Genomic DNA, 49,259 nt, shown 5'->3' with positions numbered 1-49,259 from the left:
CCGTCCTCCCGTCCCGACGTCCCGACGTCCCGAAGTCCCGAAGTCCCGGAATCCCGAGCCCGAAAGGCAGCTCCATGCAGATCGCCGTCCTGCTCTACGACCGGTTCACGTCCCTCGACGCCGTCGGCCCCTACGAACTCCTCGCCCGGCTCCCCGGGTCCGAGACCGTCTTCGTCGCCAAGGAGGCCGGTCCGGTCCGCAACGACCAGGGGACGCTCGCCCTGCACGCCGACCGGGCCCTGGCCGACGTCCCCGGTCCGGACATCCTGCTGGTGCCCGGCGGGCCGGGCTCACGCGAGGCGATGCACGACCCGGAGATCCTCGCCTGGCTCCGTACCGCCGACGCCACCAGCACCTGGACCACCTCGGTCTGCACCGGCTCGCTGATCCTCGGCGGCGCGGGACTGCTGTCCGGCCGCCGGGCGACGGCGCACTGGCTCGCGCTCGACGAACTCGTGCCCCTCGGCGCCGAGCCCACCGGCGAGCGTGTCGTCTTCGACGGCAAGTACGTGACCGCCGCCGGCGTCTCCTCCGGCATCGACATGGCCCTGCACCTGCTCGGCCGGATCGCCGGCGACGCGACGGCGCAGACCGTGCAGCTGCTGACCGAGTACGACCCGCAGCCGCCGTACGACGCCGGTTCGCCCGAGAAGGCCCCGGCCGAGATCGTCGCCCACTGGCGCGGCCAGGCCGAGAAGGTCCTCGTCCAGGAGGGCTGACCCGGCGCCGCCACGGGGCGGGCTACCGGTGGGAGTTCTCCCGTCCCCTGGAGGACCGGGAGCCCGCAGCCGGTCCGGAGGCGGCTCGGGCGAGCTGGTTCGGCGACCGGTGAACGCGCCCCGAGGCGAGCGGCCGGATCAGACGCCGTAGGTGAAGCGGGGGGCGCGGCGTTCCAGGAAGGCGGCGATGCCCTCGGCGGTGTCGCCGCTGCCGCGCGCCTGCTCCGCCCAGTGCGCGTCCCGGTCCGTGCGGCCGTTCGCGAACTCCTTCGCCGCCGCCTGGGTGAGCAGCGAGCGCGAGACCAGGACGCGGGTGAACTCGACCACCCGCTTGTCCAGTTCGCCCTCCGGCAGGACCTCGTCGACGAGGCCGGTCCGCAGGGCCCGCTCCGTGTCGATCAGCTCGCCGGAGAAGAGCAGGTGCTTCGTGGCGGACGGTCCGACGAGCGCGGCCAGGCGCCGGGTGGAGGAGGCCGGGTAGACGATGCCGAGCTTCGAAGGGGTGACGCCGAACCGCGCGCCCTCCTCGGCGAAGCGCAGGTCGCAGGCCGCGGCGAGCTGGCTTCCGCCGCCCACGCAGTAGCCGCGGACCGCGGCGAGCGTCGGCTTGGGGAAGGCCGCGAGCGCCTCCTCGGCCCGGACCGCGAGCGCCTGCTGCTCGTCGCCCGGCTCCCGGAGGGTCGAGATGTCCGCGCCGGCGCAGAAGGTGCCGCCCTCGCCGGTCAGGACCAGCGCGCGGACGGCGCGGTCGGCGGCGAGGGGGGCGAGCAGCCCGGGCAGCGCCCGCCACATCGCCGCCGTCATCGCGTTCCGCTTCGCGGGGTTCGAGATGACGACGGTGGCGATCCCGTCGGCGACGCTCTGCTTCAACTGCGGCTCCATGCGCCGGATGCTATCCGGGCACCTCGTCCGTACGATCAGGAAGGGGGTGCGACGAGGAGGAGCGCATGGTCCAGGAACCGTACGGCCCCGACCACGATCCCGTACGCGAGGGAAAGAAGCTGAACCGCAGCTTCAGCCGGCTCGCCTTCCTCGGTGTCCTGCTCGTCATCGGCGGGATCGTCGGCCTGGTCTACACGGGGCTGGCCACGCTGACCTCGATGCTCCTGTTCGGCTGGCTGCTGCTCATCGGCGGCGTCGTGGGCCTGCTGCACGCCATCGAGTCGCGCGGCACCGGCTACTTCTGGCTCGCCGTCGTGGTGGCGGCGCTGAACATCGCGGCCGGTGTGGTCGTCATCCGCCACCCGGAGGGCACCGCCGAGGCGTTGACCATGTTCGCCGCGCTCCTCTTCCTGACCGGCGGGGTCTTCCGGCTGGTGGGCAGCGTGGTGGTGCGCGGGCCGCAGTTCGGCTGGACCCTCCTGCAGGGCGCCTTCGGCCTGCTGCTCGGGCTGCTCGTCCTCTTCGACTGGCCCGACAGCAGCCGCTACGTCCTCGGGGTGTTCTTCTCCCTGGCGCTGCTCTTCGACGGACTGGGCCTGATCGCGATCGGGGTGGGGGGCCGGCGGATCGTCGATATGGTCACCCCGGTGACCCCTGCTGGAGAGACCCCTCCGAAGGCGTCAGAAGAACATCAGGAGCAGTCAAAAAACTGACTTTGGCATACTCACTCGATCAGAAGATGGTCGATAAGTGTCGACTTCTGGTCAGTACGCCGGTCCGGACCTCTATGTTCCCAAGACTCGACCTCGTGGCGACAATCGAGCACGAGGGTGGGAGTCGGACGACGGGGAGCCGCGGAAGCGTTCCCGCCCGGCCTCCGTCCTACGAAGGGGTCTGGCGCTTCACCGCTCCCGCGGTCGACGTCTCCGTCCCGCAGGCCCGGCACGCGGTGCGCGACCTGCTGGTCCGTCAGAGCGTACCCATCGACGAGGACACCGCGCAGGGCCTGCTCCTGATCATCTCGGAGCTGGTCACCAACGCCGTCAAGCACGCGGCGCTGCTCTCCCCGGAGGTCGCGGTGGAGGTGGCGATCGGCGCGGAGTGGATCAGGGTGTCCGTCGAGGACAACCACCCCTACCGGCCCAAGGCGCTGGAGGCGGACTGGGGTCAGACGGGCGGCCGCGGCCTGCTCCTGGTGCGGGAGATCGCACTGGAGGCGGGTGGGGCCTGCGACGTCGAGCACACCGCGAGCGGTGGCAAGATCATCTGGGCCGCGCTGCCCCTGGCCGCGCCGGCCGGCTCCGCGCCGGCGCCGGAGATACTGCCGCTCGCCGGCACGGTCCCGGTGCACGGGGCCGTACCGGCGCCCGGCCCGGGACCCGTTCCCGGAAACGTTCCGCCCGGCTTCACCAGCCCCCGGCCTGACCCGTCAGCTCCTTGACCGCCGGGCGCGCCGCGTCCAGCACCGTCATGAACCAGGCGGAGAACGGCGCGGACGCGTGGCGCTCGGCCAGCTCCTCGGCGGTCACGAAGGCGGTCTCCCCGATCTCCTCCGGGTCCGGCCGCGGTTCGGCCTGCACCAGCCCGACGAACAGGTGGTTGTACTCCTGCTCCACCAGGCCCGAGGCCGGGTCCGGGTGGTTGTAGCGGACGGTGCCCGCCTCGGCGAGCAGCGAGGGCGAGACGCCCAGCTCCTCGAAGGTGCGACGGGCGGCGGCCGCGAACGGCGCCTCACCCGGGTACGGGTGTCCGCAGCAGGTGTTCGACCAGACGCCGGGGGAGTGGTACTTGCCCAGCGCCCGGCGCTGGAGAAGCAGCCGCCCGGACTCGTCGAAGAGGAAGACGGAGAAGGCCCGGTGCAGCCGGCCCGGTGCCTGGTGGGCGGCGAGCTTCTCGGCCGTGCCGATGGTGTTGCCGTCCTCGTCGACCAGCTCCAGCATGATCGACGCCTGGGCGCCGCCCACGGACGCTGCGTTCGACGAGACTCCGTTCGGCGAGCTCTTCGCCGCGGTCGCTGGTGTGGTCGGCATACCCATCCTTCGCTTCGGTCCTCGGCCCGGTGGGGCGCCCTCAGTCTGCCGTACAAAAGCGGCTTGTCCGTACTTCGGCGGCCGGACACCACCGCTCCCACCACACCGGAGTACACCCGGTGCGGCGGGAGCGGGAGATGTGTCACACGCCGAATGCCGCCGGATAGTGGATCGTCCCCGCGGGTACGGCACCGGACGGGTCGAGCGCGAGCGCCATCATGGCCGCATCGGGCACCTCGAAACCTGGCTTGATCCCGTACTCGGACGCCCGTACGAAGCCGAACCGGGGGTAGTACTCCGGATGGCCGAGCACGAGGACGAGCCGCTCGCCCCGCAGCCGCGCCGCGTCGAGCACCGCCCGGACGACGGCCTGACCGGCGCCCCCGCGCTGGTGCGCGGGCGCCACGGCGACCGGCGCCAGGGCCGCCACCGGGGTGTCCCCGACCCGGCACCGGGTGATCAGGGCATAGGCCGCGACCGTGCCGTCCGGCGCCTCCGCGACGTACGACAGGCCCGGCAGCCAGGCCTCGCCGTCCGCGCGCAGGGCGTCGACCAGCGCGGCCTCCTCCGCGGTCGCGAAGGCCGCCGCGTTGATCTCCCGTACGGCGGGCACGTCGGCCGCCGTCTCCTCCCGCGTGCGCCACCGGGTGTCCGCGGGCCGCAGGACGTAGCCGGTGTAGCCGTACTCGCCTCCGTGGTCGCGGCGCATGGCGAGCTCCGCGCGGGTCGCGGCGAGCGCCTCGGCCATCCCCGGAGCGGCCGGGTCGGCGGCGTCGGCCCGCTCGGCGAGCGGCCCGTAGTACTCGGCCCAGTCGCTCTCGGGCTGCGGGACGACCCCGAGGACGTGGTACCCGGCCGCCACCGCGGCCGCGGTGTTCCCCGCGGTGGTACGGAGGCGGTAGTGCTGCTCCCAGAAGGCGCGGGCCTCCGCGCTCGGCTCCTCGACCGACCACTCGCACTCGGTGAGCACGAGTGAGCCGCCGGGCGCGAGCAGCCGCCGCCAGGAGGCGAGGGCGGTGTCGAAGCCGATGACGTAGGCCGAGCTCTCGGCCCAGACCAGGTCGAAGGACCCGTCGGGGAACGGGAGCGCGCCCATGTCGGCGTGGAGCGTGCGGACGCGGTCGCCGAGCCCGCGGGCCTCGGCGGCATCCGTCAGTTCGTCGAGGAACGGCCGGTGCAGGTCGACCGCCGTCACCTCGGCCCCGGCCTCGGCGGCCAGGAACAGCGCGGAGCGGCCGGGACCGCAGCCCAGATCGAGCACGCGCGGCCGCTCGGGGAGCGGGCCGGCGAGCGCGAGCAGGCGGCGGGTGGTGCTGTCGGAGCCCGGACCCTGCCGCGGGAGACCGTGGTGCAGGGCGAAGAAGGCGTCGTGAAGCGCGTTGTCGGACAACGTGGGAACCCTTGTGTGTGAGAGGGCCCCGGCCGACGTGCTGAGGACCGGTTCGGAGAACCGGGATCAGGTCAGCCGGAGACCCGGAGGCTGAAGCCGGACCGGGCGCTGCCGCACTGGGCAGCCTCCATCGCGACGGTCATCAACCTCAGCTCCTCTCCACCTCACGTTCGTGTGAGGAGACTAACAGAGCCCTCGTGGCGGGAAAGGGGCGTTCACAGGCAGAGCTTCGCCTCGTGCGCCGCGTGCCCGGCCGGCTCCAGCTGGAAGGTGCAGTGGTCCACGTCGAAGTGCGACCCGAGGCATCCCTGCAGGTCGTGCAGCATCTTCTCGTGCCCCACCGCGTCCAGGGCGGCCTGGTCCACCACCACGTGCGCGGAGAGCACCGGCATCCCGGAGGTGATCGTCCAGGCGTGCAGGTCGTGCACGTCCTCGACGCCCGGGAGCGCCAGGATGTGCGCCCGCACCTCCGCCATGTCGACGCCCTTCGGGGCCGACTCCAGCAGCACGTCCAGCGTCTCGCGCAGCAGCTTCACCGTCCGCGGCACGATCATCAGGCCGATGGCGATCGACGCGATCGGGTCCGCGTACGTCCACCCCGTGGCCAGGATGATGCTCGCCGAGATCAGCACCGTCACCGAGCCGAGCGCGTCCGCGAGCACCTCCAGGTACGCGCCGCGCACGTTCAGGCTGTCCTTCTGTCCCCGCACCAGCAGGGAGAGCGAGACCATGTTGGCGACCAGGCCGATGAGGGCGAAGGCGATCGTCAGACCGCCCCGGGTCTCCACCGGCTCGAGGAACCGCTGGACCGCCTCGTACAGCACGTAGCCGCCGACGACCAGCAGCAGCAGGCAGTTGGCGAGGGCGGCGAGGATCTCGGCCCGGGCGAAACCGAAGGTGCGGTTCGCCGACGGCGGCCGGTTGGCGAAGTGGATGGCGAGCAGCGCCAGCGCCAGCCCGACCGCGTCGGTGGCCATGTGGGCCGCGTCGGCGATCAGCGCCAGCGAGTCGGCCACGACGCCGCCGATGATCTCGACCACCATCACGGAGAGCGTGATGCCGAGCGCGATGCGCAGCCGCCCCTTGTGGGCCGCGGCGGCCGTGCCGGTGGGCGGCGGTCCTCCGTGGTGATGTCCGTGGTCGTGTCCAGCCCCCATGACAAGGCCTCCCGGTCGTGTCGTCTCCGTGCCCCGACTGGCAAGTGAACTACGGGGTAGGGGTATCCGCAACACGGCATTGAACACCGTTGTCATATGCCCTGACCTGCGGTGATGCCCGCAGGTCAGGGAAGTGGGGCGATCGTTTCGGCGGCTCCCGCGCCGGTCCGCGCGCGAGCGCCGGGGGCGCGGTTTGTGGGCCGGGGCGCCGATCGCCCATGATGATCGCCGTGCGGAGAGGCGCACCCGCGCACAGGGCGCGGGGGCACCCGGGGGAGTCCTCCCCGCAAAGCCTCGGTGAACTCGCGCTTTCGTTCATCCGATAGCCTCAGCCGACGTGCCGCCGCCCCGTGCCGGGCCGGATCGCCGTGCCCGAGGCCGTGCCCCCGGGCCCCGAGGGCCCGCCCGTCAGCTCCAAGGAGTGAGTTCGTCCTGTCGACCGCCATCCTCACCGGTCCGCCGGTACCCGGATCGTCGCTCGACGGCGATCTGAGGTCGCTCGGCTTCGACGTCAGGGTCGCCTCCGGTCCGCACGAGACGGGCACGCTGCTCGCCGCCGTACCGGCCGGCGAGCGGGTCGCCGTCGTCGACCCCCGGTTCGTCGGACACCTCCACGCGCTGCGGCTGGCCCTCACCGACCCCCGCTTCCCCGTCGCGGCTACGCCCGGCGCCCTCACCGCGCAGAGCGAGGCCCGCCCCGCGCTGGCCCGCGCCCTGACCGGCGCCCCCGTCGGGGTGCGAGGCACGGACGGCACCACCACCGCACCGGCGGCCGAGAACCTGCCCGACGCCCTGGCCGACGCCCTCGACGCCGACGGCGTCGCCGTGCACCGGCCGCAGCTCGGCACCCTCGTCGCCGCCGTCCCGGCCGACGCCGAGGCCGCCCACGCGGCCCGCGCCGCCGTCGCGGCCGTCGACGACGAGGCCGTCCGCCTGCGCTCCGCCGTGAAGGCCCACGACGGCTTCTTCACCACCTTCTGCATCAGCCCCTACTCCCGCTACATCGCCCGCTGGTGCGCACGGCGCGGGCTCACCCCCAACCAGGTGACCACCGCCTCGCTGCTCACCGCGCTCGTCGCGGCCGGCTGCGCCGCGACCGGAGAGCGCGCCGGCTACGTCGCCGCGGGCGTCCTGCTCCTCGTCTCCTTCGTCCTGGACTGCACCGACGGGCAGCTGGCCCGCTACTCCCTGCAGTACTCGACGATGGGCGCCTGGCTCGACGCCACCTTCGACCGCGCCAAGGAGTACGCCTTCTACGCGGGGCTCGCCCTCGGCGCGGCCCGGGACGGGGACGACGTCTGGGCCCTCGCGCTCGGCTCGATGGTCCTGATGACCTGCCGGCACGTCGTCGACTTCTCGTTCAACGAGGCCAACCACGACGCCACGGCCAACACCAGCCCCACCGCGGCCCTCTCCAGCCGGCTCGACGGCGTCGGCTGGACCGTCTGGCTCCGCAGGATGATCATCCTGCCGATCGGCGAGCGCTGGGCGATGATCGCGGTCCTCACCGCGCTCACCACCCCGCGGATCGTGTTCTACGCGCTCCTCGTCGGCTGCGCCTTCGGCGCCCTCTACACCACCGCGGGACGCGTACTGCGGTCCCTGACCCGCAAGGCGAAGCGGACCGACCGGGCCGCCCGCGCGCTCGCCGACCTCGCCGACTCCGGCCCGCTCGCCGAGCTCCTGGCCCGGCTGCTGCGCGGCCGGACCGGGGCCGTCGGACCGCTCTACGTCGCCGTGCTGGGCGCCGTGCTCATGATCGCCGGCGCGGTCTTCGTGCCCTTCGGCGACGCGCGCCTCATCGCCGTCGCGGCGATCTACGTCGTGACCGCCGGCCTGGCCGTCGCCCGCCCGCTCAAGGGCGCCCTCGACTGGCTCGTCCCCCCGGTCTTCCGGGCCGCGGAGTACACCACCGTCCTCGTCCTGGCCGTCAAGGCGGACGCCGACGGGGCGCTTCCCGCCGCATTCGGGCTGGTCGCGGCCGTCGCCTACCATCACTACGACACGGTGTACCGCATCCGCGGCGGCACCGGCGCGCCGCCCGCCTGGCTGGTGCGCACCATCGGCGGTCACGAGGGCCGCACGCTCGCGGTGACCGTCCTCGCCGCCCTGCTGGCGAGCCGTGGCAACGACTTCACCCTGGCGCTCACCGCCCTCGCGGTCGCCGTCGCGCTCGTGGTGCTCGTGGAATCCATCCGCTTCTGGGTGTCCTCCGGAGCACCTGCCGTACATGACGAAGGAGAAACAGCATGATTGGCCTTGTTCTGGCTGCCGGTGCCGGACGGCGTCTGCGCCCCTACACCGACACGCTCCCGAAGGCCCTCGTGCCTGTCGACGGTGACACCACCGTCCTCGACCTGACTCTGAAGAACTTCGCCGAGGTCGGTCTCACCGACGTCGCCATCGTCGTCGGCTACCGCAAGGAGGCCGTCTACGCCCGCAAGGAGGCCCTGGAGGCCGCCTACGGCGTCAGCATCACGCTGATCGACAACGACAAGGCCGAGGAGTGGAACAACGCCTACTCCCTGTGGTGCGCCCGTGAGGTCCTGAAGAAGGGCGTCATCCTCGCCAACGGCGACACCGTGCACCCGGTCTCCGTCGAGAAGACCCTGCTCGCCGCCCGCGGCGACGGCCAGAAGATCATCCTCGCCCTCGACACGGTGAAGAACCTCGCCGACGAGGAGATGAAGGTCATCACCGCCGAGGGGAAGGGCGTCCAGAAGATCACCAAGCTGATGGACCCGGCCACCGCGACCGGCGAGTACATCGGTGTCACCCTCATCGAGCCCGAGGCCGCCGAGGAGCTCGCCGACGCCCTGAAGGCCACCTTCGAGCGCGACCCCGACCTCTACTACGAGGACGGCTACCAGGAGCTCGTGAACCGCGGCTTCACCGTCGACGTGGCGCCCATCGGCGACGTCAAGTGGGTCGAGATCGACAACCACGACGACCTGGCGAAGGGCCGTGACATCGCGTGCCAGTACTGACCCGGCTCATTCCGTCGCCGGTCGTCGTCGACATCCGCCGGGGAGCGCTGGACGACCTGTCCGCGCTCCTGGCGGACCAGCGGATCTCCAGCAACGGCCGGATCGCCGTCGCGATCAGCGGCGGCTCCGGCCTGAAGCTGCGTGACCGGTTCGCCCCGGAGCTCCCCGGCGCGGACTGGTACCCGGTCGAGGGCGGCACCATCGACGCGGCCGTGAAGCTCGCCGACGCCATGCGCGGCAAGCGGTACGACGCCGTGGTGGCCCTCGGCGGCGGCAAGATCATCGATGTCTCCAAGTACGCGGCCGCCCGGGTCGGGCTGCCGCTGGTCGCCATCGCCACGAACCTGTCGCACGACGGCATCTGCTCGCCGGTCTCCACCCTGGACAACGACAACGGGCGCGGCTCCTACGGTGTGCCCACCCCGATCGCGCTGGTCATCGACCTCGACGTGATCAGGGACGCCCCGGCGCGCTTCGTGCGCTCCGGCATCGGGGACGCGGTCTCCAACCTCTCCGCCATCGCGGACTGGGAGCTCTCCCACCGCGAGACGGGCGAGCCGGTCGACGGCCTGGCCGCGGCCATGGCCCGCAGCGCCGGCGAGGCCGTGCTCCGCCACCCCGGCGGCGTGGGCGACGACGACTTCCTCGTCACCCTCTCCGAGGGCCTGGTCATGTCCGGCATCGCCATGTCGATCAGCGGCGACACGCGCCCCTCCTCGGGCGCCTGCCACGAGATCAGCCACGCCTTCGACCTGCTCTTCCCCCAGCGGGCGGCCAGCCACGGCGAGCAGTGCGGTCTGGGCGCGGCCTTCGCGATGCACCTGCGCGGTGCCGCGGACGGCTCGCTGCGGATCGTCGAGACGCTGCGCCGGCACGGGCTCCCGGTCCTGCCGGAGGAGATGGGCTTCAGCGTGGACGAGTTCGTCCAGGCGGTGTCCTTCGCCCCGCAGACCCGGCCGGGCCGCTTCACCATCCTCGAACACCTCGACCTGTCCGACGACCAGATCAGGGACGCGTACGCCGACTATGCAAAAGCCATCGGTAGTTGAGCTCCGCCCGGTCGTTCACCCTCCCGGCGTGAAGGACCGGCGGAGCGGTGAGCACTGGGCCGGCCGCCTCTACATGCGCGAGATCTCGCTGCGCATCGACCGCCACCTGGTGAACACCCGGGTCACGCCCAACCAGCTGACCTACCTGATGACCCTGTTCGGCGTCCTCGCCTGCCCGGCGCTGCTCGTGCCGGGCATCTGGGGCGCCGTGCTCGGCGTGCTGATGGTCCAGCTGTACCTCCTGCTCGACTGCGTCGACGGTGAGATCGCCCGCTGGAAGCAGCAGTTCTCGCTCGGCGGCGTGTACCTGGACCGGGTCGGCGCCTACCTGTGCGACGCCGCGGTCCTGGTCGGCCTCGGCCTGCGCGCCTCCGACCTGTGGGGCACGGGACGGATCGACTGGCTGTGGGCCTTCCTCGGCACCCTGGCCGCACTCGGCGCCATCCTGATCAAGGCCGAGACGGACCTGGTCGGCGTGGCCCGGCACCAGGGCGGGCTGCCGCCGGTCAAGGAGGCGGCGTCCGAGCCGCGCTCGTCCGGCATGGCGCTGGCCCGCAAGGCCGCCGCCGCCCTGAAGTTCCACCGCCTGGTGCTCGGCGTCGAGGCCTCCCTGCTGATCCTGGTCCTGGCGGTCGCGGACCAGATGCGCGGCGACCTGTTCTTCACGCGGCTCGGAGTCGCCGTGCTGGCCGGCATCGCGCTGCTCCAGACCGTGCTGCATCTCGTGTCGATCCTGGCGTCGAGCCGGCTGAAGTGAGGACCCGCGTGAGTACGCCGATGAAGCTGGGCGCCGTCATCATCACCATGGGCAACCGGCCCGACGACCTGCGCGCGCTCCTCGACTCGGTCGCCAAGCAGGACGGCGACCCGATCGAGACCGTGGTGGTCGGCAACGGCGCCCCCGTCACCGGCGTGCCGGACGGGGTCCACACCATCGACCTGCCCGAGAACCTCGGCATCCCCGGCGGCCGCAACGTCGGCATCGAGGCCTTCGGCCCCGGTGGCCCGTGCGGCCCCGTGGACGCCCTGCTCTTCCTGGACGACGACGGCCTGCTGGCCCACGCCGACACCGGGGAGCTGGTCCGCCAGGCGTTCACCGCCGACCCGCGGCTCGGCATCATCAGCTTCCGGATCGCGGATCCGGAGACCGGTCTGACCCAGCGCCGCCACGTGCCGCGGCTGCGCGCCGCCGACCCGATGCGCTCCTCGCGCGTGACCACCTTCCTCGGCGGCGCGAACGCCGTCCGCAGCAAGGTCTTCACCGAGGTCGGCGGCCTGCCGGCCGCGTTCTTCTACGCCCATGAGGAGACGGATCTCGCCTGGCGGGCCCTCGACGCCGACTGGATGATCGACTACCGTTCCGACATGGTGCTGCTCCACCCCACCACTCCGCCGTCCCGGCACGCGACCTACCACTACAACGTGGCGCGCAATCGAGTGTGGCTGGCTCGCCGCAATCTGCCCGCACCCCTGGTGCCGGTCTACCTCGGCGTCTGGCTGCTCCTCACGCTGGCACGGCGGCCCTCCGTTCCCGCCCTCAAGGCATGGTTCGGCGGGTTCCGGGAGGGCTGGACCGCTCCCTGCGGACCGCGCCGTCCCATGAAGTGGCGTACGGTGTGGCGGCTGACCCGACTGGGACGCCCGCCCGTCGTCTGACGGCGTGCCCCCGACTTGCCGCGCATCTTGAATACGAAAGTTTCGACTTGTGAGTGACACAACCCACGACGGCGCGGTCGCGACGAGCGCCCCGCCGTCCGCTGACGACGGCCTGACCCCGGCCGCGCTGGCCGCGAAGTACGGCCTGGCTGTCAGCGGTGCCCGCCCGGGGCTCCTGGAGTACATCCGCCAGCTGTGGGGGCGGCGCCACTTCATCCTGGCCTTCTCCCAGGCGAAGCTCACCGCGCAGTACAGCCAGGCCAAGCTCGGGCAGCTGTGGCAGGTCGTGACCCCGCTCCTCAACGCGCTGGTCTACTTCCTGATCTTCGGGCTGATCCTCAACGCCGACCGGGGCATGTCGCGGGAGGTGTACATCCCGTTCCTGGTCACCGGCGTGTTCGTGTTCACCTTCACCCAGAGCTCGGTGATGGCGGGCGTCCGGGCGATCGCCGGCAACATCGGTCTGGTGCGGGCCCTGCACTTCCCCCGGGCCTCGCTGCCGATCTCCTTCGCGCTCCAGCAGCTCCAGCAGCTGCTGTTCTCGATGGTCGTGCTGATCGCGATCGCCGTCGCCTTCGGCAGCTACCCCTCGCTCAGCTGGCTGCTCATGCTGCCCGCGCTGGCGCTGCAGTTCGTCTTCAACGTGGGCCTCGCCCTGATCATGGCGCGGCTGGGCAGCAAGACGCCGGACCTCGCCCAGCTGATGCCGTTCATCATGCGCACCTGGATGTACGGCTCGGGCGTGATGTTCTCCATCCCGGTGATGCTCGCGGACAAGCCGGCCTGGATCGCCGACGTCCTCATGTACAACCCGGCTGCCATCTACATGGACCTGATCCGGTTCGCCCTGATCGACGGCTACGGCGCCGCGAACCTGCCGCCGCACGTCTGGATCGCGGCGCTCGCCTGGGCCGCGCTCGTCGGGCTCGCCGGCTTCGTCTACTTCTGGAAGGCCGAAGAGAGGTACGGCCGTGGCTGACAACGGCACCGGGGAGCGCATCCCCACGGTCATCGCGGACGACGTCCACATCGTCTACCGGGTCAACGGCGGCGGTGGCGGCAGGGGCAGCGCCACGGCCGCACTGAGCCGGATCGTCGGCCGCCGCAAGGGAGGCGGCCAGACCGCCTCGCGCGGTGTCCGCAAGGTCCACGCCGTGCGCGGGGTCTCCTTCACCGCCTACCGCGGCGAGGCCATCGGCCTCATCGGCACCAACGGTTCGGGCAAGTCGACGCTGCTGCGCGCCATCGCCGGCCTGCTCCCCACCGAGCACGGGAAGGTCTACACCGACGGCCAGCCCTCGCTCCTCGGCGTCAACGCGGCGCTGATGAACGACCTGACCGGCGAGCGGAACGTGATACTCGGCGGACTCGCCATGGGCATGAGCCGGGAGGAGATCCGCAAGCGCTACCAGCAGATCGTCGACTTCTCGGGCATCAACGAGAAGGGCGACTTCATCAGCCTGCCGATGAGGACGTACTCCTCCGGCATGGGCGCCCGGCTCCGCTTCGCCATCGCCGCGGCCAAGAACCACGACGTCCTGATGATCGACGAGGCGCTGGCGACCGGTGACCGCGCCTTCCAGATCCGCTCCGAGGAGCGCATCCGCGAGCTCCGCAAGGAGGCCGGCACGGTCTTCCTGGTCAGTCACAGCAACAAGTCGATCAGGGACACCTGCGACCGCGTGCTGTGGCTGGAGAAGGGCGAGCTGCTGATGGACGGCCCGACCGAAGAGGTCCTGCGGGCCTACGAGCGCGAGACCGGGAAGTAGGACCCGGCCGCAGTCCGGCCCCGCCCGGGAACCGGTCACGTACACCCTCGGACACCCCCCGTCGGCCCTGCCGGCGGGGGGTGTCCGGTTCCGGGCGCGTCGCGGCCCCGCCCGGAATGTTCATGCGGTCAACATCGGGCAGGATGAGCCCATGGCAGCGATCTCGGGGGGAAAGTCCTACCACCACGGCGACCTGCGCAACGCGCTGATCTGCGCCGCCGTCGACCTCGCCCGCGAGGGCGGCCCCGAACGGGTCGTGCTGCGGGAGGCCGCCCGTCGCGTCTGCGTCTCGCCCACCGCCGCCTACCGGCACTTCGACGGCCAGGGCGAGCTGCTCGCGGCCGTCAAGGCCCACGCCCAGCGGGAGCTCGCCGAGGCCATGGAGCGGGCCGCCGACGGCGCCCCGGGCGCCGACGACCCCGCCATGGCGGCCGAGCTGCGGCTCGCCGCCCTCGGCCGCGCCTACGTGGGTTTCGCCCTGGACCACTCCGGCCTCTTCCGGGCGGCGTTCTGCACTCCCCGGCCCGCCTGCGGCGAGGAGTGGAACCCGGGCGGGCGGGCGACCCGGCCGGAACCGGAGATCCGCGCGTTCACGCTGCTCACGGACGCGCTCGCGGCCCTGGCCCGGGCCCGCCGCGTGCTGCCCGCCTGCCGGACCGCCGCCGAGGCCGCCGCGTGTTCGGCCGTGCACGGGCTGTCACTCCTCCTGCTCGAAGGGCCGTTGCGGCGGCTTCCCGCGCAGCGCCGGGAGGACGTGGTCGAGAGCACGCTCGCCATGGTCGTCTCCGGCGCGCGGGTCGGCCGCGCCGCGCGGGACACCCGCGCCAAGGTCTCGGATGCGTGAACTCCCGTGCCCTGCGGGAAGGTTGGCGCGACGGGTGATGTTTTCGCAATGAGCCCAGCACCCCGACGCGGCACTGGGCGTTGTACAACGTAAGCTGTACCGGTGCTGATTCGTGGCAAGTGGGGCGATACTCCCTAGGCATCCCGGCCGTCAGGCGGTGATCCCTCCGGGGAGGACCGGTGGCGTGTCCGAAATAGGATGGATTGGATCGGCAGTGTAGAACAGGAGATGTGACGGCCATGACGCGAAATCTCCAGCTCCACGAGGGTGTCGCCGTCCCCGCGTCGGGCAGCGCCCGGTGACGCGAATCCGGCAGGCGCGCCCCGACGCCACCCCGCGCTCCACGCTCGACAAGGCCGCGGACGAGAACTTCCCCGTGGCTCCCTTCTTCCTGCCGCGCGCCTGGCGCGACGACCTCATGGCGGCCTACGGCTACGCCCGCCTCGTCGACGACATCGGCGACGGCGACCTCGCGCCCGGCGGCGCCGACGCCCGCCTGCTCGGCGTCGCGCCCGAGGACGCCGAGGACCGCGTCGTGATGCTGGACGCCCTCGAGGCCGACCTGCAGCGTGTCTTCGCCACCCCCGGCGGTTCCGGCGTGCTCGACCCCACGCCCCGTCACCCGCTCATGCGGGCCCTCCGGCCGACCGTACGGCGCCGCGGCCTCACCCCCGAGCCGTTCCTCGGCCTGATCGCCGCGAACCGCCAGGACCAGCTGGTGCGCCGCTACGAGACGTACGACGACCTCCTCGCCTACTGCGAGCTCTCCGCGAACCCCGTCGGCCGGATCGTCCTGGGCGTCACCGGCACCGCCACCCCCGAGCGGATCCGCCGCTCCGACGCGATCTGCACCGCCCTGCAGATCGTCGAGCACCTCCAGGACGTCGCCGAGGACCTCGGTCGGGACCGGATCTACCTGCCCGCCGAGGACCTGAAGCGCTTCCACGTCACCGAGGACGACCTCGCCCGGCCCACCGCCGGCGCGTCGGTGCGGGCCCTGATCGCCTTCGAGGCCGAGCGCGCCCGCGCGCTGCTGGAGGACGGCACGCCGCTGGTGGGCAGCGTCCACGGCAGGCTGCGCCTGCTGCTCGCGGGGTTCGCGGCCGGCGGGCACGCGGCTCTCGACGCGATCGCCGCCGCCGGATTCGACGTGCTGGCGCGTCCTCCCAAGCCCACCAAACCGAGTCTGATGCGCCGAGCCGGAACGGTCCTGCTCGCGGCGCGGAGAGAGGGGTGAGCCGGACCGTGGAGGGACAGACGCAGGCGTCGGCGCCGGTACAGGCCGCGTACAGCTACTGCGAGGCCGTCACCGGACAGCAGGCCCGCAACTTCGCCTACGGGATCCGACTGCTGCCGGTGGAGAAGCGGCAGGCCATGTCGGCGCTGTACGCGTTCTCCCGGCGGGTCGACGACATCGGTGACGGCGGCCTCGCGCCCGAGGTCAAGCAGGACCGCCTCGAAGGGACCCGCGCCCTGCTGGAGCGGATCCGCAAGGGCGACGTCGACGAGGACGACACCGACCCCGTGGCGGTGGCCCTCTCCGACGCCTCGCGCCGCTTCCCGATCCCGCTCGACGGACTCGACGAACTGATCGACGGCGTCCTCATGGACGTGCGCGGCGAGACGTACGAGACCTGGGACGACCTGAAGGTCTACTGCCGGTGCGTCGCCGGCGCCATCGGCCGGCTCTCCCTCGGCGTCTTCGGCACCCAGCCGGGCGCCCAGGGCGTGGAGCGGGCCGCCGAGTACGCCGACACCCTGGGCCTCGCGCTCCAGCTCACCAACATCCTGCGGGACGTGCGGGAGGACGCCGGCAACGGGCGCACCTACCTGCCCGCCGACGACCTCGCCAAGTTCGGCTGCGGCGAGGGCTTCCGCAGCGACACCCCGCCCGCCGGCGCCGACTTCGCCGGCCTCGTCCACTTCGAAGTCCGCCGCGCACGGGCCCTGTTCGCCGAGGGGTACCGGCTCCTGCCCATGCTCGACCGGCGCAGCGGCGCCTGCGTCGCCGCCATGGCCGGCATCTACCGGCGGCTGCTCGACCGGATCGAGCGCGACCCCGAGGCCGTCCTGCGCGGGCGGGTCTCGCTGCCCGGCCGCGAGAAGGCGTACGTCGCCGTCCGCGGCCTGTCCGGTCTCGACACCCGCCACGTCTCCCGGCGCGCCGTCAGGAGGCGTGCCTGATGCGCCCGCACACGCACGGCGACCACGCAACCCCGGAGCGCTCGGCGGCGTCCCTGACTGCGACGGCCCGAGGGGAGGCGGCATGACCGACGACGACGGCGCCCGCCGCCCCGCGACCGCGCGGACCGACACCGGCCTCCCGCCGCACGCCGTCGTCGTCGGCGGCGGACTCGCCGGCATCACCGCCGCCCTCCAGCTCGCCGACAGCGGCGTGCGGGTCACCCTCCTCGAAGGCCGCCCCCGGCTGGGCGGGCTCGCCTTCTCCTTCCGCCGCGGCGAACTGACCGTCGACAACGGCCAGCACGTCTACCTGCGGTGCTGCACCGCCTACCGCTGGTTCCTCGACCGTGTCGAGGGCGCCGCGCTGGCGCCGCTGCAGCGGCGCCTGGACGTCCCCGTCCTGGACGTCGCCCATCCCTGGGGACCCCGGCTCGGACGGCTGCGCCGCAGCGGCCTGCCCGTGCCGCTCCACCTTGCCGCCAGCCTCGCCACGTATCCGCACCTCTCGCTCGCCGAACGCGCGAGCGTCGGCCGCGCCGCCCTCGCACTGAAGTCGCTCGACCCCGCCGACCCCGCCCTCGACGGCATCGACTTCGCGACCTGGCTCGGCCGGCACGGCCAGTCCGCCCGCACCATCGAGGCGCTCTGGGACCTGGTCGGCGTGGCCACCCTCAACGCCACCGCCCCGCACGCCTCGATGGGCCTGGCCGCCATGGTCTTCAAGACCGGACTGCTCTCCGAGCCCGGCGCCGCCGACATCGGATGGGCCCACGTCCCCCTCGGCGAGCTCCACGACACCCTGGCCGGAAAGGCCCTCGACTCCCTCGGCGTGCGCACCGCCCTGCGCACCAAGGCCCAGCGCATCACCCGGGGCGCGTCCGGGCGCTGGACCGTCGAGGTGCCGGGGGAGCGGATCGAGGCCGACGCCGTCGTCCTCGCCGTACCCCAGCGCGAGACCCGCGACCTGATGCCCGAGGGCGCGCTCGACGATCCCGACCGGCTGCTCGACATCGGCACCGCGCCCATCCTCAACGTGCACGTCGTCTACGACCGCAAGGTGCTCCGGCAGCCCTTCTTCGCCGCGCTCGGCACCCCGGTCCAGTGGGTCTTCGACCGCACGGACTCCTCCGGGCTGAAGGGCGGCGGCCAGTACCTCGCCGTCTCGCAGTCCGCCGCCCAGGACGACATCGACCTGCCGGTCGCCGACCTGCGCGCCCGGTACCTCCCGGAACTGGAGCGCCTGCTGCCCGCCGCCCGCGGCGCCGGCATCCGCGACTTCTTCGTCACCCGGGAGCGCACGGCCACGTTCGCCCCCACCCCGGGCGTCGGCCGGCTCCGTCCCGGCGCCCGCACCCACGCTCCCGGCCTGTACCTGGCCGGCGCGTGGACCGCCACCGGCTGGCCCGCGACCATGGAGGGCGCCGTCCGCAGCGGTTTCAGCGCCGCGGGCGCCGCGCTCTCCGCCCTCGGCCGCCGCCATGAACACCCGCTGCAGGAGGCGGTATGAGTGTGAGTACTGGAACAAGAGGAGAAACCGTGCCGACCGTGCCCCCGGTGAATCCGGTCGTCGACACCGAGGACGTGACCGCCCTGCTGGAGCGGGGACGGACCCTGTCCACCCCTGTGCTGCGGGCGGCCGTCGACCGGCTCGCACCCCCGATGGACACCGTGGCCGCCTACCACTTCGGCTGGATCGACGCCCACGGCAACCCGGCCGACGGCGACGGCGGCAAGGCCGTCCGCCCGGCGCTCGCGCTGCTCTCCGCCGAGGCGGCCGGTGCGGCCCCCGAGGTCGGCGTCCCCGGCGCGGTCGCCGTGGAACTCGTCCACAACTTCTCGCTGCTGCACGACGACCTGATGGACGGCGACGAGCAGCGCCGCCACCGCGACACGGTCTGGAAGGTGCACGGCCCCGCCCAGGCGATCCTGGTCGGCGACGCCCTGTTCGCGCTGGCCAACGAGCTGCTCCTCGAACTCGGCACCGTCGAGGCCGGCCGCGCCACCCGCCGCCTGACCACCGCCACCCGCAAGCTGATCGACGGCCAGGCCCAGGACATCTCCTACGAGCACCGCGAGCGGGTCACCGTCGAGGAGTGCCTGGAGATGGAGGGCAACAAGACGGGCGCCCTGCTCGCCTGCGCGGTCTCCATCGGTGCGGTCCTCGGCGGCGCCGACGACCGCACGGCGGACAAGCTGGAGGAGTACGGCTACCACCTCGGCCTCGCCTTCCAGGCCGTCGACGACCTGCTCGGCATCTGGGGCGACCCGGAGTCCACCGGCAAGCAGACCTGGAGCGACCTGCGCCAGCGCAAGAAGTCCCTGCCGGTCGTCGCCGCCCTCGCCGCGGGCGGACCGGCCTCCGAGCGGCTGGGCGAACTGCTCGCCGCCGACGCCAAGAGCAACGACTTCGACTCCTTCTCCGAGGAGGAGTTCGCCACCCGGGCGGCGCTCATCGAGGAGGCGGGCGGCCGGGAGTGGACCTCCCAGGAGGCCCGCCGCCAGCACGCCGTGGCCGTCGGCGCGCTGCACGAGGTGGACATGCCCGAACGGGTCAGGGCCCAGCTCACCGCACTCGCCGACTTCGTCGTCGTACGGAAGAGATGATCACCATCACCCTGATATGAGTTCGCAGTCGCCGGCCGGCGCCACCCGGCGCCGGCCGACGGCAGACCCGAAGAAGCAGAATCCGACTGCACGAAGGGGAAGCCATGACAGCGACGACCGACGGAAGCGCCGGGGCCGTGGGCCCCCGGGCAGCCTCGGCCAGCGAAACATCCGGTACCGCGCCCGTGCGGGGCGGCCTCGACGAGGCCGCGGCACGGGCAGCTGAGCGCTCCATCGCACACCTGCTCGACCGTCAGGACGCCGAGGGCTGGTGGAAGGGCGACCTGGAGACCAACGTCACCATGGACGCCGAGGACCTGCTGCTCCGCCAGTTCCTGGGCATCCTCGACGCCGAGACCACCCGCGCCGCCGCCCTGCACATCCGCGGGCGGCAGCACGAGGACGGCACCTGGTCCACGTTCCACGGCGGGCCCGGCGAGCTCTCCGCCACCATCGAGGCCTACGTCGCGCTGCGGCTCGCCGGGGACCTCCCCGACGCCCCGCACATGGCGCGCGCCTCCGCCTGGGTCCGCGAACGGGGCGGGATCGCCGCCGCCCGGGTCTTCACCCGGATCTGGCTCGCCCTGTTCGGCTGGTGGAACTGGGAGGACCTGCCCGAGCTGCCGCCCGAGCTGATCTACCTGCCGAAGTGGTTCCCGCTCAACATCTACGACTTCGGCTGCTGGGCCCGGCAGACCATCGTGCCGCTCACGGTGGTCTCCGCCAAGCGGCCGGTGCGGCCCGCGTCGGCGAGGGCGATCGTGGCCAGGCAGGTGTCCCAGACCGGCGACTGACAGGCCTCGATCATGCGGGAGCCGTCCTCGCGCCAGACGGCGAAGCGGTCGAGGGACTCCAGTCCGGCGCGCATGACCGGGTGGTTCCTTCATGGCGGCCTCGCGCAGCCGCCGGCCTCCGCGACCAGCTGGGACGGCCTCTTCCAGCGCCTCGACAAGGCGATGCACCTCTATCACCGGGTCGCGCCCCGGCGGCTGCGCGAGGCCGCCATGAAGGTCGCCGCCCGATGGATCGTCGAACGCCAGGAGAACGACGGCTGCTGGGGCGGCATCCAGCCTCCGGCCGTCTACTCGGTCATCGCCCTCCACCTGCTCGGCTACGACCTGAACCACCCGGTCATGCGCGCCGGACTGGAGTCCCTCGACCGCTTCGCCGTCTGGCGCGAGGACGGCTCCCGCATGATCGAGGCCTGTCAGTCGCCGGTCTGGGACACCTGCCTGGCCACGATCGCCCTCGCCGACGCGGGCCTGCCGCCGGACCATCCGGCGCTGGTCAAGGCCGCCGACTGGATGCTCGGCGAGGAGATCGTCAAGCGCGGCGACTGGGCCGTCCGCCGGCCCGGACTCCCGCCGGGCGGCTGGGCGTTCGAGTTCCACAACGACAACTACCCGGACATCGACGACACCGCCGAGGTGATCCTGGCACTGCGCCGGGTGAAGCACCCCGACCCCGCACGGGTCGAGGCCGCGATCGCCCGCGGAGGCCGCTGGAGCCTCGGCATGCAGTCGAGGAACGGGGCCTGGGGCGCCTTCGACGCCGACAACACCAGTCCCCTCCCCAACCGGCTGCCGTTCTGCGACTTCGGCGAGGTGATCGACCCGCCCTCCGCCGACGTCACCGCCCACATGGTCGAGATGCTCGCCTACGAGGGCCGGGCCCGGCATCCCCGCACCCGCAGGGGAGTCGAGTGGCTGCTCGCCGAACAGGAGCCGAACGGCGCCTGGTTCGGCCGCTGGGGCGTCAACTACGTCTACGGCACGGGCTCGGTGGTCCCGGCCCTCACCGCGGCCGGACTGCCCGGATCGCACCCGGCGATCCGCCGGGCCGTCGCCTGGCTGGAGTCCGTGCAGAACGACGACGGAGGCTGGGGCGAGGACCTGCGCTCGTACCACGAGCGGCCCTGGATCGGCCACGGGACCTCGACCGCCTCGCAGACCGCCTGGGCGCTCCTCGCCCTGCTCGCGGCCGGCGAGCGCGAGTCGAAGACCGTCGAACGGGGCGTCGCCTGGCTCACCGAGACCCAGCGCGAGGACGGCTCCTGGGACGAACCCTGGTTCACGGGCACCGGATTCCCCTGGGACTTCTCCATCAACTACCACCTCTACCGGCTGGTGTTCCCGCTCACGGCGCTGGGCCGCTATGTGAACGGCGAGCCGGTCGTCCCCCGGGAGGGAGGATGAGCCAGGAGCCGGAGGGCGCGCTCTCCGCGCCGCCGCTGCTGATCGCCTGCGCGCTCGGCATCGAACAGCTCGCCCTGCGCAGCGGCGGCCGCTCCGGGGCCCCCGGACCGTTCACCGTGGTGCGCACGGGCATGGGCCCGGACCGCGCCCGCCGGGCCGTCTCCCGGGCGCTCGCCGAGGAGCCCTGGCGGGACGCCGTCGTCGTCGCCTCCGGGTTCTGCGCCGGCCTCGCGCCGGGGATGCACCCCGGCGACCTCGTCGTGGCGGAGGAGACCCGCGGCGACGCGGCCGGGCCCGACGGCACGACCGTCTGCACCGGCTCGGAACTCCTGGTGAAGGCGCTGACCCGGGCGGTCCCCGGGCGCACCGTCCACACCGGCCCGCTGGCCGGGTCCGACCACGTCGTCCGTGGTCACGAGCGGTCCGAGCTGCTGGCCACCGGCGCCCTCGCGGTCGACATGGAGTCGGCCGCCACGCTGCGCACCGCGTTGGTGGCCGGACCCCGCCCGGTTGCGGCCGTCCGGGTGGTCGTGGACGCTCCAGAACATGAACTGGTCCGGATCGGCACGGTACGCGGTGGAATATCGGCTTTCCGTGTTCTTCGTGCCGTCCTTCCCGCATTCTTCGAATGGCACCGTTCTTTGCTGCTCCCCAGGAGGTGAGCGAGTTATGGCCATGCCGCTCCGTCAGTCCATCCGGGTCGGGACCTACCTCTTCGAACAGAAGCTCCGCAAGCGGGACAAGTTCCCTTTGATCGTCGAGCTGGAGCCGCTGTTCGCCTGCAACCTCAAGTGCGAAGGCTGTGGCAAGATCCAGCACCCGGCGGGTGTGCTCAAGCAGCGCATGCCCGTCGCCCAGGCGGTCGGCGCGGTCCTGGAGTCCGGGGCGCCGATGGTCTCCATCGCAGGCGGCGAGCCTCTGATGCACCCTCAGATCGACGAGATCGTGCGCCAGTTGGTGGCCAAGCGGAAGTACGTCTTTCTGTGCACCAACGCGATGCTGCTGCGCAAGAAGCTGGAGAACTTCACCCCCTCGCCGTACTTCGCCTTCGCCGTGCACATCGACGGGCTGCGTGAGCGGCACGACGAGTCCGTCGCCAAGGAGGGCGTCTTCGACGAGGCGGTGGCCGCGATCAAGGAGGCCAAGCGGCGCGGCTTCCGGGTCACCACCAACTCGACGTTCTTCAACACCGACACCCCGCAGACCATCATCGAGGTGCTGAACTACCTCAACGACGACCTCCAGGTCGACGAGATGATGATCTCGCCCGCGTACGCCTACGAGAAGGCACCCGACCAGGAGCACTTCCTGGGCGTCGAGCAGACCAGGGAGCTCTTCCGGAAGGCCTTCGCGGGCGGCAACCGGCGCCGCTGGCGGCTGAACCACTCGCCGCTCTTCCTGGACTTCCTGGAGGGCAAGGCGGACTTCCCGTGCACGGCCTGGGCGATCCCGAACTACTCGCTCTTCGGCTGGCAGCGCCCCTGCTATCTGATGAGCGACGGGTACGTGCCCACGTACCGCGAGCTGATCGAGGAGACCGACTGGGACAAGTACGGCCGGGGCAAGGACCCGCGCTGCGCCAACTGCATGGCGCACTGCGGCTACGAGCCCACCGCCGTCCTCGCCACGATGGGCTCGCTGAAGGAGTCCCTCCGGGCGGTCCGCGAGACCGTCTCCGGCAGCAACGGGTGACGTGATGCCCACGGGAGGACCCGCGGCCCCGGTCGCGCTGGGGCTCCCCGGGCTGCCGCCCCGGCCCGTCTCGGTGCGCCGCGTCTCGCGGCGCATCCAGGTCGGGTCGGTGGCGGTGGGCGGGGACGCGCCCGTCTCGGTGCAGTCGATGACGACGACGCGTACGTCCGACATCGGTGCGACGTTGCAGCAGATCGCGGAGCTGACGGCTTCGGGGTGTCAGATCGTGCGGGTGGCGTGCCCGACGCAGGACGACGCGGACGCGTTGGCGGTGATCGCGCGGAAGTCGCAGATCCCGGTGATCGCGGACATCCATTTCCAGCCGAAGTACGTGTTCGCGGCGATCGACGCGGGGTGTGCGGCGGTGCGGGTGAATCCGGGCAACATCAAGCAGTTCGACGACAAGGTGAAGGAGATCGCGAAGGCGGCCTCCGAGGCGGGTACGCCGATCCGGATCGGTGTGAACGCGGGTTCGCTGGACGCGCGGCTTTTGAAGAAGTACGGGAAGGCGACGCCGGAGGCGCTGGTGGAGTCGGCGCTGTGGGAGGCGTCGCTGTTCGAGGAGCACGGTTTCCGTGACATCAAGATCTCGGTGAAGCACAACGACCCGGTCGTGATGGTGAACGCCTACCGTCAGCTGGCGGCGCAGTGCGACTACCCGCTGCATCTGGGTGTGACGGAGGCGGGTCCGGCGTTCCAGGGGACGATCAAGTCGGCGGTGGCGTTCGGTGCGCTGCTGGCGGAGGGGATCGGGGACACGATCCGGGTGTCGCTGTCGGCTCCGCCGGCGGAGGAGATCAAGGTCGGTATCCAGATCCTGGAGTCGCTGAACCTGCGTCAGCGGCGGTTGGAGATCGTGTCGTGTCCGTCGTGCGGGCGGGCGCAGGTGGATGTGTACAAGCTGGCCGAGGAGGTCACGGCGGGTCTGGAGGGCATGGAGGTGCCGCTGCGGGTCGCGGTGATGGGTTGTGTGGTGAACGGTCCGGGCGAGGCGCGTGAGGCGGACCTGGGTGTCGCGTCGGGCAACGGCAAGGGCCAGATCTTCGTGAAGGGCGAGGTGATCAAGACGGTTCCGGAGTCGAAGATCGTCGAGACCCTGATCGAGGAGGCGATGAAGATCGCCGAGCAGATGGAGAAGGACGGCGTGCCCTCCGGGGATCCCGCCGTCACCGTGGGCGGCTGACACTTCGCGCCGCCCACCGTACGCGTCCAACCGACCGAAAGGGGGCCGAGCATGACGATTCTGGAGAACATCCGGGGGCCGCGCGACCTCCGGCCGCTGTGCGGCACGGAGCTCGTCGAACTGGCCGAGGAGATCCGGCAGTTCCTGATCCACGCCGTCGCCAGGACCGGTGGCCACCTCGGACCCAACCTCGGCGTGGTGGAACTCTCCCTCGCGCTGCACCGGGTGTTCGAGTCGCCCGCGGACCGGATCCTGTGGGACACCGGCCACCAGAGCTACGTGCACAAGCTGCTCACCGGCCGGCAGGACTTCTCCAAGCTCCGCAGCAAGGGAGGGCTCTCCGGCTACCCCTCCCGGGCCGAGTCCGAGCACGACGTCATCGAGAACTCGCACGCCTCCACCGTCCTCGGCTGGGCCGACGGCCTCGCCAAGGCCAACCAGGTGCTCGGCCGGTCCGACCACGTCGTCGCGGTCATCGGCGACGGCGCGCTGACCGGCGGCATGGCCTGGGAGGCGCTGAACAACATCGCCGCCGCCGAGGACCGCCCGCTCGTCATCGTCGTCAACGACAACGAGCGCTCCTACGCCCCGACCATCGGCGGCCTCGCCGACCACCTGGCGGCCCTGCGTACCACCGACGGCTACGAGCGCGTCCTGAGCTGGGGCAAGGACGTCCTGGAGCGCACCCCGGTCGTCGGCAGGCCCCTCTACGAGTCGCTGCACGGGGCGAAGAAGGGGTTCAAGGACGCCTTCGCGCCGCAGGGCATGTTCGAGGACCTGGGCCTGAAGTACCTCGGCCCGATCGACGGCCACGACATCGAGGCGCTGGAGGCCGCGCTGACCCGGGCCAAGCGGTTCGGCGGCCCGGTGATCGTCCACTGCCTCACCGAGAAGGGCCGCGGCTACCAGCCCGCCCTCCGGGACGAGGCCGACCGCTTCCACGCCGTCGGCGCGATGGACCCGCTGACCTGCGAGCCGCTCGCCCCGGCCGCCGGCCCGTCCTGGACGTCCGTCTTCGGCGAGGCGATGGCCGAGATCGGGGCGGAGCGGCCCGACGTCGTCGCGATCACGGCCGCCATGCTGCACCCCGTCGGCCTCACCGCGTTCGCCGAGCGCTTCCCCGACCGGGTCTGGGACGTCGGCATCGCCGAACAGCACGCCACCGTCTCGGCGGCCGGCCTGGCGACCGGCGGACTCCACCCCGTCGTCGCCGTCTACGCCACCTTCCTCAACCGCGCCTTCGACCAGCTGCTCATGGACGTGGCGCTGCACCGGTGCGGCGTCACCTTCGTCCTGGACCGGGCCGGCGTCACCGGCACGGACGGCGCCTCCCACAACGGCATGTGGGACCTGTCCCTCCTCCAGGTCGTCCCCGGCCTGCGGATCGCCGCCCCGCGCGACGCCGACCAGCTGCGCGCCCAGCTGCGGGAAGCCCTGGACGTGCACGACGCGCCGACCCTGCTGCGCTTCCCCAAGGAGACCGTGGGGGCGCCCGTGCCCGCCGTCGACCGGATCGGCGGCATGGACGTCCTGCTCCGCGACGAGGACGCCACCGTCCTGCTCGTCGCCGTCGGCGTGATGGCGGACGTCTGCCTCCAGGCCGCGGACCTGCTGGCCGGCCGAGGGATCCGCTGCACCGTCGTGGATCCGCGCTGGGTCAAACCGGTCGACGAGGCCCTCGCCCCGCTCGCCGAGCGCCACCGGCTCGTCGCCGTCGTCGAGGACAACAGCCGGACCGGCGGGGTCGGCGCCGCCGTCGGCCAGGCCCTGCGCGACGCCGGCGTCGACGTGCCGCTGCGCACCTTCGGCATCCCCGAGCAGTTCCTCGCGCACGCCAAGCGCAGCGAGGTGCTGGCCGACCTCGGGCTCACCCCGGTGGAGGTCGCCGGGCGGATCAGCGCCGCACTGGCGCACAGGAAGAACGGTCAGTGAGGGAGAAGGCCCGATGAGCGCGGAGGCACGACCCGTGGTGAGCGAGGAGCCCGTCCCGGTGGCCGGCAAGGACTTCGACCTGACGGCCCTGCTGGCCGAGCGGGGCGCCGAGCGGTACGAGCTGCATGCCGCGTACCTGAACCACCAGCTCCCGCGCATGCTCCACACCATCGGCTTCGACAAGGTCTACGAGCGGGCCGAGGGCGCCCACTTCTGGGACTCCGAGGGCGGCGACTACCTCGACATGCTCGCCGGATTCGGCGTGATGGGCCTCGGCCGCCACCACCCCGTCGTCCGCAAGGCGCTGCACGACGTCCTCGACGCCTCGCTCGCCGATCTCACCCGCTTCGACTGCCAGCCGCTGCCCGGGCTGCTCGCCGAGCGCCTGCTCGCCCACAGCCCGCACCTGGACCGGGTCTTCTTCGGCAACAGCGGCACCGAGGCGGTGGAGACCGCCCTGAAGTTCGCCCGGTACGCCACCGGCCGGCCCAGGATCCTGTACTGCGCCCACGCCTTCCACGGTCTGACCACCGGCTCGCTGTCGGTCAACGGCGAGAAGGGCTTCCGGGAAGGCTTCGCCCCGCTGCTGCCCGACACCGCGATCGCCCTCGGCGACCTCGACGCGCTGGAGCGCGAGCTGCGCCGGGGCGACGTGGCCGCCTTCGTCGTCGAGCCGATCCAGGGCAAGGGTGTGCACGAGTCGCCCCCGGGCTTCCTGCTCGCGGCCCAGGAGCTGCTGCACCGGCACGGTGCCCTACTGATCGCCGACGAGGTGCAGACGGGCCTCGGCAGGACCGGCGACTTCTACGCGTACCAGCACGAGGACGGGGTCGAGCCGGACCTGGTCTGCGTGGCCAAGGCGCTCTCCGGCGGCTACGTACCGGTCGGCGCCACCCTCGGCAAGGACTGGATCTTCAAGAAGGTCTACTCGTCCATGGACCGGGTCCTCGTCCACTCGGCCAGCTTCGGGTCGAACGCGCAGGCCATGGCGGCCGGGCTCGCCGTGCTCGCGGTCATGGAGTCCGAGGGGACGGTGGCGCACGCGCGCCGGATGGGCGACCTGCTGTCCGCGAGGCTCCGGGAGCTCGTGCCCCGCTACGAGCTGCTGCACGAGATCCGTGGTCGCGGACTCATGATCGGGATCGAGTTCGGCCGGCCGTCCTCGCTCGGGCTGCGCAGTCGGTGGACGATGCTGCAGGCCGCGCGCAAGGGGCTCTTCGCCCAGATGGTCGTGGTGCCGCTGCTCCAGCGCCACCGGATCCTGACCCAGGTCTCGGGGGACCACCTGGAGGTGATCAAGCTGATCCCGCCGCTGGTCATCGACGAGGCGGACGTGGACCGCTTCGTCACCGCCTTCACGGCGGTCATGGACGACGCCCACGGAGGCGGCGGACTGATGTGGGACTTCGGGAAGACGCTGGTGAAGCAGGCGGTGGCGCAGCGGTAGGGCCCTACCCCCGCGTTTTGCCTCCGAGGCAAGAAATTTGCCTCGGAGGAAAGTTCCTGGCGGAATGGAGGCATGGAGCACCTCCACGAGGCACCGGCCTCGGACACTGCCGCGCCGGGCACGCCCGGCGCGCCGGACGGCGTCCCGGACGCGCTTCCCGACGTGGCCCCGCAGCTGCGCGGGCTGCGCCGGCGCCGCGGACTCACGCTGGAGGCCGCCGCGCAGCGGGCCGGCCTCTCGCCGGCCCATCTGTCCCGGCTGGAGACGGGCCGCCGGCAGCCCTCGCTGCCGATGCTCCTCGCCCTCGCCCGGATCTACGGTACGACGGTCTCCGAGCTGCTGGGGGAGGTGCCGCCCGAACGTGATCCGATCGTCCGGGCCGGCCGCTCCGAACCGGTCGAGGCGGACGGCTGGATCTACCATCAGGCCGGCGGCCCCGGGCGCGCCCTGCAGGCGCTCCGGGTCCACGTGCCGTACGCCACCCGCACCGACATCGTCCGGGTGCACCCCGGCGAGGAATGGCTCCACGTCCTCGACGGCCGGGTGCGTCTCGCCCTCGGTGACGCCGTGCACGTGCTCGACCCGGGGGACAGCGCGCACTTCGACTCGCTGACCCCGCACCGCATCGGCGCCGCCACCCGCGGCGGCGCCGAGCTGCTGTTCGTCCATACCCTGATGCAGAGTCCCGCCGCCGAGCTGTGCCTCGGCGACGGGACCCCGCATCCGCGCTGAGCCCACCGGAAGGGGCCGTCATGTCCGAAAAGTCCGCACCGACCACCGGTGAGGAGCGCGGAGAGGGCAAGTTCCCGAAGGGGCTCGTCCTGCGTCTCTTCGCCTACCTGGTGGCCGGCCACCTCTTCGCGGGCTTCCTCTATCTGCTCTTCGTGCTCGGCGGGCAGAAGTAGTCCCTCGGGGCGTCCCGCTCCTACCGGCCGTCGAGCAGGTGCCCGCGCAGGCGCTCGCGCGTCTCGGGGGAGAGCTTCAGGCCCTGCGCCAGGTAGTCGTCGACCGTTCCCCAGGTCAGCTCGATCGTGTCGAACGCCGCCCGGATGTACTCCAGGCGCGCGTCGAACAGGGGGCTGAGCAGCTCCATCACCTCGGGCGACATCGCGTCCGCGGAGGTGGAGGTGCGGCGCACCTTGTAGCGGCGGTGCGGGTCGTTCGACTTCAGGTAGTCCGCCTCGACGGCCTCGCGCTCGACGCCGACCGCGAGCAGCGAGATCGCGATGGAGAGGCCGGCGCGGTCCTTGCCGGCCGCGCAGTGCATCAGGGCGGGGATGCTGTCCTCGGCCATGGAGTGCAGGATCCGGCTGTGCTCGGCGGTGCGCTCGACGATCATCTTCCGGTACGAATCGGACATTCGGTCGGCGGCCTTGCCGTCGCCGAGCGCCTCCCGCAGCTGGTCCAGCTCGCCGCCGCTGACCAGCTTCCAGAACTCCTTGCCGTCGGCCGGGTCGTTGAGCGGGATGTTCACGTTCCGCACGCCCGGGAGTTCGACGTCCGGACCCTCGACCTTGCGGTCGGCGTGGTTGCGGAAGTCGAAGACCGTGTGCAGGCCCAGCGTCGTCAGGAAGGCCGCGTCCTCCTCGGTGGCGTGCGCGAGGTGGCCGCTGCGGAAGAGCCGCCCGAACCGAACCGACCGGCCGTCCGTGGTCGGCAGGCCGCCGACGTCACGGAAGTTGCGTACCCCGCTCAGCTTGGGTTCGGTCGAGGGGACCTGCGGCAGCTGCTGCGTCACGAGTGCTCCTGAGTGTCGACGATCTTTGATCGCGCGAGATCGGTTCTTGGTGCAATCATCCCGGCCGGTGGCTGGTTCGCACACCCCCTCGGACGGAAATAGGTGTTCTGTCCGAATTGGGATATTAGAGATAACGCGCCCTGGTTACAGGGGAGATGAGCTTTGGCGCGTGAGCAGCGTCATAACTGTGACGGACCGTGCCTGATCGTCTTGGGCAAGGGCCCTCTGGGCAAAGGGGGTCGAAGGTCCGTCATCCACGCAGGGTGACCGGAATTCCCGAAGAATTCCGGATCGGGGAATGCGGGGGGGAAAGCGGTGGCTTGTTCGCGCCGACCCCGCTCGTCTACGGTCACCGTCAATCCGGTCGGACCGCCGAATCCTGCCACCGTCCGGAATTCGCACCCACCCACGTGTGGCAGGAGCGGGGGACCCAGGTAGTACGCCGATCCTCCAGGTCAGGACGGCTCGGGGTGAAGTCGCGTGAAGGCGCGACCGGACATCTCCAGTCCGAACCCGACAGCTCACCTCGCAGGCGACGGAGAGGAATTCGCCATGCCCGCGAAGGGTAAGCACCGCCGTCCCAAGGCCAACCCGATCACCCGTGGTTTCGTCGCCGCCGGCGCCGGTGGCGCCGTCGTCGCCCTGCCGCTCCTCGGTGCGACCGGAGCCCACGCCGCCGAGCAGGCCGCCCCGGCCCAGGCGCCGCAGCAGGCCGTCACCGTCGCCGCCGCGACCGCCGCCCCGGCCCAGGCCCCCGCCGCCAAGGCCAAGCCCCGGACCTACTCCGTCGTCGCCGGCGACTACCTGTCCAAGATCGCCGCCGAGCACCACCTCGCGGGCGGCTGGAAGAAGCTCTACTCCGACAACCGCCAGGTCGTCGGCGAGAACCCCTCGCTGATCTTCCCGGGTATGAAGCTCACCCTCGGCGCGAAGTCGACGGCCAAGGCCCCCGCGCCCAAGGCCGCCCCGAAGACCACCGCCAAGAAGGCGTCCGCCGAGACCCGCAGCTCCCGCAGCAGCGAGCGTCCCGCCGTCGAGTCCACGGCCCCGGCCGCGCAGAGCGCGCCGTCCACCCCGTCCACCGGCTCCGGCTGGGTCGCCCCGGTCGGCGGCGGCATCGGCACCCCGTACCGCGCCTCCGGCTCCATGTGGTCCTCCGGCTACCACACCGGCGTCGACTTCATCGCCTCCTCCGGCACCTCGGTGAAGGCCGTCGGCCCCGGCACGGTCTACTCCGCCGGCTGGAGCGGCGCCTACGGCAACGAGGTCGTCATCCAGCACGCCGACGGCACGTACTCCCAGTACGCCCACCTCTCGTCCCTCTCCGTCTCCGCCGGCCAGACCGTCGCCGGCGGCGACCAGATCGGCCTGTCCGGCTCGACCGGCAACTCCAGCGGTCCGCACCTGCACTTCGAGATGCGCACCGGGCCGAGCTACGGTTCGGACATCGACCCGCTGGCCTACCTCCGCGAGCACGGCGTCAGCATCTGATCCCCGACGCCCCGTCAGGCCCGGCACGCCACGTGCCGGGCCTCGGGCCGTCTTCCGGGTCACGCCATCCACCCGGTGTATTCCGGCTTGGCGCAATCTTGACCGGTGGCGTATCTCACCCGCCGTCAACCCCTCCTTACGGTCGCGTAGGTCACATCCGTAAGGGAAAGATGTGCTCCCGTGGCAGACGATTCGAGATCAACAGACACGCACGTATTCGGGTCGTACGCGGCGATCGGTGACAGCTTCACCGAGGGCGTGGGGGACCCGGGGCCCGACGGGGCGTACGTCGGCTGGGCGGACCGCTTCGCGGTCCTGCTCGCCGACCAGCTGCCGGAGCACGACGCATTCCGGTACGCCAACCTCGCCGTACGCGGCCGGCTCCTCGACCAGATCGTGGCGGAGCAGGTGCCCCGCGCGAAGGAACTCGCCCCCGACCTGGTGACCTTCTGCGCCGGCGGGAACGACATCATCCGCCCCGGCTCCGACCCCGACGACGTCGCCGAGCGCTTCGAGCGGGCCGTCGCCGACCTGACCTCCGCCGTCGGCACCGTGATGGTGACCACCGGCTTCGACACCCGCGACGTCCCCGTCCTGCGACACCTGCGCGGCAAGATCGCCACCTACACGGCCCACGTCCGGTCCGTGGCCGACCGCTACGGCTGCCCGGTCCTCGACCTGTGGTCGCTCAAGTCCGTCCAGGACAGGCGGGCCTGGGACGACGACCGGCTGCACCTGTCGCCCGAGGGGCACACCCGGGTCGCGCTGCGCGCCGCCCAGGTCCTCGGCATGGACGTGCCGGCCGACCCCGACCAGCCGTGGCCGCCGCTGCCGCCGCGCGGCACGCTGGAGGTCCGCCGGGACGACATCCACTGGGCCAGGGAGTACCTGGTGCCGTGGATCGGGCGCCGGCTGCGGGGCGAGAGCTCGGGTGACCACGTCGCCGCCAAGCGCCCGGACCTCATGCCTCTCTAGGACCTGCCCGGGCGCAGAAGGAGCGGCGCGGGGAGCGGCGGGACGGAGGCCGGGACCCGCTCCAGGACGCCGCCCGCGAACACGTCGTACAGCGGCAGCGACTCCAGGTGGACGTAGCCGATGTGGCAGTCGCATACGGCCAGAGGGCACGGCCGGGGGCGCAGGGCCGACCGGTACGAGCCGTCGTAGAGATTGCCGAGTTCCGACTTCACGAAGTGACAGCGCCGCACGGTCCCGTCTCCGTCCACCGAGATCACCGACTCGCCGGTCCGGCAGGGGAGCCCGGCCGAACGGTGCGGATGGCGGCTGTACGGGAACAGGGGGTCGAGGGCCGTCCAGCCCTCGGCCTCCTCGTCGGTGTACGTGTGCCCCTCGGCCGCGTTCACCCACAGGTAGACCTGCGGCGGCAGCGCGGCGCGCAGCCGCCGGGCGTCCTCCCGGTGCCCGGGCAGCCCGACCACACCGACGCTGAACCGCGTGCCCCGCGCGGCCAGCTCCCCGCACTTCGCGACGAACCGCTCGAACGGCGTCTGGCCCGGGTGGTAGGTGCACCACAGCGCCAAGGTGCCGGGGTCGGCCTCCGCCGTCCACCCGGTGCGGCAGCTCAGGTTCGTCTGGATCGCGACCCGCTCGACGTGCGGTAGGCGGGACAGCTCGACGAGCGCGCGCCGGTACCAGGACCGCACCAGCCCCTCGCCCCACGGGGTGAAGAGGATCCGCAGCCGGTCCCCGGTCCGTCCGGCCGCCCAGGCCGCGAAGCGCTCCAGTGCCGCCCGGTCCGCACGCAGCTGCTCACGGCTGTCGCGCCGCTTGGCGAAGGGGCAGTAGGGGCAGTCGTAGTCGCAGGAGGCGAGCGGGCCCCGGTAGAGGATCGTCAGGTCCATCCCGGCCGCCTACTTCGGCTCGTAGGCGGACATCGCCGCCCGTACGGCGGGCGAGAACAGCGCCGGACCGATGCCGTCGGAGTGCGCCAGACCCTCGGCGGACAGCCGGAGCAGTCCGTCGGGAGCCTCCGGGTCCAGCCAGCCGAGCGCCGTGAAACGCCCCAGCTCCTCGGGGAAGTCCGCGTACGGCGAGGAGCCGAAGCGCTCCGTGTACTCCACCACGGGCATCCCGGCGGCCTGGAGGAGCGACTGCAGCAGATGACGCCGGCGTGCCTCCGCCGCATCCACCCACCGGCCCACCCGGGCCCGGCCGAAGTCCTCGGTGCGCGTGTAGGTGTCGATGATCGAGCGGATCTCCCGCATGTCGACGGCGTAGTCGAAGGAGTAGTGCAGCGCCGAGGTGTACGAGCGGGCCCCGCAGCCCAGACCGATCATGCCGTCGGTCTGGCAGGCGTAGTCGTCGGAGCCCTGCGGCGGTGCGTCGGCGCGACGGAACATCCGCATCGACAGCTGCTCGTAGCCCCGGTCGAGCAGGTGGTCCCGGCCGTGGCGGTACAGGCCCAGCCGCTGCTCGTCCCAGTCCCGGTCGGACTGCGGCGAGAGCCGCCCGAGCCCGGTCAGCGGGCGGACGTAGAGCGGGTAGAGGTACAGCTCCTCCGGTCGCCACGCGAGCGCCGCGTCGAGCGAGCGGCGCCAGCTCTCCGCGGTCTGACCGTCGATGCCGTAGATCAGGTCGATGTTGAGGACGGGGACGCCGCTGTCCCGGATCCGGCCGAGCGCCGCCTCGACGTCGGCGCGGCGCTGCGGGCGCACGGCGGCCCGGGCCTCGGCCTCGACGAAGCTCTGCACGCCGATGCTCAGGCGCGTCGCGCCGCGCTCGGCGAGGACCGCGAGCCGGTCCGCGGTGGCGGTCGCCGGGGAGGTCTCCACGGACAGCGGCACCGCGCGCAGGTCGGCTCCCATCCGCTTCTCGGCGATGTCGCAGAGGCGCTCCAGCTCACCGGCGGTCAGGAAGGTGGGCGTGCCGCCGCCGAAGGCGGCCGTGGCGAACCGGACCGGGGAGTCGTCACCGAGCGCCTCGCGGACGGCGGACGCCTGGCGGTCCAGCGCGTCGAGGTAGCGGGTCGTCAGCTCGTCCGGGGCGCCGATCCGGGTGAAGAGGTTGCAGAATCCGCAGCGGACCTCGCAGAACGGGATGTGCGCGTAGAGGGACAGCGCGTCCTTCGGCTCCCGCGCCCACAGACCGTCCAGCCGGGGCGCCGGGTCGGGGAGCGACCGGTAGGCCGTCTTGTGGGGGTAGGCGTAGACGTAGCTCTGGTACGGGCGCGGGGCCTCGGGGCGGGTCATGCGGGCGTCCCTCCGCGCGGGCCGGCCGGCAGGGCTTCGGGCGCGACGGCGGCGGACGCCTCGGCCGGGGGCGTGTCGGCCGGCGGGCCGTCCAGGAAGAAGTGGGCGTAGGGAACCGTCCACACCACGTCGTGGCCGAGCCGGTGCCCGGTGAACCCGTCCTCGCCGTACGCCGTGCCGTGGTCCGAGCAGACGATCGCGAAGCAGCGGCGGCGGCTGCTCATGGCGGCGAAGAGCCGGCCGATGTGCCGGTCGACGTACTCCAGCGCGGCCGCGTGGGTGGCCCGGGTGTCGCCGTCCTCCCGGGTCGCGCCGGGGAGGTGGAACCAGTTGGGCTGGTGCAGCGCGGACACGTTGACGAAGAGGAACAGCCTGCGGTCGTGCGGGAGCGCGGCGACGACCTCCTCGGCCCGGTCCACCTGGGACTCGAACGAGACCGGCGACGCGACCCCGAACGAGGGCTCCCAGTGGCTCTCCTGGAACAGCCCCGGCAGGACCGCACCGAGTGGCGGCCTCTTGTCGAAGAAACCGACGCCGCCGATGCACACGGTGCGGTAGCCGTGCGCGGCGAGACCCGAGACCAGGTCGGGGGTGTCGTGGACGAAGGTGCCGTCGGCCGTGCTCTCGCTGCCCGCGAAGCGCGCGGCGAACAGCCGGGGATGCGGGCCCTGGGCGGCCGGTGTGGGCAGGAAGCCGGCGAAGATCGCCTGGTGGGAGGCGTAGGTGAAACTGCCCGGGGCGTGTCGCCGCTCCCACCGGCCGCCGGGCAGGTGCCCGGCCAGGTGGGGGATGCGCCCGGCCGCGGCCAGTTCGGCCGCGACGTCGTGGCGCAGGGTGTCGAGTGTGACCAGGAGGAGGTCGTGGCTGCCGACGACCTCGTTCATGTCCGGCCCGCCGGCCGCTTCCGCCGGGGACGCGTCGCGGCCGCCCGGAAGCGGCGCGGGGGACGTCCCGGGGCCGCCCGGAGGCGTCGTGGCGTTCGCGTCGGGCTCGGGGCGGGCCGTCGGGGTGTTCACCTGGTGCTCGTTCCTGTGGTGCTGGGGGTCCGCAGGAGGGAGGCCACCTGCGTCGCGTACGTGTCCATGCCCTCGGCGCCGCTGCCGGGCAGGCCGGTGAGGCCGGGCAGGAGGTCGCCGAAGGCGTTGACCTCGACGACGGCGAAGCGGCGCCAGCCGGCGGCGGGCAGCAGGTCGACCCCGACGCAGTGCGTGCCGGGGAAGGCCGCCGCGGCCCGCTCGCACACGTCCAGCGCGTCGGACCAGCGGGCGCCGGCCGTCTCCACGGCCGACCGTGCCGCGTCCAGGCTGCCGCGGGCGCCGCCCAGATGGAGGTTGGTCATGGGGGAGCGGCTGGTGCGGACCACGGCGTGGGTCGCACGGCCGTCGACGACCACGACCCGCAGGTCGGCCGCACGGCCGTCCTGCGCGGCCTTGGGCAGCCAGCGCTCGATGTGCAGCCCGTCCGGGGCGAGCGCGTCGACGACGGCCGCGACCGCGCTCTCCGCCGTGTAGCGCCGCACCCGCAGGGAGTTGAAGAGGCGGCCGTCCGCGGCGCGTTCCACGGAGGTGGTCGCGTGCACCCGCCCCGCGCCGTCGGTCTCCACCGCGAGCACGCCCGAGGCGGAGGAGCCGTGGGCGAGTTTGACGAAGACCCGGCGGAGACCGGCGTCCGTCATCAGGGACCGGACGTCGTCCCAGCCCCGGACGGGGGGTGCGGCCGGCCCGGAGGTGGGGGAGTCCGGCACCGGGACGCCCGCCTCCCGCAGCCGTGCGTGGGCCAGGCGCTTGTCGAACAGGACCGCGAGGTCGGCGGGTGCGTCGAGCAGGACCGCCCCGGCGGCGTCGACGGTGACGGCGAGCTCCGCGGTGGCGGCGGTGAACGCACGGTACCAGCGGGCCGTGCCCTCCACCCGGGTCGGGTCGTCGGTGCCGCGCAACAGCCGGTCCACGTCGGGGTCCTCGCCGGGCGAGTCCAGCCGGACCGTCTCGCCCGGCCGGAACGCGGTGTCGCCCCGCAGGACGTCCAGCCAGGGCACCACCCGTGCCTCGGGCAGCCCGGCGGCCCGCACGGCGTCGCGGAAGAACGCGACACGGCGGTTGGCCGGGTTGCCGACGACGGCGAGGCGCACGGCGGTGGTCATTCCGCTACCGCGACGTACCGGTAGGTCTCACCGTCGCGGTACGACTCCGGCACCTGACGGTCGCCGACGTCGACCCGCACACCGTGCGGGGTGAGGGCGTCGACGATCCGCTCGCTCATCTCCTCGGAGAGGTAGTGGTGTGCGAGGCCGAGGTGTCCCAGGTGCGTGAGCGGCTGACCCGCGAGGAGCGCCGCCGCGCCCTCGTCGGTGAGCGTGCCCATCGACAGGTCGAGGCGTTCGAGCCGGCCGACCACCGGGGCGCTCGCCACGGCGGCGGCGATCCCGTCCTGCGAGTCGCTGTTGCGCAGTCCGAGGCTGCGCAGGGCGGGGAAGTTGGTGCCGGCGAGCAGCGGCTCCAGGTCGGCGGGCGTGCTGTCGCCGCCGTACTGGTCCGTGCCGAGCCAGAGTTCGAGGTTCTCCAGGGCGGGCAGGGCGCTGCCCGCGATCCCGCGCACCACCTCGGCGCCGAGCCCGCCCGACTCGACCACCAGGGTGTGCAGCGCGTGGTGCTCGATCGCCGGGAAGGCGAGGTTGCTGCCGCCCCGCACGCCGAACTCCCGCAGTCCGGGGTACGCGGCCAGCAGGGGGGTCACGTCGGACTGCTGGATCCAGGAGATCTCGCAGTCCTCGAACGTCATGTCGCCGAGGAACAGCGCCTCGAGACCGGTGAGGCGGTTGTTGGCGCCGACGAGAGCGGTGACGATCTCGGCGGAGGAGGTCTCGTACGCCTCGTCCCAGCCGCCGACCACCAGGGCGCGGACCTGCCGGACGTCGACGTCGGCGAGGAAGCGGGCGAAGACCTGCTCCCACTGCTCGTCGTCCGCCTCGCAGTACGTCGGGGCGGAGACGCGCCAGGCGACGGAGGCGGCGTCCGGCAGTCCGACGGAGGAGCCGCGCTCCGGGAAGTCGAACACGGGCAGGCCGTGGAGCTCCTGCAGGTGGCCAGAAATGGTCATGAGTGCTCCAGACACCTGACGGCGTTGATCGGCTGTTGCGAGAGTTCTACCAAGCCGCACCGACAGCCCCGCGCGGCGGGGCGGCCGATGGCTTCCCGGCGGCCGCGGAGACCGGTCCGACCGCGCCGGGCGCGCCCGGTGACGGGCCGCGGGCGCAGGAGTTCTGACGGTGCGTCATTGGCGGACTGGGTGACTCGGGGAGGTGTCCGGTCGGTGCCGGACCCGCGGGGGAGAGCGCGGCACCCGGGCGCTCGACCGCGGGCGCCCGGGGCGCCGGGGAGTGCCGCGAGGAGCCGGAGCGGCGCCAGGTCGGCGGCCGAGGGCCGAGCCGGCGCGGGGGTCTACGCGCCTGCCGCCGCGCCGCGCGACCGGGCGGGGGCGCGCGCCGGCACGGACGTGTCCGGCGCCGGCAGGCCCAGTTCGCGGGTGAGCGCGGCGTCGGCCCACTCCAGCATCGCGGCCCGCGACAGCGAGCCCGCGTAGGAGGTCATCTGCACGGCGAGCCCGTCCAGGAACGCCGTCAGCCGCCAGGCCGCCGCGGCCGGGTCCTCGCAGGAGAACTCGCCGGCCGCCGTGCCCTCGGCGATCACCTCGGTCAGCGCCGCCTTCCACTGCTGGTCGAGGGCCCCGGCGACCTCGCGCAGCGCCGGCTCGCGCAGGGCCGCCGCCCAGCCCTCGATCCACAGCCGCCAGCCCTTGGCCTGGCCTGTGGGGGCGTACCACCGGACCGCGGCACGCAGTCGCCGCTCCGCCGAGGTGCGGCGGCCGAGCGTCTTGCGCAGCTGGGACAGGTCGCCCTCGGCGGCGTAGGCGAAGGCCTCGGCGACCAGCTTCTCCTTGGTGGAGAAGTGGTAGAGCACGAGCGCGTTGCTCACGCCGAGCGCGGAGGCGACGTCGGCGATCCGCACGGCCGCGACCCCGCGGACCTCGATCTGCCGGACGGCGGCGCGGAGGAGTTCCTCCCGCCGCTCCGCCACGCTCAACCGCACTCTCGTCACGCCGTGCAGCCTACACAGATCCCTGACGCGGTCATGATCATCCGGCCCGGTGCGGGGGCGCCGGGCGGGCTGCCGGCGCGCCGCCCGGCAGGTCAGTACCAGCCGTAGCGCTCCGCGATCTCCGGCAGCCGCTCCTCGACCAGCGCGTGTGCCGCCGCGCGCGGGGTGACGCCCGCCGCCTCCGACCGGTCCAGGATCCGCCCCACCAGAGACCGCATCGCGCCCCTGACCTGCGCGAACGCCTGGTCCGCTTCGGCCTCGACGTCCCCGAAGAGCGTCCACCACCACCAGGCGTTCGTGCCGGAATTGACCACGACGTCCGGCAGGACCACGACCCCGCGCGCGGTCAGCCGCTCTTCCGCCTCCGCGAGGACCGGCATGTTGGCCGCCTCGACGATCCAGCGGGCCCGGATCCGCTCCTGCGCCTCGGTGTCGATCGCGTACGAGACCGCCGCCGGCACCAGCACCTCGGCGTCCGCCGACAGCCAGGCGTCCGGGCCCTCCTCCCGGTCCCCGGGCCGCAGGACCGAGCGGTCCACGGTCCCGTGCGCGTCGCGGGCCGCGAGCAGCGCCTCGACGTCGAGGCCGTCGGGGTTCACGATCGAGCCCTTCACGTCCGCCACGGCCACCACCCGGAGGCCGGCCCGGTCCAGGAAGCGGGCCGTGGCACCGCCCATCGTCCCGAGACCCTGCACCGAGACACGGGTCCCGGCGTACGGGACGCCCGCCCGGTCCAGTGCCGTGAGCGCCGCCTCGGCGACCCCGCAGCCACCCACCAGCTCGTCGAGCCCGATGCCGTCCACCTCCACGGCGAAGGCGTCGGCGAGCCGCCGGCGGGCCTCCTCCTCGTCGTCGAGCAGCGGGTACACGGCCTGGATCGAGGAGACCAGCCCCGCCTCGGCCGCCGCCCGGTCGACCAGGTCCTGGGTCAGCCCGAGGTCCTCGCCGGTGGTCCAGAAGCGCTCGACGAAGGGCCGCATCGCCCGCAGGTAGCGGACCAGGACGCCGTACGCCTCGGCGGAGCGGGGATCGCAGTCGATCCCGCCCTTGGCGCCGCCGAGCGGCACGTACCGGTTCCGCGGGTCGTAGTGCAGGGCCTCCTTCATGGTCATGCCCCGGGCGAGGCCGGCGACCTCCTCGGCCGTGCACCCCTCCCGCATCCGCAGCCCGCCGCTGGCCACCCCGCGGACCAGCCGGTCCACGACCAGATGGCCGCGGCGGCCGGTGACGTGGTCGGTCCAGTCGACGGACAGCAGCGGGGCGGTGCTCATGGACGTACTCCTCCGGTGACACGGGATGCGGCTACTGAATGGCGGTTCAGTATGGCCCATCGCCCGGCCGGGAACGCCGCGGGCCGCCCATAATGGAACGACCCCGACCCTCAGGAGGTCCTGTGACCGGCACTGGATCCGACCGAACGCTGCGGGCCCGGCTGCGCGCCCTGCGGCCGGAAGCCTTCGGCGCCGACCCGACGGGCGCGCGCATGGAGCGCATCCGCCGTTCGCCCAATTTCGCGGACGGGGTCTTCCAGAACCCCGTGTCGGCCCGGCACCGGCCTTCCGGTTCCACCGTCGAGTTCGCCAAGGTCTACTTCGAGAAGGAGGCGCGGGCGCGGCGGGCCCCCCGGGGCCCCATCCCCGTGCACGCCACCACCCTCGCCGACCTGGCGAAGCCGCCGGCCTCCGGGCTGCGCATCACCTGGATGGGGCACTCCACCGTCCTGGCCGAGATCGACGGCCGCCGGGTGCTCTTCGACCCCGTGTGGGGCGAGCGCTGCTCCCCCTTCCCGTTCGTCGGCCCCAAGCGGCTGCACGCCGTGCCGGTGCCCCTCGCCGAGCTCGGCCCGGTCGACGTCGTCGTGATCTCCCACGACCACTACGACCATCTGGACCTGCCCACGATCAAGGCGCTGGCCTCGACGGACACCGTCTTCGCCGTTCCCCTGGGCGTCGGCGCCCATCTGGAGCGCTGGGGCGTGCGCGCCGACCGGCTGCGCGAGCTGGACTGGAACGAGACCGCCGAGGTCGGGGAGCTGCGCCTGACGGCGACGCCCGCCCGCCACTTCTGCGGGCGCGGCCTGCGCAACCAGCAGCACACCCTCTGGGCGTCCTGGGTCGTGGCCGGCCCGGAGCACCGGGTCTACCACAGCGGCGACACCGGCTACTTCCCCGGCTTCGCCGAGATCGGTGCGGCGCACGGCCCCTTCGACGTGACCATGATCCAGATCGGTGCGTACTCCGAGTACTGGCCCGACATCCACATGACCCCGGCCGAGGGCATGCAGGCCCACCTCGACCTCCAGGGCGGGCGTCCGCACGGCGTGATGATGCCGATCCACTGGGGCACCTTCAACCTCGCGCCACACCCGTGGGGCGAGCCGGAGGAGTGGACGAAGGACGCGGCCGACGAGGTGGGGCAGGCGGCCGCCTTCCCCACCCCCGGGCTGCCCTTCGAACCCTCCGGCACGCTGCCCGCGGAGACCTGGTGGCGGACCGTGTCCCACCCGCTCACCCCCACGTGGCGGCGCTCGCAGGCGCCCCTGGACGTGACCCCCGAGGTGCGGTCGGGGTCCGCGGACCTGGACGCGGCGGTCTGAGCCGGACGGCTGGGCGCCCGTCCCCCTCCGACAGGGGTGGTGGACGGGCGCCCGGCCGCTCTATCGGCTCTTGCAGACCGGCGCGTAGGGGACGCCCTCGCCCACGTACTGCCGCCACTCCTCTTCGGTCAGATCGCGACCGACGACCTGACAGACGCGGGCCCGCAGATCGGACTCGTCGAGCGTCCACAGGGCCACGTTGAAGGTCGAGAAGTTGTACGTCGCCAGGACGCCGCCGTCCGGCGGGGCGTCCGCGGACAGGAACGGCGCCCCCATGTTCCACTCGTCCCGCGGGGTCATGGTGTTCAGCCCGAAGACGGCGCTGCGCGACTTGCCCGACACCAGCAACAGGCCCTTCCCCGGAATCTCCGTGAGGTCCAGGACGAACTGGAGCTCGCCGTCGGAGGCCCGGCCGCGCTGCTGCAGGTCCGCGGTGAAGAAGGTGACCGTCCCCGCGCCGGAGCCCACGACCACCTGGCCGTCCCGCATCACCTCGACCTTCGCGATCGCCGTCCCGCCCTCCAGTCGCCGGGTCGCGACGACCGAGAGGTCGGAGGTCCGAAGCGCGACGACGGACGGCCGGTCGGCGCTGCCGGTACTGATGACCGCGTAGAGACGGTCTGCGCCCTCGCCGCCTCCGCCCAGCGCCGTGACGCCGGCCGCGAGCCGCCGGCTTCCGGCGCTCCGCCAGATGCCGCCCGACACCGTGAAGCGCCGGACTTCGCCGTCGCTGTACCCGGTGTAGAGATCGCTGCCGACGAAGGCGACGTGTCGGAGTCCGGCCTTCTTCGGCAGCGGCACCGGCGTCAGGCGCCGTGCGCTGAGATCCCAGACCGCCAGGTCGCGGCTGCGCTCCCCCTTCCTGCTGTACAGCGCCGCGGCCCAGTGGCCGCTTCTGCTGGTGGCGAGTTCCCTGCTGGTGCTGCCCTTCGGCAGGGCCAGGCGGTGGTAGCGCTTCGGATCATCCATGGTCTCCGACGTGAGGTCCTTCGCACGCGGCAGCAGGTACAGGGCCGGACCGGCGCGCAGCACGAGGTCCTGGCCCGCCCAGGCGAGCGACCCCATTCCGCCGTAGAAGTGGTTCCACGCCCTCGTCGCGGCGGAGTGGCCGCCGTCGTGGAGTTCGGCGACTCCGCCGTGGTGCCGCAGCACGATGCCGTTGCCCATCACCGCCGGTCCGGCCTTGGGGTAGCCGTACTCCTGCGACCGCTCGCCGACGTTCCAGCCGTAGGTGCCCCCGTAGCGGCCGGAGAGTCTCGTTGCGCTCAGGTGCGCCCCGTCGTCGGCGGAGTTCAGCGAGACCGTCCCGTAGGGGCCGCGGTCGGCCACGACGGTCTCGGTCCTGTTCGGGCCCAGGGTGAGCAACTGGGCGCCGCGGGTCGCGGCGGCCGTGACCCCGTGGTCCCCCACGGCACCGTGCAGGAAGACGTCCTCGGGCGCGGTGAGCGCCACGGACCGGGCGCAGGACTTCAGATCCACCCTGACGACCTCGCGGTCCTTGGTCAGCAGCACCTCGCCCTCCCCCGCCCACATCGTCTTGGCGGTGCCGCGCTCGGGGCAGCGGCGCGGTGCGGCGTCCAGATGTCGCACGTCGTACGTGAGCAGCCCGATCGTGTCCACGTACGCGACGAGCGACTGCATGTCCGAGGTGAACTCCAGGTGGTCCACCTTGTTGCGCTCGGTGTGCAGCGGTCCGGGGTCGGAGGGGATCGGCAGAGCGATCCGGCTCGCGACCGACCATGACCCCTTCTTCTTCTCCACGACGGTGAGACGCAGATCGCTCGTCGCGAAGGCCACCCGCTGCCCCCGGGGCGACACCGCGAGACCGTTGACGAACACCCCGGGTGCCGTGGGCTCCACGCCGCTCCCCTTCCGGCGCCACACCACGTCCCCGGACTTGGTGGACACGATCTCCACGGCTCCGGTGCTGGTGGACAACGCGCCCCACGCGCCGTCGCGCGACAGGGCGAGCCGCTCGAACCGGCCCTCCTCGGGCCGCAGCAGCCTGCGCAGGCTGGAGCTCTCGCCGGCCATCGTGACCAGGGCGTCGGGCTTGTCGCCCGCCTGGCCCGCGATGTCGTCGCTGGCCATGGCCAGCAGCAGCCGGAGTCCCGGGTCGACGCCGTCGTCCTGCGCGTACGCCTCGTCCAGGACCCGGGCGGCGGTGTCGCGCAGCTCCTGGGCCTGCCGGTTGCCGTTCCACACGTACGCGCCGGTCCCCGAGCCCGCGCTCAGCACGAGGACGCAGACGAGCAGAACCCGCAGCCAGGCCCTGCGGTCGGGGATCCGGCTGCGGCGGGCCGCCTCCTGCCACGCGCGCACCCCGACGACGGTGGTCTCCAGGCCGCTCGCGTGCTCCCGGGCCTCCCTCAGGTCGGTGTCCGGGACCACGACCCGGTCGAGCGCGGCCGCGACGGCCAGTTTGTTGCGGTAGCCGGTCACCCCGACCATGCGTCCCTCGTCGTCGACCCCGCCGACGACGGCGGTCGAGCCGCCGAGGCGCCGGACGGTGAGCGGGCCGCGCAGCCGCCGGTTCTTCCGGCGCATCTCGTCCACGAGGACGGTGAACGCCGCCGTCAGGCTGACGTCCTGGACGTGGTCCACCGGTCCGTCGACACCGGCCAGCGACCAGAGGACCGCGCCGCGCACGTCGCCGTCGTGCCGCCGGTGGCCCGCCGCCCGCCAGGCGGTCTCCAGGCCGGAGCGGAAGCGGTCGTCCGCGGTGAACAGCAGCATGGTCCACGGGTCCGGGACCAGGGCGGGCGGCAGTCCGCGCAGCGTCGTGGCCCGCAGTGACGCCCGGATCCCGAGGTCGCCGCGGTCCATGAGGACGTCGACCGTCGCCGTCGCACCCTCCTTCGGGTCCTCCTTCTGCAGGGCGAGCAGCCACACCACCACGGTGGTCGCGTGCGGGTCGGTGCCCAGCGCCGCCACGGCGGCGGACAGCCGGTCGTGGTGGGCGCACGCCGGGGCCTGCCGCCCGGTGGGCCACGGCGCCTCCGCCGCGGCGCGGGCGTGCGCCAGCCAGGTCAGCGCGACGGCCAGGTGGTCCGCGAGCCGGTCCTCCTCGTCGACCAGCACCAGGCCCAGCGCGGCCACGGCCCGCACCGCGCCGGTCACCGGTCCGCAGCCGGCGTACGGCTCCTCGGCGGGGGTGGTGAGGGCGCCCGGCACCGTGCCGTAGCGCTCGGTCAGTTCGTGCAGTTCGACGCTTCCGTGGCACAGCGTGCGCAGGGACTCCACGTCCCGGGCGCCGACCAGGGACTGGACGAACTCCAGCAGCAGGGGCGAGCGGGTCAGCGCCCCGTACAGGGCCGACTCCTCGTCCGGTCCGTCGAGTTCGTCCGTGAGCAGGGTCCGCAGGTCCTCGATGAAGGTCACGACGCGCCGCCCTCTCCGCCGAGGCGGCGGAGCGCCCGGCGCAGCGGGTGCCCCGCGGGGGACAGGTCCGCCGCCGCCCGCCACACCCGGAGGCCGGCGCGATGCGTCCCCGCCAGCGAGGGCAGCAGCTCGTCCGGGGAGACACCGGCCAGGCCCCACACGCCCGTCACCGCGTCCTCGGCGCGGAACTCCCCGCGCACCACGGGCACGTCGAGCGTTCCGGAGAGCCACCGGCGCCGGGCCTCCAGCGCCACCCAGTACCGGAGCGTGCCGCCGGGCGACGCCACGACGACCGGGAGGAACGCGCCTCCGTACGCGTCGAGGAGCCGTTCCCGTTCCGGTGTCGCCTCCAGGGCGAGTTCCACCGTCACCTTCAGCCGGCCGCCCGGAGTGATCTCGGTGCGGACCGCGAACGGGCCGTCGTCGCCGAGCCGGTCGACCACCGCGCGGTCGGCGGTGCCCGAGGCCGACTTGGGCAGGGCGGGTTCGAGGCCGGTGACGAAACCGGACGAGGTCGCGCCCGTCAGCCGCCCGGCGGCCAGGACCGCCGCGTGCCGCAGGAACGGGTTGACCGTGGCCAGCCGCCGGGCGACCTCGGCGAGGGCCGTCGTCACCGGCGCGGGGAACCGTGCCGGGTCCGCGGCGCGCAGTCCCGCAGAGCGCCGTGCCGCCCCGCGCGGCGAGCACCGGATCGGGCTCCGTCAGCCCCTCGTACAGCTGCTCCAGCGGTCCGGTCACGCCGAGCGCCGCGGGCGTGACCCAGTGGCCGAGGTCCAGCGCCTCGGCGGACAGCGACGGCGGTGCGCCGCCGTCGAGCAGGCGGACGACCGCCGACGCCAGCTCCGTCACCGGCTCCCACGGCAGGGAGTGGAAGACCCCGGGGGGCGGTGCTCCCTCCTGGGACAGCCGGTGCAGCAGCAGGTAGCGGACCTCCCGGGACAGCGCGGCCAGCGCCGTCAGGTCGTCCGTGCCGAGGACGGGAAGGGGCCAGGACGTCTCGACGCGGCCGATCAGCTCGGCGCCCGCCTCGCCGATGCGTAACGGCGCTCCGTGGTCGTCGAGTTCGACGTACGTGACGGCGGTGGCCGGGTGCTGCAGGGCGAGCACCGACGGCCGGTCCGGTCCCGCCGCCACGGCACGCCGGACCCAGCCCTCCGTGAAGAGCGGGAGGTCGCGGGCGTCGGCCCGTTCGTCGCCGTCGTTGATCGGGCTCGTGCCGGGTGCCGGCGGCGGGCCGAGACGGACGACCCAGTCGCTGAGGGGACGGTGGACTCCGGTCACGGCCGCACCTCCAGCAGGGTGGCGAGCAGGCCGGCGGCGGCGGGGCCGAGCGCGGCGGCGACGCCGAGCTGCCGGCCCGGATCGTGGCCGGCGAGGGCCCGGCGATGGTCCCCGGCCAGACGTTCCCAGTCGGCCGGAGGCAGCCCGTCCCACGCCGTCGTGGGCACGTGCGCGAGGCGGGCCGCCGTCGCGCCGAGCTCACAGCCGGTGGTACCGGCCCAGCGCACCGCGAACTTGACCGCGCGCAGGATCAGCCGGGCCTGGTCGAGCCGGTCGTCGGTGGAGTGCAGCGAGGTGAGGCGACGCGGCCGGGCCCGCAGGTCCGCCAGCCCCGCGCCGGTCGGGTCGACCACGGTGTGCCCGAGCGGATCGTAGTAGAGGCTGTTCACGGTGAAGTCGCGGCAGCGGGCGTCGGTCTCGAGGTCGCTGCCGCAGGCCGGGAAGCCGAAGGCGTTCGTCTTCAACGTCCGGTACTCGTAGAGCCGTTCGCCGCCCTGGGGCGGTACGGCCGAGCAGACCAGGGAGTAGGGCGACACCTTGGCCCGGAACTCCAGCCCGTTGCGGCGCCGTGCCCGCCTGGACAGGTCGCTGAAGCGGCCCGGCGGGGCCGTGCCCGTGAGGTCGAGGTCGTTGACCTCGGCGGCGCGGCCGGCGATGAGGTCCCGGGCGAACCCGCCGGTGAGCCAGAGCAGATGGCGCGACTCGCGTACCTCCTGGACGAGCGGGCCCGCGACCTCTCCCCAGGCCGACCCCGGCAGCGCCAGGGTCTCCGCGACCGCGTCGGGCAGCGCGCTGTCGAGCTCCGCGGCCCGGTGCACCCGCTCCGGATCCACCCGCCGCACCGGGGTGGCCGCGAGGCTCCGGACGGTCCCGGCGTCCACCGGTACGGGCCGGTCGGGCGGTTCGGCGAGAGCCTCGTCGCCGTTCAGCAGCAGCCGGTCGCACGCGGCCTTCGGCTGGGCGGACGGGGCGTAGCCGAAACCGGCGACCGTCCCCTCCTTCGTGACGTCACCGGCCAGGACGGGGCCGGTCGTGTCCCGCTCATGCCACACAGTTCCTCCGCAACGGGACCGGACGTCGTTCGGATGTCCGGTCCGTGCCGGTCCGACGCGGGAGGTGAACCGACGGCGGTGGGGGGGGGAACGAGCTTGACGCGCGGGTACTGCTCGACCTCGGCGATCGAGGAGCGCAGCACCTCGGTCATGGTGACCGGGTTCGACCACTGGCGGCGGGAGATGGCGCCGCCGAGGACGGCCAGGTTCTCGGCGTGGCGGCGGATGCGGGTCGCCAGGTGGTCGACGTGGAACAGGCCCTTGAGCAGCTCCGGGTCCTCGACCTCGTTCTCCAGCTCGTCGAGGAGCCCACGGCCCGCAAGCCCGAGGAACACGCCCTGCACGACCCCGGTCTGATGGCCGCGTTCCAGCGTGGCATCGGACTCGCAGAATCCCAGCCCCCAGCCCATGAACCGCAGCGTCCCGGCGACGCGCACAAGGAGTAGATGCACCATGGTCAGCAACTCGCCGACCGGCCATTCCTCGGATCTCGACTGGCTGCTGAGCGGTCTGGTCCAGCGGGTCCCCTACACCCGCAACGCGGTCCTGCTCTCCTCCGACGGCCTGGTCAAATCCGTCCACGGCCTCGACACCGACGCGGCCGACCACATGGCGGCCCTGGCCTCCGGGCTGTACTCGCTCGGCCGCAGCGCCGGTGCGCGGTTCGGCGACGGTGGCGAGGTCCGCCAGGTCGTCGTCGAACTCGACTCCACCCTGCTGTTCGTCTCCACCGCCGGTTCCGGCACCTGCCTGGCGGTGCTCGCCGGTCGCGAGGCGGACGCCGCCGTCCTCGGCTACGAGATGGCGATGCTGGTCAAGAGCGTGCGGCCGTACCTGGTCACGCCCGCCAGACAGGCCGCCGGCGCGGCGGGCAGCACGGGGCTGTGAGCGTGATGTCCCAGGAGGGGCCCTGGCTCGACGACGCGGCCGGGCGGCTGATCCGCCCGTACACCGTGAGCGGCGGCCGGACCAAGCCCACCACCGCACTGGATCTCCTGTCGATGGTGATGGCGACGGGCTCCTCCCCGCAGGGGCACATGGGTCCCGAGCACAGTCTGGCCCTCGGGCTGTGCGACGGACCCACCTCGGTGGCGGAGGTCGCGGCGCACTTACGGCTGCCGGCGGTCGTCACCAAGGTCCTCCTCTCCGACCTCGTGGACTGCGGGGCGCTCACCGCCCGGGCGCCCCGCTTCCACGCCAATCCAACCGACCGTTCCTTGCTGGAGGCAGTGCTCGATGGCCTACGACAACGGCTCTGAGCGCCACGAGAGTTTCGTGTCCGACCCCTTCCCCACCGCGCTGAAGATCCTGGTGGCGGGCGGCTTCGGCGTCGGCAAGACCACCTTCGTGGGCGCGGTCAGCGAGATCGAACCGCTGAGCACCGAGGAGCTGCTGACCCAGGTCAGCGCGGGCACCGACAGCCTGGTGGGCGTCGAGTCCAAGACCACCACCACCGTCGCGATGGACTTCGGGCGCATCACCCTCGACGACCGCAACGTGCTCTACCTGTTCGGCACCCCGGGCCAGGAACGCTTCTGGTTCATGTGGGACGAACTCTCCGAGGGCGCCCTCGGAGCCGTCGTCCTCGCCGACACTCGCCGCCTGGAGGACTGCTTCTCGGCGGTCGACTTCTTCGAGCGCCGGGGCATCGGGTTCGTCGTCGCGGTCAACGAGTTCGACGGCGCCTACCGCTACGAGCCGGACGAGGTGCGAGCCGCGCTCGACCTCAAGCCCGAGGTGCCCGTCGTCCTGTGCGACGCCCGGATCTCAAGCGCCGGCATCCGCACCCTCCTCACCCTCGTCCAGCATCTGCTCACCACCATCCCGGCCGCCGTGCCGAGCTACGGAGCCCCGACATGACCTACGACCCGACCGGTCATCTGCTGCTGACCCCCGTCGACCGGGAAGCGCCCGTCCGTGTCCAGCGGCTGCGCGAACTGGGTCTCGGGGAGCGGCCGGAGCAGGCCTTCGACGACTTCGCCCACCGGCTCGCGGAGGTGACCGGAGCCCCGTACTCCATGGTCAACTTCATCGACGAGAACCGGCAGTTCTTCGCCGGCCTGCACACCCCGGCCGGCACCCACTCGGGCAGCGACCTGGGCGCGGCGGCGGCCGGCGGCAACGTGGGCCGCTTCATGGCGCGCGACCACGGCTACTGCCCGCACGTCGTGGTGCGCCGCAAGGCCCTCGTCCTGGAGGACGTCTGCGACTACCCGCGTTTCGCGGGCAACCCGGTCGTCGACGAGATCGGCATCCGCTCCTACATGGGCGCGCCGCTGATCGACCGGACGGGCGTGGCGCTCGGCACGATCTGCGTCGTCGACACCGACGTGCGGCCGTGGGGCCGGGCGGGCCTGGAGACGATCAAGACGCTGGCCGCGGAGCTGGTGGAGCAGATCCACCGTCGCCGACACCGAGGAAGGACCGAGAAGACGAACGCGCCCCGGCCCGGCCTTCGCCGTTCCGGGGCGCCACCCGCGCGCGGGTTCACACCGTGCTCAGAGCATTCCGTCCTCGCGACGGTGGATCTGCTCCACCAGCTCCGCGGCCAGCGTCTTGATCGTCTCCAGGCCCGCCCGGCCCCACGGCCGCACGTCGGTGTCGACGACGCAGATCGTGCCGAGCGCCACGCCCGTCCGGTCGATCAGCGGCGCGCCCATGTAGGAGCGGATGCCGATCTCGTCGACGACCGGGTTGCCC

At 72.8% G+C, this 49,259-nt stretch carries 44 protein-coding genes, 5 pseudogenes and 1 riboswitch; of the genes and pseudogenes, 32 read left to right on the top strand and 17 right to left on the bottom strand.

Going from position 1 to position 49,259, the window contains the following annotated elements; all coding sequences use genetic code 11:
* Positions 1–74: 74 nt before the first annotated feature.
* Positions 75–719: a DJ-1/PfpI family protein gene (locus EAO71_RS04890; protein WP_147976532.1), complete on the top strand. Its 645-nt coding sequence runs from the start codon at positions 75–77 to the stop codon at positions 717–719.
* Between the two features lie 138 nt (positions 720–857).
* On the opposite strand, the gene EAO71_RS04885 is transcribed toward EAO71_RS04890, so the two are convergent.
* Positions 858–1,601 (bottom strand): enoyl-CoA hydratase/isomerase family protein, encoded by a 744-nt coding sequence (locus EAO71_RS04885; protein ID WP_147976531.1) that lies wholly within the window; start codon positions 1,599–1,601, stop codon positions 858–860.
* A 65-nt stretch (positions 1,602–1,666) separates the two neighbouring features.
* Here EAO71_RS04885 and EAO71_RS04880 point away from each other — a divergent pair, with 65 nt between their 5' ends.
* Both EAO71_RS04880 and EAO71_RS04875 read left to right on the top strand, forming a co-directional pair.
* Positions 1,667–2,314 carry an HdeD family acid-resistance protein gene (locus EAO71_RS04880; RefSeq protein WP_147976530.1) on the top strand — a complete coding sequence of 216 codons (648 nt, stop codon included), beginning with the start codon at positions 1,667–1,669 and terminating at the stop codon, positions 2,312–2,314.
* Between the two features lie 95 nt (positions 2,315–2,409).
* A pseudogene (locus EAO71_RS04875) lies at positions 2,410–2,898 on the top strand (ATP-binding protein); the annotation flags it as partial.
* Positions 2,899–3,007: 109 nt separating this feature from the next.
* On the opposite strand, the gene idi reads toward EAO71_RS04875, so the two are convergent.
* The 3 genes from idi to EAO71_RS04860 all read right to left on the bottom strand — a co-directional run bounded on the left by idi (position 3,008) and on the right by EAO71_RS04860 (position 6,178).
* Complete coding sequence (gene idi / locus EAO71_RS04870) at positions 3,008–3,631, bottom strand: isopentenyl-diphosphate Delta-isomerase (protein ID WP_147976528.1); 624 nt, start codon at positions 3,629–3,631, stop codon at positions 3,008–3,010.
* A 142-nt stretch (positions 3,632–3,773) separates the two neighbouring features.
* Positions 3,774–5,021, bottom strand: a complete 1,248-nt coding sequence (locus EAO71_RS04865; RefSeq protein WP_147976527.1) for a bifunctional class I SAM-dependent methyltransferase/N-acetyltransferase — start codon at positions 5,019–5,021, stop codon at positions 3,774–3,776.
* 215 nt (positions 5,022–5,236) lie between these two features.
* Positions 5,237–6,178, bottom strand: coding sequence for a cation diffusion facilitator family transporter (locus EAO71_RS04860; RefSeq protein ID WP_147976526.1), 942 nt, complete (start codon positions 6,176–6,178; stop codon positions 5,237–5,239).
* 432 nt (positions 6,179–6,610) lie between these two features.
* Here EAO71_RS04860 and EAO71_RS04855 point away from each other — a divergent pair, with 432 nt between their 5' ends.
* The 21 genes and pseudogenes from EAO71_RS04855 to EAO71_RS37485 all read left to right on the top strand — a co-directional run bounded on the left by EAO71_RS04855 (position 6,611) and on the right by EAO71_RS37485 (position 28,625).
* Positions 6,611–8,431 carry a DUF5941 domain-containing protein gene (locus EAO71_RS04855; protein ID WP_147976654.1) on the top strand — a complete coding sequence of 607 codons (1,821 nt, stop codon included), beginning with the start codon at positions 6,611–6,613 and terminating at the stop codon, positions 8,429–8,431.
* The gene (locus EAO71_RS04850) at positions 8,428–9,165 is read left to right on the top strand and encodes a phosphocholine cytidylyltransferase family protein (protein ID WP_147976525.1); all 738 of its coding nucleotides are present in this window, start codon (positions 8,428–8,430) and stop codon (positions 9,163–9,165) included. The genes EAO71_RS04855 and EAO71_RS04850 overlap by 4 nt, the downstream gene beginning before the upstream one ends.
* Positions 9,153–10,214, top strand: coding sequence for an iron-containing alcohol dehydrogenase family protein (locus EAO71_RS04845; RefSeq protein WP_147976524.1), 1,062 nt, complete (start codon positions 9,153–9,155; stop codon positions 10,212–10,214). The genes EAO71_RS04850 and EAO71_RS04845 overlap by 13 nt, the downstream gene beginning before the upstream one ends.
* Positions 10,192–10,971 carry a CDP-alcohol phosphatidyltransferase family protein gene (locus tag EAO71_RS04840; RefSeq protein WP_147976523.1) on the top strand — a complete coding sequence of 260 codons (780 nt, stop codon included), beginning with the start codon at positions 10,192–10,194 and terminating at the stop codon, positions 10,969–10,971. The genes EAO71_RS04845 and EAO71_RS04840 overlap by 23 nt, the downstream gene beginning before the upstream one ends.
* A gap of 20 nt (positions 10,972–10,991) precedes the next feature.
* The gene (locus EAO71_RS04835) at positions 10,992–11,870 is read left to right on the top strand and encodes a glycosyltransferase family 2 protein (RefSeq protein ID WP_147976653.1); all 879 of its coding nucleotides are present in this window, start codon (positions 10,992–10,994) and stop codon (positions 11,868–11,870) included.
* 49 nt (positions 11,871–11,919) lie between these two features.
* Positions 11,920–12,849: an ABC transporter permease gene (locus EAO71_RS04830; protein ID WP_147976522.1), complete on the top strand. Its 930-nt coding sequence runs from the start codon at positions 11,920–11,922 to the stop codon at positions 12,847–12,849.
* The gene (locus EAO71_RS04825; protein ID WP_147976521.1) at positions 12,842–13,639 is read left to right on the top strand and encodes an ABC transporter ATP-binding protein; all 798 of its coding nucleotides are present in this window, start codon (positions 12,842–12,844) and stop codon (positions 13,637–13,639) included. Before EAO71_RS04830 ends, EAO71_RS04825 begins: the two co-directional genes overlap by 8 nt.
* 151 nt (positions 13,640–13,790) lie before the next feature.
* Positions 13,791–14,483 (top strand): TetR/AcrR family transcriptional regulator, encoded by a 693-nt coding sequence (locus tag EAO71_RS04820; RefSeq protein WP_147976520.1) that lies wholly within the window; start codon positions 13,791–13,793, stop codon positions 14,481–14,483.
* A gap of 298 nt (positions 14,484–14,781) precedes the next feature.
* Positions 14,782–15,720, top strand: coding sequence for a squalene synthase HpnC (hpnC, locus tag EAO71_RS04815; protein ID WP_147976519.1), 939 nt, complete (start codon positions 14,782–14,784; stop codon positions 15,718–15,720).
* Positions 15,717–16,667 carry a presqualene diphosphate synthase HpnD gene (gene hpnD / locus EAO71_RS04810; RefSeq protein ID WP_187282561.1) on the top strand — a complete coding sequence of 317 codons (951 nt, stop codon included), beginning with the start codon at positions 15,717–15,719 and terminating at the stop codon, positions 16,665–16,667. Before hpnC ends, hpnD begins: the two co-directional genes overlap by 4 nt.
* A gap of 82 nt (positions 16,668–16,749) precedes the next feature.
* Entirely contained in the window at positions 16,750–18,174 is a 1,425-nt protein-coding gene (gene hpnE / locus EAO71_RS04805) for a hydroxysqualene dehydroxylase HpnE (protein ID WP_147976517.1), read from the top strand.
* Complete coding sequence (locus EAO71_RS04800; protein WP_147976516.1) at positions 18,171–19,271, top strand: polyprenyl synthetase family protein; 1,101 nt, start codon at positions 18,171–18,173, stop codon at positions 19,269–19,271. Before hpnE ends, EAO71_RS04800 begins: the two co-directional genes overlap by 4 nt.
* A 104-nt stretch (positions 19,272–19,375) precedes the next feature.
* Positions 19,376–20,021 (top strand): annotated as a pseudogene (locus tag EAO71_RS04795) (squalene--hopene cyclase); the annotation flags it as partial.
* A gap of 158 nt (positions 20,022–20,179) precedes the next feature.
* A pseudogene (gene shc, locus EAO71_RS04790) lies at positions 20,180–21,466 on the top strand (squalene--hopene cyclase); the annotation flags it as partial.
* Positions 21,463–22,128, top strand: a complete 666-nt coding sequence (locus tag EAO71_RS04785; RefSeq protein WP_147976515.1) for a phosphorylase family protein — start codon at positions 21,463–21,465, stop codon at positions 22,126–22,128. The pseudogene shc and the gene EAO71_RS04785, both read left to right, overlap by 4 nt.
* A gap of 7 nt (positions 22,129–22,135) precedes the next feature.
* A complete protein-coding gene (gene hpnH / locus EAO71_RS04780) occupies positions 22,136–23,158 on the top strand; it encodes an adenosyl-hopene transferase HpnH (protein WP_147976514.1) in 1,023 nt (340 codons plus the stop codon).
* A 4-nt stretch (positions 23,159–23,162) separates the two neighbouring features.
* Positions 23,163–24,341, top strand: a complete 1,179-nt coding sequence (gene ispG, locus EAO71_RS04775; protein ID WP_147976513.1) for a flavodoxin-dependent (E)-4-hydroxy-3-methylbut-2-enyl-diphosphate synthase — start codon at positions 23,163–23,165, stop codon at positions 24,339–24,341.
* 51 nt (positions 24,342–24,392) lie between these two features.
* Positions 24,393–26,273 carry a 1-deoxy-D-xylulose-5-phosphate synthase gene (gene dxs / locus EAO71_RS04770; RefSeq protein WP_147976512.1) on the top strand — a complete coding sequence of 627 codons (1,881 nt, stop codon included), beginning with the start codon at positions 24,393–24,395 and terminating at the stop codon, positions 26,271–26,273.
* Between the two features lie 13 nt (positions 26,274–26,286).
* Positions 26,287–27,720 carry an aspartate aminotransferase family protein gene (locus tag EAO71_RS04765; RefSeq protein ID WP_147976511.1) on the top strand — a complete coding sequence of 478 codons (1,434 nt, stop codon included), beginning with the start codon at positions 26,287–26,289 and terminating at the stop codon, positions 27,718–27,720.
* A 72-nt stretch (positions 27,721–27,792) separates the two neighbouring features.
* Entirely contained in the window at positions 27,793–28,452 is a 660-nt protein-coding gene (locus tag EAO71_RS04760; RefSeq protein ID WP_147976510.1) for a helix-turn-helix domain-containing protein, read from the top strand.
* A 20-nt stretch (positions 28,453–28,472) separates the two neighbouring features.
* Positions 28,473–28,625: a DUF6126 family protein gene (locus EAO71_RS37485; RefSeq protein ID WP_187282560.1), complete on the top strand. Its 153-nt coding sequence runs from the start codon at positions 28,473–28,475 to the stop codon at positions 28,623–28,625.
* A gap of 20 nt (positions 28,626–28,645) precedes the next feature.
* On the opposite strand, the gene EAO71_RS04755 is transcribed toward EAO71_RS37485, so the two are convergent.
* Positions 28,646–29,458 carry a tyrosine-protein phosphatase gene (locus EAO71_RS04755; RefSeq protein WP_187282559.1) on the bottom strand — a complete coding sequence of 271 codons (813 nt, stop codon included), beginning with the start codon at positions 29,456–29,458 and terminating at the stop codon, positions 28,646–28,648.
* Positions 29,459–29,851: 393 nt separating this feature from the next.
* Positions 29,852–30,008, top strand: a riboswitch (cyclic di-AMP (ydaO/yuaA leader).
* A 2-nt stretch (positions 30,009–30,010) separates the two neighbouring features.
* On the opposite strand from EAO71_RS04755, the gene EAO71_RS04750 reads away from it, so the two are divergent.
* Positions 30,011–30,949, top strand: a complete 939-nt coding sequence (locus tag EAO71_RS04750) for a M23 family metallopeptidase (protein ID WP_147976509.1) — start codon at positions 30,011–30,013, stop codon at positions 30,947–30,949.
* A gap of 180 nt (positions 30,950–31,129) precedes the next feature.
* Complete coding sequence (locus EAO71_RS04745; protein ID WP_147976508.1) at positions 31,130–31,924, top strand: SGNH/GDSL hydrolase family protein; 795 nt, start codon at positions 31,130–31,132, stop codon at positions 31,922–31,924.
* Here EAO71_RS04745 and EAO71_RS04740 read toward each other — a convergent pair.
* The 7 genes from EAO71_RS04740 to EAO71_RS04710 form a co-directional block, all read right to left on the bottom strand.
* On the bottom strand, positions 31,921–32,808 hold the full coding sequence (locus EAO71_RS04740) for an STM4011 family radical SAM protein (protein ID WP_147976507.1): 888 nt from the start codon (positions 32,806–32,808) through the stop codon (positions 31,921–31,923). The two genes, EAO71_RS04745 and EAO71_RS04740, sit on opposite strands and share 4 nt — an antisense overlap.
* A gap of 9 nt (positions 32,809–32,817) precedes the next feature.
* Positions 32,818–34,155 (bottom strand): STM4012 family radical SAM protein, encoded by a 1,338-nt coding sequence (locus tag EAO71_RS04735; protein ID WP_147976506.1) that lies wholly within the window; start codon positions 34,153–34,155, stop codon positions 32,818–32,820.
* A complete protein-coding gene (locus EAO71_RS04730) occupies positions 34,152–35,039 on the bottom strand; it encodes an STM4013/SEN3800 family hydrolase (RefSeq protein WP_147976651.1) in 888 nt (295 codons plus the stop codon). The genes EAO71_RS04735 and EAO71_RS04730 overlap by 4 nt, the downstream gene beginning before the upstream one ends.
* 128 nt (positions 35,040–35,167) lie before the next feature.
* Positions 35,168–36,295, bottom strand: coding sequence for an STM4014 family protein (locus tag EAO71_RS04725; RefSeq protein ID WP_147976505.1), 1,128 nt, complete (start codon positions 36,293–36,295; stop codon positions 35,168–35,170).
* Positions 36,292–37,251 (bottom strand): STM4015 family protein, encoded by a 960-nt coding sequence (locus EAO71_RS04720; RefSeq protein WP_147976504.1) that lies wholly within the window; start codon positions 37,249–37,251, stop codon positions 36,292–36,294. The genes EAO71_RS04725 and EAO71_RS04720 overlap by 4 nt, the downstream gene beginning before the upstream one ends.
* A gap of 341 nt (positions 37,252–37,592) precedes the next feature.
* Positions 37,593–38,249 (bottom strand): TetR/AcrR family transcriptional regulator, encoded by a 657-nt coding sequence (locus tag EAO71_RS04715; protein ID WP_147976503.1) that lies wholly within the window; start codon positions 38,247–38,249, stop codon positions 37,593–37,595.
* A 92-nt stretch (positions 38,250–38,341) separates the two neighbouring features.
* The gene (locus EAO71_RS04710) at positions 38,342–39,520 is read right to left on the bottom strand and encodes a Glu/Leu/Phe/Val dehydrogenase dimerization domain-containing protein (RefSeq protein ID WP_147976502.1); all 1,179 of its coding nucleotides are present in this window, start codon (positions 39,518–39,520) and stop codon (positions 38,342–38,344) included.
* A gap of 122 nt (positions 39,521–39,642) precedes the next feature.
* Between EAO71_RS04710 and EAO71_RS04705 the strand changes: the two genes are divergently transcribed.
* Complete coding sequence (locus EAO71_RS04705) at positions 39,643–40,845, top strand: MBL fold metallo-hydrolase (protein ID WP_261992004.1); 1,203 nt, start codon at positions 39,643–39,645, stop codon at positions 40,843–40,845.
* 60 nt (positions 40,846–40,905) lie between these two features.
* On the opposite strand, the gene EAO71_RS04700 is transcribed toward EAO71_RS04705, so the two are convergent.
* The 4 genes and pseudogenes from EAO71_RS04700 to EAO71_RS38555 form a co-directional block, all read right to left on the bottom strand.
* Entirely contained in the window at positions 40,906–44,226 is a 3,321-nt protein-coding gene (locus tag EAO71_RS04700) for a PQQ-binding-like beta-propeller repeat protein (RefSeq protein ID WP_147976500.1), read from the bottom strand.
* Positions 44,223–44,840, bottom strand: coding sequence for a hypothetical protein (locus tag EAO71_RS04695; protein ID WP_147976499.1), 618 nt, complete (start codon positions 44,838–44,840; stop codon positions 44,223–44,225). The genes EAO71_RS04700 and EAO71_RS04695 overlap by 4 nt, the downstream gene beginning before the upstream one ends.
* A 663-nt stretch (positions 44,841–45,503) precedes the next feature.
* Entirely contained in the window at positions 45,504–46,559 is a 1,056-nt protein-coding gene (locus EAO71_RS04690; protein WP_187282558.1) for a CCA tRNA nucleotidyltransferase, read from the bottom strand.
* Between the two features lie 83 nt (positions 46,560–46,642).
* Positions 46,643–46,867, bottom strand: a pseudogene (locus EAO71_RS38555) (ATP-binding protein); the annotation flags it as partial.
* Here EAO71_RS38555 and EAO71_RS04680 point away from each other — a divergent pair.
* The 5 genes and pseudogenes from EAO71_RS04680 to EAO71_RS04660 form a co-directional block, all read left to right on the top strand.
* Complete coding sequence (locus tag EAO71_RS04680) at positions 46,808–47,005, top strand: hypothetical protein (protein ID WP_261992023.1); 198 nt, start codon at positions 46,808–46,810, stop codon at positions 47,003–47,005. The pseudogene EAO71_RS38555 and the gene EAO71_RS04680 overlap by 60 nt on opposite strands.
* 7 nt (positions 47,006–47,012) lie before the next feature.
* Positions 47,013–47,447, top strand: coding sequence for a roadblock/LC7 domain-containing protein (locus EAO71_RS04675; protein WP_147976497.1), 435 nt, complete (start codon positions 47,013–47,015; stop codon positions 47,445–47,447).
* Positions 47,448–47,452: 5 nt separating this feature from the next.
* Positions 47,453–47,818 carry a DUF742 domain-containing protein gene (locus EAO71_RS04670; RefSeq protein WP_147976650.1) on the top strand — a complete coding sequence of 122 codons (366 nt, stop codon included), beginning with the start codon at positions 47,453–47,455 and terminating at the stop codon, positions 47,816–47,818.
* Positions 47,796–48,419 carry a GTP-binding protein gene (locus EAO71_RS04665; RefSeq protein WP_147976496.1) on the top strand — a complete coding sequence of 208 codons (624 nt, stop codon included), beginning with the start codon at positions 47,796–47,798 and terminating at the stop codon, positions 48,417–48,419. Before EAO71_RS04670 ends, EAO71_RS04665 begins: the two co-directional genes overlap by 23 nt.
* Positions 48,416–48,886, top strand: a pseudogene (locus tag EAO71_RS04660) (GAF domain-containing protein); the annotation flags it as partial. The gene EAO71_RS04665 and the pseudogene EAO71_RS04660, both read left to right, overlap by 4 nt.
* A gap of 171 nt (positions 48,887–49,057) precedes the next feature.
* On the opposite strand, the gene EAO71_RS38550 reads toward EAO71_RS04660, so the two are convergent.
* Positions 49,058–49,259, bottom strand: a 202-nt coding sequence (locus EAO71_RS38550; protein WP_147976649.1) for a GAF domain-containing protein, incomplete at its 5' end; no start/stop codon positions are given.

The organism is Streptomyces sp. MS191, from assembly GCF_008042125.1.
Classification (GTDB): Bacteria; Actinomycetota; Actinomycetes; order Streptomycetales; family Streptomycetaceae; genus Streptomyces.
This window is presented reverse-complemented; position numbering and strand designations above follow the sequence as displayed.

Bases quoted from the DNA above. Each gene is read 5' to 3' on its own strand.
- EAO71_RS04710 (WP_147976502.1), bottom strand. From the start codon at position 39,520: ATGAGCACCGCCCCGCTGCTGTCCGTCGACTGGACCGACCACGTCACC.
- EAO71_RS04890 (WP_147976532.1), top strand. From the start codon at position 75: ATGCAGATCGCCGTCCTGCTCTACGACCGGTTCACGTCCCTCGACGCC.
- EAO71_RS04720 (WP_147976504.1), bottom strand. From the start codon at position 37,251: ATGACCATTTCTGGCCACCTGCAGGAGCTCCACGGCCTGCCCGTGTTC.
- EAO71_RS04760 (WP_147976510.1), top strand. From the start codon at position 27,793: ATGGAGCACCTCCACGAGGCACCGGCCTCGGACACTGCCGCGCCGGGC.
- EAO71_RS04785 (WP_147976515.1), top strand. From the start codon at position 21,463: ATGAGCCAGGAGCCGGAGGGCGCGCTCTCCGCGCCGCCGCTGCTGATC.
- EAO71_RS04665 (WP_147976496.1), top strand. From the start codon at position 47,796: ATGGCCTACGACAACGGCTCTGAGCGCCACGAGAGTTTCGTGTCCGAC.
- EAO71_RS04800 (WP_147976516.1), top strand. From the start codon at position 18,171: ATGAGTGTGAGTACTGGAACAAGAGGAGAAACCGTGCCGACCGTGCCC.
- dxs (WP_147976512.1), top strand. From the start codon at position 24,393: ATGACGATTCTGGAGAACATCCGGGGGCCGCGCGACCTCCGGCCGCTG.
- EAO71_RS04835 (WP_147976653.1), top strand. From the start codon at position 10,992: ATGAAGCTGGGCGCCGTCATCATCACCATGGGCAACCGGCCCGACGAC.
- EAO71_RS04880 (WP_147976530.1), top strand. From the start codon at position 1,667: ATGGTCCAGGAACCGTACGGCCCCGACCACGATCCCGTACGCGAGGGA.
- EAO71_RS04765 (WP_147976511.1), top strand. From the start codon at position 26,287: ATGAGCGCGGAGGCACGACCCGTGGTGAGCGAGGAGCCCGTCCCGGTG.
- EAO71_RS04725 (WP_147976505.1), bottom strand. From the start codon at position 36,295: ATGACCACCGCCGTGCGCCTCGCCGTCGTCGGCAACCCGGCCAACCGC.
- idi (WP_147976528.1), bottom strand. From the start codon at position 3,631: ATGCCGACCACACCAGCGACCGCGGCGAAGAGCTCGCCGAACGGAGTC.
- EAO71_RS04820 (WP_147976520.1), top strand. From the start codon at position 13,791: ATGGCAGCGATCTCGGGGGGAAAGTCCTACCACCACGGCGACCTGCGC.
- EAO71_RS04885 (WP_147976531.1), bottom strand. From the start codon at position 1,601: ATGGAGCCGCAGTTGAAGCAGAGCGTCGCCGACGGGATCGCCACCGTC.
- EAO71_RS04850 (WP_147976525.1), top strand. From the start codon at position 8,428: ATGATTGGCCTTGTTCTGGCTGCCGGTGCCGGACGGCGTCTGCGCCCC.
- EAO71_RS04735 (WP_147976506.1), bottom strand. From the start codon at position 34,155: ATGACCCGCCCCGAGGCCCCGCGCCCGTACCAGAGCTACGTCTACGCC.
- EAO71_RS04675 (WP_147976497.1), top strand. From the start codon at position 47,013: ATGGTCAGCAACTCGCCGACCGGCCATTCCTCGGATCTCGACTGGCTG.
- EAO71_RS04840 (WP_147976523.1), top strand. From the start codon at position 10,192: ATGCAAAAGCCATCGGTAGTTGAGCTCCGCCCGGTCGTTCACCCTCCC.
- EAO71_RS37485 (WP_187282560.1), top strand. From the start codon at position 28,473: ATGTCCGAAAAGTCCGCACCGACCACCGGTGAGGAGCGCGGAGAGGGC.
- hpnE (WP_147976517.1), top strand. From the start codon at position 16,750: ATGACCGACGACGACGGCGCCCGCCGCCCCGCGACCGCGCGGACCGAC.
- EAO71_RS04750 (WP_147976509.1), top strand. From the start codon at position 30,011: ATGCCCGCGAAGGGTAAGCACCGCCGTCCCAAGGCCAACCCGATCACC.
- EAO71_RS04730 (WP_147976651.1), bottom strand. From the start codon at position 35,039: ATGAACGAGGTCGTCGGCAGCCACGACCTCCTCCTGGTCACACTCGAC.
- EAO71_RS04740 (WP_147976507.1), bottom strand. From the start codon at position 32,808: ATGGACCTGACGATCCTCTACCGGGGCCCGCTCGCCTCCTGCGACTAC.
- EAO71_RS04670 (WP_147976650.1), top strand. From the start codon at position 47,453: ATGTCCCAGGAGGGGCCCTGGCTCGACGACGCGGCCGGGCGGCTGATC.
- ispG (WP_147976513.1), top strand. From the start codon at position 23,163: ATGCCCACGGGAGGACCCGCGGCCCCGGTCGCGCTGGGGCTCCCCGGG.
- EAO71_RS04860 (WP_147976526.1), bottom strand. From the start codon at position 6,178: ATGGGGGCTGGACACGACCACGGACATCACCACGGAGGACCGCCGCCC.
- hpnH (WP_147976514.1), top strand. From the start codon at position 22,136: ATGGCCATGCCGCTCCGTCAGTCCATCCGGGTCGGGACCTACCTCTTC.